Source organism: Telluria sp. ZT3P25 (genome assembly GCF_059685895.1).
Genome location: NZ_JCASIJ010000003.1, coordinates 1 through 57,671 on the forward strand (window position 1 = coordinate 1; position 57,671 = coordinate 57,671).

Annotated in this window: 47 protein-coding genes and 4 pseudogenes; 19 read left to right on the forward strand and 32 right to left on the reverse strand. The window is 53.1% G+C overall.

Features of this window, described 5'->3' with window-relative positions:
• Positions 1 to 677: 677 nt before the first annotated feature.
• The gene (locus AC56LY_RS23250; RefSeq protein ID WP_499583479.1) at positions 678 to 875 is read right to left on the reverse strand and encodes a class IIb bacteriocin, lactobin A/cerein 7B family; all 198 of its coding nucleotides are present in this window, start codon (positions 873 to 875) and stop codon (positions 678 to 680) included.
• Between the two features lie 33 nt (positions 876 to 908).
• Entirely contained in the window at positions 909 to 1,079 is a 171-nt protein-coding gene (locus tag AC56LY_RS23255; RefSeq protein WP_499583480.1) for a class IIb bacteriocin, lactobin A/cerein 7B family, read from the reverse strand.
• 318 nt (positions 1,080 to 1,397) lie between these two features.
• Between AC56LY_RS23255 and AC56LY_RS23260 the strand changes: the two genes are divergently transcribed.
• Both AC56LY_RS23260 and AC56LY_RS23265 read left to right on the forward strand, forming a co-directional pair.
• Positions 1,398 to 2,699, forward strand: a complete 1,302-nt coding sequence (locus AC56LY_RS23260) for an HlyD family secretion protein (protein WP_499583481.1) — start codon at positions 1,398 to 1,400, stop codon at positions 2,697 to 2,699.
• A gap of 21 nt (positions 2,700 to 2,720) precedes the next feature.
• Complete coding sequence (locus tag AC56LY_RS23265) at positions 2,721 to 4,868, forward strand: peptidase domain-containing ABC transporter (protein WP_499583483.1); 2,148 nt, start codon at positions 2,721 to 2,723, stop codon at positions 4,866 to 4,868.
• A 585-nt stretch (positions 4,869 to 5,453) separates the two neighbouring features.
• Here AC56LY_RS23265 and AC56LY_RS23270 read toward each other — a convergent pair.
• The 4 genes from AC56LY_RS23270 to AC56LY_RS23285 form a co-directional block, all read right to left on the reverse strand.
• The gene (locus tag AC56LY_RS23270; RefSeq protein ID WP_499583484.1) at positions 5,454 to 5,849 is read right to left on the reverse strand and encodes a recombinase family protein; all 396 of its coding nucleotides are present in this window, start codon (positions 5,847 to 5,849) and stop codon (positions 5,454 to 5,456) included.
• A 448-nt stretch (positions 5,850 to 6,297) separates the two neighbouring features.
• The gene (locus AC56LY_RS23275) at positions 6,298 to 6,543 is read right to left on the reverse strand and encodes a hypothetical protein (protein ID WP_499583485.1); all 246 of its coding nucleotides are present in this window, start codon (positions 6,541 to 6,543) and stop codon (positions 6,298 to 6,300) included.
• A 22-nt stretch (positions 6,544 to 6,565) separates the two neighbouring features.
• Entirely contained in the window at positions 6,566 to 6,715 is a 150-nt protein-coding gene (locus tag AC56LY_RS23280; protein ID WP_499583486.1) for a DDE-type integrase/transposase/recombinase, read from the reverse strand.
• Between the two features lie 699 nt (positions 6,716 to 7,414).
• Entirely contained in the window at positions 7,415 to 7,741 is a 327-nt protein-coding gene (locus AC56LY_RS23285) for an H-NS histone family protein (protein ID WP_499583487.1), read from the reverse strand.
• A gap of 524 nt (positions 7,742 to 8,265) precedes the next feature.
• On the opposite strand from AC56LY_RS23285, the gene AC56LY_RS23290 reads away from it, so the two are divergent.
• Positions 8,266 to 8,520, forward strand: a complete 255-nt coding sequence (locus AC56LY_RS23290) for a type II toxin-antitoxin system Phd/YefM family antitoxin (protein ID WP_499583488.1) — start codon at positions 8,266 to 8,268, stop codon at positions 8,518 to 8,520.
• Positions 8,517 to 8,945, forward strand: coding sequence for a type II toxin-antitoxin system VapC family toxin (locus AC56LY_RS23295; RefSeq protein ID WP_499583489.1), 429 nt, complete (start codon positions 8,517 to 8,519; stop codon positions 8,943 to 8,945). Before AC56LY_RS23290 ends, AC56LY_RS23295 begins: the two co-directional genes overlap by 4 nt.
• Positions 8,946 to 9,245: 300 nt before the next feature.
• On the opposite strand, the gene AC56LY_RS23300 is transcribed toward AC56LY_RS23295, so the two are convergent.
• Positions 9,246 to 11,132: a hybrid sensor histidine kinase/response regulator gene (locus AC56LY_RS23300; RefSeq protein WP_499583490.1), complete on the reverse strand. Its 1,887-nt coding sequence runs from the start codon at positions 11,130 to 11,132 to the stop codon at positions 9,246 to 9,248.
• Between the two features lie 423 nt (positions 11,133 to 11,555).
• On the opposite strand from AC56LY_RS23300, the gene AC56LY_RS23305 reads away from it, so the two are divergent.
• The gene (locus AC56LY_RS23305; protein WP_499583491.1) at positions 11,556 to 12,245 is read left to right on the forward strand and encodes a class I SAM-dependent methyltransferase; all 690 of its coding nucleotides are present in this window, start codon (positions 11,556 to 11,558) and stop codon (positions 12,243 to 12,245) included.
• Between the two features lie 1,083 nt (positions 12,246 to 13,328).
• Here the strand turns inward: AC56LY_RS23305 and AC56LY_RS23310 are convergent.
• The 8 genes from AC56LY_RS23310 to AC56LY_RS23345 form a co-directional block, all read right to left on the reverse strand.
• The gene (locus tag AC56LY_RS23310) at positions 13,329 to 14,057 is read right to left on the reverse strand and encodes a 2'-5' RNA ligase family protein (protein WP_499583492.1); all 729 of its coding nucleotides are present in this window, start codon (positions 14,055 to 14,057) and stop codon (positions 13,329 to 13,331) included.
• Between the two features lie 168 nt (positions 14,058 to 14,225).
• Entirely contained in the window at positions 14,226 to 14,723 is a 498-nt protein-coding gene (locus tag AC56LY_RS23315) for a hypothetical protein (RefSeq protein WP_499583493.1), read from the reverse strand.
• A 210-nt stretch (positions 14,724 to 14,933) separates the two neighbouring features.
• Complete coding sequence (locus tag AC56LY_RS23320; protein ID WP_499583494.1) at positions 14,934 to 15,842, reverse strand: GGDEF domain-containing protein; 909 nt, start codon at positions 15,840 to 15,842, stop codon at positions 14,934 to 14,936.
• Between the two features lie 138 nt (positions 15,843 to 15,980).
• The gene (locus AC56LY_RS23325) at positions 15,981 to 18,101 is read right to left on the reverse strand and encodes a GGDEF/EAL domain-containing response regulator (protein ID WP_499583495.1); all 2,121 of its coding nucleotides are present in this window, start codon (positions 18,099 to 18,101) and stop codon (positions 15,981 to 15,983) included.
• Between the two features lie 23 nt (positions 18,102 to 18,124).
• On the reverse strand, positions 18,125 to 18,661 hold the full coding sequence (locus AC56LY_RS23330; RefSeq protein ID WP_499583496.1) for an ATP-binding protein: 537 nt from the start codon (positions 18,659 to 18,661) through the stop codon (positions 18,125 to 18,127).
• Entirely contained in the window at positions 18,658 to 19,275 is a 618-nt protein-coding gene (locus tag AC56LY_RS23335; protein WP_499583497.1) for a hypothetical protein, read from the reverse strand. The genes AC56LY_RS23330 and AC56LY_RS23335 overlap by 4 nt, the downstream gene beginning before the upstream one ends.
• The gene (locus tag AC56LY_RS23340; RefSeq protein WP_499583498.1) at positions 19,272 to 20,147 is read right to left on the reverse strand and encodes a response regulator; all 876 of its coding nucleotides are present in this window, start codon (positions 20,145 to 20,147) and stop codon (positions 19,272 to 19,274) included. Before AC56LY_RS23340 ends, AC56LY_RS23335 begins: the two co-directional genes overlap by 4 nt.
• Complete coding sequence (locus AC56LY_RS23345; protein WP_499583500.1) at positions 20,147 to 20,914, reverse strand: Crp/Fnr family transcriptional regulator; 768 nt, start codon at positions 20,912 to 20,914, stop codon at positions 20,147 to 20,149. Before AC56LY_RS23345 ends, AC56LY_RS23340 begins: the two co-directional genes overlap by 1 nt.
• 342 nt (positions 20,915 to 21,256) lie before the next feature.
• Here AC56LY_RS23345 and AC56LY_RS23350 point away from each other — a divergent pair, with 342 nt between their 5' ends.
• The 3 genes from AC56LY_RS23350 (at position 21,257) to AC56LY_RS23360 (ending at position 23,279) form a co-directional block, all read left to right on the forward strand.
• On the forward strand, positions 21,257 to 21,556 hold the full coding sequence (locus tag AC56LY_RS23350) for a hypothetical protein (RefSeq protein ID WP_499583501.1): 300 nt from the start codon (positions 21,257 to 21,259) through the stop codon (positions 21,554 to 21,556).
• A gap of 832 nt (positions 21,557 to 22,388) precedes the next feature.
• Positions 22,389 to 22,766, forward strand: a complete 378-nt coding sequence (locus AC56LY_RS23355) for a response regulator (protein WP_499583503.1) — start codon at positions 22,389 to 22,391, stop codon at positions 22,764 to 22,766.
• A gap of 225 nt (positions 22,767 to 22,991) precedes the next feature.
• A complete protein-coding gene (locus tag AC56LY_RS23360; protein ID WP_499583504.1) occupies positions 22,992 to 23,279 on the forward strand; it encodes a hypothetical protein in 288 nt (95 codons plus the stop codon).
• Between the two features lie 294 nt (positions 23,280 to 23,573).
• Here the strand turns inward: AC56LY_RS23360 and AC56LY_RS23365 are convergent, their stop codons facing one another.
• The 4 genes and pseudogenes from AC56LY_RS23365 to AC56LY_RS23380 form a co-directional block, all read right to left on the reverse strand.
• A complete protein-coding gene (locus AC56LY_RS23365) occupies positions 23,574 to 24,161 on the reverse strand; it encodes a YdcF family protein (protein ID WP_499583506.1) in 588 nt (195 codons plus the stop codon).
• Between the two features lie 350 nt (positions 24,162 to 24,511).
• Entirely contained in the window at positions 24,512 to 25,015 is a 504-nt protein-coding gene (locus AC56LY_RS23370; RefSeq protein ID WP_499583557.1) for a carboxylesterase family protein, read from the reverse strand.
• A 166-nt stretch (positions 25,016 to 25,181) separates the two neighbouring features.
• Positions 25,182 to 25,481: pseudogene (locus AC56LY_RS23375) on the reverse strand (IS5/IS1182 family transposase); the annotation flags it as partial.
• A gap of 58 nt (positions 25,482 to 25,539) precedes the next feature.
• The gene (locus AC56LY_RS23380) at positions 25,540 to 26,256 is read right to left on the reverse strand and encodes an IS6 family transposase (protein ID WP_499583507.1); all 717 of its coding nucleotides are present in this window, start codon (positions 26,254 to 26,256) and stop codon (positions 25,540 to 25,542) included.
• Positions 26,257 to 27,036: 780 nt separating this feature from the next.
• Between AC56LY_RS23380 and AC56LY_RS23385 the strand changes: the two are divergent.
• Positions 27,037 to 27,947: pseudogene (locus AC56LY_RS23385) on the forward strand (IS5 family transposase).
• A gap of 21 nt (positions 27,948 to 27,968) precedes the next feature.
• On the opposite strand, the gene AC56LY_RS23390 reads toward AC56LY_RS23385, so the two are convergent.
• The 3 genes from AC56LY_RS23390 to AC56LY_RS23400 all read right to left on the reverse strand — a co-directional run bounded on the left by AC56LY_RS23390 (position 27,969) and on the right by AC56LY_RS23400 (position 32,554).
• Positions 27,969 to 29,039, reverse strand: coding sequence for an integrase (locus tag AC56LY_RS23390; RefSeq protein ID WP_499583509.1), 1,071 nt, complete (start codon positions 29,037 to 29,039; stop codon positions 27,969 to 27,971).
• Between the two features lie 2,574 nt (positions 29,040 to 31,613).
• The gene (locus tag AC56LY_RS23395; protein WP_499583510.1) at positions 31,614 to 32,096 is read right to left on the reverse strand and encodes a hypothetical protein; all 483 of its coding nucleotides are present in this window, start codon (positions 32,094 to 32,096) and stop codon (positions 31,614 to 31,616) included.
• Positions 32,097 to 32,236: 140 nt separating this feature from the next.
• On the reverse strand, positions 32,237 to 32,554 hold the full coding sequence (locus AC56LY_RS23400; protein ID WP_499583511.1) for a hypothetical protein: 318 nt from the start codon (positions 32,552 to 32,554) through the stop codon (positions 32,237 to 32,239).
• A gap of 113 nt (positions 32,555 to 32,667) precedes the next feature.
• On the opposite strand from AC56LY_RS23400, the gene AC56LY_RS23405 reads away from it, so the two are divergent.
• Positions 32,668 to 32,901 carry a helix-turn-helix domain-containing protein gene (locus AC56LY_RS23405; RefSeq protein WP_499583558.1) on the forward strand — a complete coding sequence of 78 codons (234 nt, stop codon included), beginning with the start codon at positions 32,668 to 32,670 and terminating at the stop codon, positions 32,899 to 32,901.
• A gap of 173 nt (positions 32,902 to 33,074) precedes the next feature.
• Here AC56LY_RS23405 and AC56LY_RS23410 read toward each other — a convergent pair.
• Positions 33,075 to 33,748 (reverse strand): annotated as a pseudogene (locus AC56LY_RS23410) (IS6 family transposase).
• 661 nt (positions 33,749 to 34,409) lie between these two features.
• On the opposite strand from AC56LY_RS23410, the gene AC56LY_RS23415 reads away from it, so the two are divergent.
• On the forward strand, positions 34,410 to 35,423 hold the full coding sequence (locus tag AC56LY_RS23415; RefSeq protein WP_499583512.1) for a tyrosine-type recombinase/integrase: 1,014 nt from the start codon (positions 34,410 to 34,412) through the stop codon (positions 35,421 to 35,423).
• Complete coding sequence (locus AC56LY_RS23420) at positions 35,420 to 36,283, forward strand: hypothetical protein (protein ID WP_499583513.1); 864 nt, start codon at positions 35,420 to 35,422, stop codon at positions 36,281 to 36,283. Before AC56LY_RS23415 ends, AC56LY_RS23420 begins: the two co-directional genes overlap by 4 nt.
• Before the next feature lie 71 nt (positions 36,284 to 36,354).
• Here AC56LY_RS23420 and AC56LY_RS23425 read toward each other — a convergent pair whose 3' ends face one another.
• Positions 36,355 to 37,707, reverse strand: a complete 1,353-nt coding sequence (locus AC56LY_RS23425) for a replication initiation protein (protein WP_499583515.1) — start codon at positions 37,705 to 37,707, stop codon at positions 36,355 to 36,357.
• Between the two features lie 1,414 nt (positions 37,708 to 39,121).
• Here AC56LY_RS23425 and AC56LY_RS23430 point away from each other — a divergent pair.
• Positions 39,122 to 40,216, forward strand: coding sequence for a ParA family protein (locus AC56LY_RS23430; protein WP_499583516.1), 1,095 nt, complete (start codon positions 39,122 to 39,124; stop codon positions 40,214 to 40,216).
• Positions 40,216 to 41,286 (forward strand): ParB/RepB/Spo0J family partition protein, encoded by a 1,071-nt coding sequence (locus AC56LY_RS23435; RefSeq protein ID WP_499583517.1) that lies wholly within the window; start codon positions 40,216 to 40,218, stop codon positions 41,284 to 41,286. Before AC56LY_RS23430 ends, AC56LY_RS23435 begins: the two co-directional genes overlap by 1 nt.
• A 472-nt stretch (positions 41,287 to 41,758) precedes the next feature.
• Here the strand turns inward: AC56LY_RS23435 and AC56LY_RS23440 are convergent.
• Positions 41,759 to 42,173: pseudogene (locus AC56LY_RS23440) on the reverse strand (DDE-type integrase/transposase/recombinase); the annotation flags it as partial.
• 1,880 nt (positions 42,174 to 44,053) lie between these two features.
• On the opposite strand from AC56LY_RS23440, the gene AC56LY_RS23445 reads away from it, so the two are divergent.
• Positions 44,054 to 44,746: an IS6 family transposase gene (locus AC56LY_RS23445; RefSeq protein WP_499583518.1), complete on the forward strand. Its 693-nt coding sequence runs from the start codon at positions 44,054 to 44,056 to the stop codon at positions 44,744 to 44,746.
• A 450-nt stretch (positions 44,747 to 45,196) separates the two neighbouring features.
• Here the strand turns inward: AC56LY_RS23445 and AC56LY_RS23450 are convergent, their stop codons facing one another.
• The 3 genes from AC56LY_RS23450 to AC56LY_RS23460 form a co-directional block, all read right to left on the reverse strand.
• Complete coding sequence (locus AC56LY_RS23450) at positions 45,197 to 45,694, reverse strand: tyrosine-type recombinase/integrase (protein WP_499583519.1); 498 nt, start codon at positions 45,692 to 45,694, stop codon at positions 45,197 to 45,199.
• A 105-nt stretch (positions 45,695 to 45,799) separates the two neighbouring features.
• A complete protein-coding gene (locus tag AC56LY_RS23455; RefSeq protein ID WP_499583520.1) occupies positions 45,800 to 46,129 on the reverse strand; it encodes an H-NS histone family protein in 330 nt (109 codons plus the stop codon).
• Positions 46,130 to 46,334: 205 nt separating this feature from the next.
• Positions 46,335 to 46,961, reverse strand: coding sequence for a tyrosine-type recombinase/integrase (locus AC56LY_RS23460; RefSeq protein WP_499583521.1), 627 nt, complete (start codon positions 46,959 to 46,961; stop codon positions 46,335 to 46,337).
• A 285-nt stretch (positions 46,962 to 47,246) separates the two neighbouring features.
• On the opposite strand from AC56LY_RS23460, the gene AC56LY_RS23465 reads away from it, so the two are divergent.
• Positions 47,247 to 47,465 carry a hypothetical protein gene (locus AC56LY_RS23465; protein WP_499574797.1) on the forward strand — a complete coding sequence of 73 codons (219 nt, stop codon included), beginning with the start codon at positions 47,247 to 47,249 and terminating at the stop codon, positions 47,463 to 47,465.
• A complete protein-coding gene (locus tag AC56LY_RS23470; RefSeq protein ID WP_499583523.1) occupies positions 47,458 to 48,150 on the forward strand; it encodes a nucleotidyl transferase AbiEii/AbiGii toxin family protein in 693 nt (230 codons plus the stop codon). Before AC56LY_RS23465 ends, AC56LY_RS23470 begins: the two co-directional genes overlap by 8 nt.
• A gap of 1,166 nt (positions 48,151 to 49,316) precedes the next feature.
• On the opposite strand, the gene AC56LY_RS23475 is transcribed toward AC56LY_RS23470, so the two are convergent.
• On the reverse strand, positions 49,317 to 49,598 hold the full coding sequence (locus AC56LY_RS23475; RefSeq protein ID WP_499583525.1) for a DUF8220 family protein: 282 nt from the start codon (positions 49,596 to 49,598) through the stop codon (positions 49,317 to 49,319).
• A 406-nt stretch (positions 49,599 to 50,004) separates the two neighbouring features.
• On the opposite strand from AC56LY_RS23475, the gene AC56LY_RS23480 reads away from it, so the two are divergent.
• Both AC56LY_RS23480 and AC56LY_RS23485 read left to right on the forward strand, forming a co-directional pair.
• A complete protein-coding gene (locus tag AC56LY_RS23480) occupies positions 50,005 to 51,579 on the forward strand; it encodes an EAL domain-containing protein (protein WP_499583527.1) in 1,575 nt (524 codons plus the stop codon).
• 683 nt (positions 51,580 to 52,262) lie between these two features.
• Positions 52,263 to 52,472, forward strand: coding sequence for a hypothetical protein (locus AC56LY_RS23485; protein WP_499583529.1), 210 nt, complete (start codon positions 52,263 to 52,265; stop codon positions 52,470 to 52,472).
• Between the two features lie 235 nt (positions 52,473 to 52,707).
• Here the strand turns inward: AC56LY_RS23485 and AC56LY_RS23490 are convergent, their stop codons facing one another.
• From AC56LY_RS23490 to AC56LY_RS23500, 3 genes are all read right to left on the reverse strand, one after another.
• Positions 52,708 to 54,573 carry a bifunctional diguanylate cyclase/phosphodiesterase gene (locus AC56LY_RS23490; RefSeq protein ID WP_499583530.1) on the reverse strand — a complete coding sequence of 622 codons (1,866 nt, stop codon included), beginning with the start codon at positions 54,571 to 54,573 and terminating at the stop codon, positions 52,708 to 52,710.
• 113 nt (positions 54,574 to 54,686) lie between these two features.
• Entirely contained in the window at positions 54,687 to 56,606 is a 1,920-nt protein-coding gene (locus tag AC56LY_RS23495; RefSeq protein ID WP_499583531.1) for a bifunctional diguanylate cyclase/phosphodiesterase, read from the reverse strand.
• A gap of 481 nt (positions 56,607 to 57,087) precedes the next feature.
• Positions 57,088 to 57,267: a hypothetical protein gene (locus AC56LY_RS23500; protein ID WP_499583532.1), complete on the reverse strand. Its 180-nt coding sequence runs from the start codon at positions 57,265 to 57,267 to the stop codon at positions 57,088 to 57,090.
• Positions 57,268 to 57,671: the final 404 nt, after the last annotated feature.

Consider the following 57,671-nt stretch of genomic DNA (forward strand, 5'->3'; position numbering starts at 1 on the left):
AGTTTGTCCCAATAATTGCGACCAGACTGGCACTCCTGTGCAGACCCTCGTTAATCGAGGAAAAGAGTGCTTTCTTGTCAATATGTCCGACACGACTAGTACTGCTGATAACCTATTATATCAATAGTAAAAATATAGGAGACCGTATAAGATCAGCGGCACAGGGCTCTGGCGACCTCCGCCCTATCACTGAGCTAATCGGCCAATGTACTGTCAACGCTTTTGCATTCACAAGAAGTGAACATTGGGATTACTCCTGACCACTGCGAGGTAAAGCATCTAACGCAGAGCACACGTACAATGTGAAAGCACTAACCATTCACATTAATGCCATCCAAAAATTATCGGTTTGTCAAATGACTTGCTAATCTAGATCTGTATCGTTGCAGAGATTGGATGCTAGATTGGTTATGGTAAGGTAGTTCGAAAAGATCGGCGATACTGCTATCAGTACTGTTCAGTTTTAGATATTTAATCAACTGAAATATGAGTGTCGCTTTTACCATTAAAATAAGTTTGCGCCATCGTTAACCCACCCCAAAAACCAAAAATAAAAACTATGAAACAAAGACAAGCAATCACAATTTTCAACAATTTCCAACCTTTTTGATCAAACATCTGACACCCTATTCCATTTTCAAAAAAGGCATTATCAATTAATGATAATGCCTCTATATTTAAGGCTGATTGAGATAGTAAATAGCAGCGCCTGCTGCAAAACCAATTCCGACGCCGACTACGCCACCTGCAGCCATCATTGCGCCTACACGAATTGCGAACACCATACTTGGAGCAAGACCGCCGCTTACTTCATCAATTTCTTCAAAGGAAAGAGCTTGAATACCGGCAATTTTATTTTCGATCATATTATTCATCACTAACGTTTATTTATATCAATGCCGTGGAAGTTAAGGCTGATTCAGTTTGTAGTAAGCACTAGCCACAGTCCAACCAGCTGCAACACCAGCAATAACCGCACCACCAACGGCTGATGCGATCGCTACTCCGAGTCCAGCTGCAGCCAACGGAATAATACCACCGCTCACTTCATCAATTTCTTGCAAGGTCAATTCGTTCATTTTTTCTTTCTAATAGGTTGAGTAAGACGGAACAATATTAACCGCCTCGAGTTCGATCTTATCAACTTAACTAAAAAAAAGTCAACAATTTTTTTGGAATATTTTGTAAATAAAGAAGTTAAACTGAGAGTATCTGAATTAGTTACTATTTGATAGTTTTCCTGTCTAAAAACGTGCTATCTCTCACAATCGGGATTATCATAAGTGATTTTCTTATAGAATTTCGTATAAAAAATACTGTAAAATCGACGAGCACTTAGGTGAAATAAACAAAAAGTAGATTAGAAACCGAAGTAGTAATTTAGACTAGAGATAAAAGTGAACGCAGAAAAAGAATCAAGAGTTGATGCTAAAGATAGTCAGACTAGAAATTTATTTCGAAAAGAAGCTATCGAAAATTTAAAGACTAATCAATATGGTTCGGTTGTTTTGGCACGACCTTGGAGCTACACAGCTTTGACTATTCTATTCTTAGTAATTGGACTAGCAATCGTTCTTACATTTATTTTACTTAGTACTACAAGAAAAGCTCATACTCAAGGCGTGCTGGTACCAACAAAAGGCATCATTCGAGTGCTAGCAAATCAACCAGGTATAGTTAAAAAAAGATTTATTCAGCAAGGACAAAAAGTCCGTGCTGGAGATGTACTTTTTGTGATTTCAGGAGAGCGCCACTCATTTAACGCATCGACTCAAGCAGGAATATCTGCTCTTCTGCTTAGTCAACGTCGTAGTTTTGATACAGAGTTAAAAGAAGCTACGATTCAGTCACATCAGCGTATTTCAGCAATACGTCAGAGGGTATCAAATATAAGAAATGAGCTGATTCATATAGAAAGTCAGATTGACCTACAAGAGCGCCGTGTGGAAATTGCAAAAAAAGCAGAAAAGCGATATAAAGACCTTGAATCAACTAAATTTATCTCAGGCGCCCAAGTTGATGAAAAGACAGCCGATTCTTTAGACCAAGCCCAACGTTTTTCAGATCTTCTCCGTATAAAAAATTCGACTATGCGCGAATTAGTAACTGCAGAAGCAGAAATTAGCGACCTTGAAACACAAGAAAAACGAACGCTTTTAACATTGCAACGCAATGCACAGGTTGTGCAGCAGGAATTCAACGAAAGTGAAGCGCGTCGAGAATTTGAGATTACAGCTCCCCAAGACGGGATAGTTGCAGTAATAACGGCTAGTGAAGGACAGGCTATTGATAACACTAAATTATTGGCATCCTTATTACCAGACGATTCGTTACTTGAAGCAGAGGTATTTGCAGCCTCTCGTGCAGCAGGATTCATTCGACCTGGCATGAAAGTTTTATTGCGCTATCAAGCATATCCCTATCAAAAATTTGGCCAACATGTTGCCTGGGTTGAGGATGTTGCTCAAACTTCATTGCGCCCTGAAGAATTGAATTCGTTAGTAAGTGGACATGTAACAACATCTAACGAACCTCTTTATCGCATCAAGCTTCGTCTCGAAAATCAAAGCATAACCGCTTATGGAAAAAGTGCATCACTAAAATCTGGGATGGTGGTAGATGCAAGCGTAATTCTAGAAAAGCGCAAATTATATGAATGGATACTAGAACCGTTATTTAGTATTTCTGGCCGTTTTTAAGTAAATATAAGTTTTTCTAAAATGAAAATAAATAAATTACTCCAAAATTCTTTTTGGAATACAAAGAGATTGCCAATAATTCTTCAGACTGAAGCTGCAGAGTGTGGTTTAGCATGTTTGGCTATGGTTTCAAGCTATTGGGGCTATCAAATAGATCTACCAAATATGCGAAGAAGATTTTCTGTCTCGCTTAAAGGCCTTAGTTTACGTGCATTGATCAGCATGGCGCAGGCATTATCATTACAGTGTCGACCAGTAAAACTAGGGATTGAAAATTTACCTGATTTAAAACTCCCTTGTATTTTACATTGGGATCTTAATCACTTTGTCGTACTAAAGTCAATTTCAGGAGTAACAGCAGTTATTCACGACCCAGGCGCCGGCGAACGCAGTATTAAAATGGAAAGGCTTTCCAAGCATTTCTCTGGGGTGGCTGTCGAGTTAACTCCAACATCAGAATTCATTAAAGATAAAAATATTCAAAAGTTTTCTCTTATTTCATTAGTTGGACGTATTGATGGATTAAAGAGAAGTTTATCTCAAATATTATTGCTTGGATTAGTATTGCAGATCTGCATGTTAGTTGCACCATTCTATATGCAGTGGATCGTTGATGAAGCTTTGCTTACTGCCGACCAAGATTTGGTAACTACTCTTGGAATCGGTTTCATTGTTTTATTGGTAATTAAAACAGTAGTGAACGCAACACGGTCATGGCTTACTACTGTTATGGCGACAAATCTAAATATCCAGTGGTTTGGAAACGCTTTTAGCCATCTTTTGAAATTACCTTTAGATTATTTTGAAAAACGTCACACTGGAGATATTGTTTCACGTTTTGGCTCAATTGAAACAATGCAGCGGCATTTAACCACTCAATTTATAGAAGGAATCATTGATGGCATCTTAATGGTGGGAACATTTGCCATGATGTTGGCATATAGTGTCAAACTGGCATTTATAGCAGCTATCGCAATAATTATATATGCTCTAGTGAGATGGATTGTATTTAAACCTTTGCGAGAGGCATCCGCAGAACAGATTATTCATGCAGCGAAACAACAGACAATCTTTCTGGAATCTGTGCGTGGAATTCAAAGTATTCGTCTATTTTCACGAAATGAAGAGAGACGCACAGGATGGATGAATTCGCTGACAGACCAGTTCAACGCTGATATACGTGTATCTAAATTGGTAGTATCCTACCAAACTTTTAACTCATTTTTATTTGGCGCAGAACGTATAATTATTATTTGGATCGCTGCATTACTTGTTATGAGTAATCAATTTTCTATCGGCATGCTTTACGCCTTTATCGCTTATAAAGATCAATTTAGTGAACGTACATCCGGTCTCATAGATAAAATATTTGAGTTGAAGATGATGCGCCTGCACGGCGAGCGGCTTGCAGATATCGTATTTACAAAGCCCGAATCTGAGGAAAATGATTTTGAAATTAATGTTGATGATTTAGATTCAACGATAGAAGTAAAAAATTTAAGTTTCCGCTACTCAGATTCTGAGCCTTACATTATTAAAGACTTTAGTATAAAAATACCAGAAGGGCAATGTTTAGCTGTCGCCGGTCCATCTGGGTGCGGAAAAACTACTCTAATGAAATTACTTTTAGGATTGCTTAAACCTACCGCTGGAGAAATTTTAATTGGGGGTATCCCTATGGAAAAGCTTGGGGCAAAAAACTTTCGTAAGATGATTGGAACGGTGATGCAGGAAGACTCATTATTCGCAGGATCTATATCAGACAATATTGGATTTTTTGATTCTGAGCCAAATAATGATAGGATATATGAGTGTGCAAAAGCAGCAGCTATATTTCCCGAAATACAAGCGATGCCAATGGGATTTAATACTTTAATTGGTGATATTGGTACTGGAATTTCTGGGGGACAAAAACAGCGCCTCCTCTTGGCACGGGCGCTATATCGTGAACCGCGTTTGTTATATTTGGACGAGGCCACAAGTCACTTAGATATTTGGAATGAGCAGGCAGTAAATTCGTCAATTCGCGCTCTTGAACTAACGCGAGTAATTATCGCTCATCGTCCTGAAACGATAGCAATGGCAGAGCGAGTAATTATTCTACAAAACGGAACAATATTTCAAGATATTATCCAAAATCCGAGTGATCAAACAAAGCTTGCTGCATAAGTGTGTTAGTGACCGCCGCTGCACCTAGCGGACGCGGCCTATTTCCTGCTCGCCATCGACTTGGCCCGGACTGAAGATGAACTGCGGCACCGCGCCTTCGTGATGCCGCTTACATAGATGGGTGCTGGCCAGACTTCAAAGGCATAAGTACTACAGGCCTGTGTCAGCAACTGCGGCGGCCGCGAAGGCAAAGCTGAGTCGGTGAGGAAGTTGGCACGCGAATGCGAGCAAACTACGCGCTCGAGCTTATAGGACTTGGCGGCGCGTGACATTATCGATTTTAGTGCTCATGCAGGGTTCAGGCGGATCAAGACTTACCTTCGCCCCTAGCCATCGTTATAGGCGCCAGCCAACAGATAAGCATAGCGCGTCGCCGCTGGCATGGCTGACGCGGCCATCACAAGTCAATGCGCGCGCCGTGTTTCGGGAAGGCCATTCCACCATTCCATGCCGTGAGGGGCCTCCTCCTTAATCGGGTAGATGCTGCCACAGCTTCCTGGTTGTTCTCGTACAGCTTCAGTTGTCCCCTCTCCCAGATCAGCAGGACGGGGCTGGATTTTGCAAGTACGATTCATGCCCTTCCCCTCACTGGATGGGGGCGGTTGGCTTCACGACGCGCATGACGCTGGCGCGGGAAATACCGAAGGTGCGCGCTAGCGCGCTGATCGATTCGCCGGCTTGGTGTTGCCTGGCCATCGCTGCGCGCTGTTCTTCGGTTGTGTTAGTAGGGCGGCCCAAGGTCTTGCCCTCCGCCTTCGCGCATGCTAGGCCGGACTGGGTGCGCTCTACTAGCAGGTCGCGCTTCATCTCGGCGACGGCCCCCAGCATGTTCAGCATGAGCTTGCCGGCGGCACTGGTCAGATCGAGCTTGCCCAGCTGCAGGACAATGACCTCAATGCGGCGCGCCGCTAGCGCTTTGATCGTGGTGACGATGTCTTGGGCATCGCGGCCGAGGCGGTCGAGTTTCGTCACCATCAGCATCTCGCCGTCACGAATCTAGCTGAGCATCTTGGCAAACTGCGGGCGCTGGGTCGCCGAAACCTTGCCTGACACGCCCTCATCCGCTTACCAGTAGCTGGTCGTGTAGCCGGCCGCTTCGATCTTGCGGCACTGGTTCTTAGTTGTTTGCTCTTTGGTGCTAACCCGGCCGTATAAAAAATTGCCATCTTTACATCTCCACAGTATCCGTTAACGTTAAATCTGTTCAATAACGTATACGCTACATGTGAACATGTTCAATAGAAAAAATACTAGTTTATTAACATCATCGCGGCTAATGATCGCCCGCTGTTGATAAACGGTCGTTATTGAACATTTACACGGCGTGGATGGTGAGAGCATCTCCCTCGATGATTGTCCAGCCAGGTGGCCAGCCAGTAGCAAAGTGCTCAGCTTGGGTTGACGCCGTCGCATAGAATTGCTCAGCGAACTACGTAACGCCATCAGTGGCAGGCTGGGCTTTGCAAACTATGTCTATAAGCTCAACGCCCCCCACTTCAATGCTGGCAGACCGGAACGATTTGAAAACGACCATGGCCCTGGTCACGCGCTTGATCGCCCGACGGTTCTGTTCAACATTATTGCTGAGGTACTTGACTTGGCGAACAGTGGTTAGCACTTCGCGGTCAGCGCCGATCTCGTCAATCACCGCTTTATTAGCGGCGCTCTTATCCATCGCTACCTTACTACGGGTAGCGTTAGCCACCATCGCTGCCGAAGTAGCGCTTCGCTGCAGCCGTGTTGTGCTCGGCTGTCAGAGGGAAGTCGATGGTCTTGACCTGCTTATCGACAGTGCGGTAGAGATTTTTCTCGACGCCTTTGACCTTGATGTACGTCACATTCATCATCACGTAGGTTGGAAAGCGCTGCTTTGAAGTTGAGAATGTAAGTTAATCAAGGGTTGAAGCTACAGCTTATCGGATCGTCTGGTTCCGCCATCATGCAACCGAACCCTTTAGCTCATCCCCGGTGACGAAAGATGTATGTCCCATCAAGTGCCGCTATGCCCACCGTTCTTCAACGAACCATGTGGACACGGGAGATGCCCCTGAAACCGTTGCCTGAAAGTGCGGCCCCCCGCACTGCAATGCGACAAGCGACGGCCAAGGGGAGGGCACCCTGAGATGCCGGCTGCAATCCGAGGTTACTTCGCCGCGCTCGGTCATCCTTCAGTGCTACGCAGATACCCGGTTGAGGCATTCCACTAGCGCGACGCGAGAGCTGGTCACGCCGTGAGTTTTCAACTGCCTTTAGGCTTTAGTTGCATAACCCAGTACGCAAAGGTATCGGGCGAACCGACTACTTGCTGCCGTATATCTGGAAAACCTGACCGAAACTGCAAGAGTTACGATCACCTTTGCTTCGACGATAAGGCGTATCCGCATCGAATCTTTTGCAGGAACTGCCGCTCATGCGTTTGCTTAATTATCAAGCACATACCGAAGAACCGCATGAACACTGGTTCTAACGACGTTATCAGCACAGTTATCCACGAAAAATGTGGATATCGTTGGCTTCTACTGAGCAGCATGCGTGCGCGAAAAGGGTTAGATCCTGAAATCGTCTAGCGACTTCCCACCGGCCAACCCCTCAGCAATCCACTTTGGCTGTCGACCGCGGCCGGTCCACCTCTGCGCACTGTCAGCTGGGTTCTGGTACTGCGCTTGAACCTTTTTGCCGCTCCCTTTCGCTTTTGCTCCACCAGTTGCAAGCAGCTCCTCTACCGAGACACCTAAAGTCTGAGCAATAGTAAGAATCTGCTCACGTGCTTTAGTGACTTCCTGTTGTTGGCGAGCTTTGATATTTTTCTCAATCTCTGCTTGCAGTCCCTTGAGCTCGCTGAGGTTATAGTCCGACAGATTTACCTTGGTCATAGATTGATCTTTCTTCGTTAAGTGGTTTGGAAGTAATTTTACAAACGATTCTACTATGCGCTTGCTAATCAGACGTGTTTCCGGCCATTCTTGAGATTGTAGGCCGTATCTTGAAAGAGAAGCTGGACACAAAGGTGTGTATGTTTGCGTGCACCATCATCCGCAGTTAAAGCCGAGCCAAAGCCGATTCTTGGTACGAGGTCGTCGGGTACCTCATCGATGTGACCCACGACTAGTTCCAGAGTACCGGACTTAGAGGGTAGGTATTCCGACAAGGCGATGGATCGCACGCTAATTTTGTTGATGTCGACAGGCGGCCGGGCTCCTGCATGCCAGTAGGCTGGCCGTGCTACCCGCATGAGGATATAAAGCGGTAGCTCGACAGCTTTCAGCACGATTGAGATAGGTAAGGAAAACACTGCGCGGGGGTTCTGTGACTACACTGCGGATTTGTCCATTCCGCTTGCACTCACTTGCGCAATGTAGTAACATATCTACATAAAGCAAGCAAAAGAGGGGTTGCCATGACCATTACCACCATATCCAGCCGCGAGTTCAACCAAGGAGCGAGCGAGGCAAAACGGGCCGCAACTAATGGACCGGTGTTCATCACAGATCGGGGCCGGCCTGCCCATGTACTGATGAGCTTTGAGGACTATCAGCGACTTACAAAGCAGCGGCGCAACATTGCTGATGCGCTGGCTATGCCGGGTATCGCTGACATCGATTTTGAGCCGCCGCGTGTGACCATCGAAACACGGGCGCCTGATTTCTCATGATGTTTGTTCTCGATACAAACGTGGTTTCCGAACTCCGCAAAGTGCGGCTTGGCAAGGCCAATACGAACGTAACGGCATGGGCGGAGAGCGTTGACGCCGCTGACCTCTTTGTGTCTGCTATCACCATTATGGAACTGGAGTTAGGCGTTCTGTCGATTGAGAGAAAGGATGCCTCCCAAGGGGCCATGTTGCGTTCTTGGCTCGAACAGCAGGTATTGCCCGAATTCGCTAGACGCACGCTGCCTGTTGATACCGCCGTAGCGCAACGCTGCGCCCGGTTGCATGTACCCGACAAGCGTAGCGAGCGCGATGCGCTCATCGCTGCAACCGCCCTTGTGCATGGCATGACGGTGGTTACCCGCAACACCGCTGATTTTGTGCCAACGGGGGTATCCCTCATCGATCCGTGGCAGGTATCGCAATGACGGAAAAACGTGCGGCGGTTAAACCGAAACTTTAGGGATTACGGAAATCGTGGACGCCAATAAAGTCAGACACAAAACAATAATGTTTGACACAAGAGACCGAGGCGGACGAGTTACCAGAAACTTCCGCTTTCGGCCAAAAGCGGACGGTGACAAGAACTCCTCGGCGCCCGCAAGCTGCGTGCAACTATGCGCTTTGGTCAAGGATCGAACCGATAGGGTCTGATGTTCGAGCAGATATCAACTGGAAGGTGAGCGTACAGGTGACACGGCTCTCGACCGCACTTCAACAACTGAAATCTATCCTAGTCGCTTGATGAGATCAGGCAAGCGATATGGTTTTGCGATGACCTCAAAGTTGGTCAACGCCTCACCAAATTTTTCACGAAGAGATCCGCTCATGTAACCTGACGCGAGGATTACCTTCAGGTGCGGCATCAGTTCTTTCGCCGCAGTCGCGAGGGCCACACCATCCATGCCTGGCATGACTACATCGCTGAACAAGACCTTGATGTCCTGATTTTGCTTGAGCAAATTCAAAGCTTCAGTCCCGGAGTTTGCAGCGAGGGGGTCATAGCCGAGATTGGAGAAGAGGGTCACCGCCATATCCAGGACATCTGGCTGGTCATCTACGACAAGTACCTTTTCCATTGGCTGCGCATCCGGATGTGCGGTCACATCAGCAGTTGTTTGCGCCGCAAAGTACATTGAGATCCTCGTTCCTTCCCCAACCGCAGACTGGATATCGAGAAAGCCACCCGTCTGTTGCATGAGTCCGTACACCTGGCTCAGTCCTAGCCCGGTACCTTTACCGACAGGTTTGGTAGTGAAGAAGGGTTCCATCGCTCGCGCCTGTACCTCTGGAGACATGCCGCAACCATCGTCGGCAACAGTCACGACAACGTACTCTCCTGGCGGAATATCCTTGATCCCAGCCTCGCTGATGACCGCTCCTTGGGTCTCGAGCGTAATGAGGCCATGCTCGCCAAGCGAGTCACGCGCGTTAATCACCAGGTTCAATAGAGCAGATTCAAATTGAGAGATGTCGGTCAGCACTCTCCCAACAGAGGCCTTCTTGATCCTGAATTTTGCGGTGCTTGGAATTGCACGGCGCAGCACAGCTTCAAAAGTACCGATGACGCGATTGACGTCGTGACTCTGGACCTCGAGCGGCTGCTGGCGGGCAAAGGCAAGTAGCTGGCTCGTCAGGGATGAGCCTCGTTGCGCAGCACGTTCCATACTGTCGATAATCTTTCGCTGCTGCGTAGGAATAGGCGTTGTCTTCAGCAGGTCGATGCCGTTGATGATGACGCTTAAAAGGTTGTTGAAGTCGTGGGCGATACCGCCAGTGAGTTTGCCTATCGCCTCAAGCTTTTGGGCCTGGTGGAGAGCCTCGCGGGTTTTGTCCAGAGCGAGCGAGGCCTCGCGCCGCTCGGTCACATCGCGTGTGATCTTGGCAAAACCAATCAGCGTGCCACCCGAATTAAATACTGGATCGATTACGACATGCGCCCAGAAGCTTGCGCCATCGCCTCGTATACGCCAACCTTCACGCTCAAATCTCCCTTCGTCGCGTGCAATGCGAAGCGCTTGCTCCGGCAAGCCGCTGAGACGCTCTTCTTCAATGTAGAAGCGAGAGAAATGAGTACCAACTACATCTTCCAGAGACAAACGTTTGATGCGCTTAGCGCCTTCGTTCCAGTTTGTGATGAGGCCGGCTGGAGACAGCATGTAAATTGCGTAATCAGTGACGCTCTGCACAAGCAGACGGAACTGCTCTTCGCTGGCGTGCAGCTCCTCTCGAGCACGATACTGCTCACTCACATCCCTCGTAATTTTTGTGAACCCAAGCAGCTCGCCTTCAGTACCAAATATCGGGTCGAGCACAATGTTGGCACGAAACAATGTTCCGTCCTTGCGTACTCGCCAGCCCTCATCTTCAAATCTGCCGGTAGTCAGCGCGGTGTGCAGCGCCCGCTGGGGTGTCCCGGCAACCTGATCTTCTGAAGTGTAAAAGCGCGAAAAATGTTGACCGATAATCTCGTCAGCAGAATAGCCCTTAAATCGTTCGGCACCTGCATTCCAGCTAGCCACTACTCCTTCAGGTGTGAGCATGTAGATGGCGTAGTCCGTTACCTGGGTGACGAACAATCCAAGGCGGTCGGTTTCAAAGTTTTCGTGATTCATTGGCCACCCTAATAGATCCGCTAGTGTAACCCCGTTTGCATACTCAGCAGGTTCAATTGCGGGTCAGCGAGGGCTAAGTCACTATCTTTTTGCAGGCAGTTATAAGGTCGGCTTTGGGTCGCCAGCTGCCGGTCAAGACAGTGTGTGACTTTTCCAGTTCGACAACCTGCTAAGCTGACGCGGACGGCCGATTTCGACCCATACCGGACGTTTGCTTCCCCGACTTAGCAGATGTCCCAATGCAAAGACAGGCGTGCTGGAAGTTGACATCACATAGAATATCACGTAACTTTCAATGCTACATGAGTTCCGTTCGGCCAAACGCGGCTACTGCTATTCCCACGGTTTGTCGTTGCTGTCGGTTTTTACTCGACATGCGTAAGTGAAAAACTACGCTCGATAACACCCTTCCTTTTGGAATTTATGAAAGAAGATCAAATTTCGCCTTATGCGAACGTTGGCATGATCGCATCTTATACGGACGATGCGCCTCGCAAGGTGCCAGGGCTTCTCGATCTCCATCGCATGATGATGCTGCTCTTGGCTGAACAAGCCTCCGGTGAGGCTCACATCCTTGTAGTCGGTGCGGGCGGAGGACTGGAAACCAGAGCGTTAGCTGAGGCACAACCAGGGTGGCGACTGACTGGCGTCGATCCTTCACCAGCTATGCTGGACCTGGCGCGACAAACGATTGCGCCATTTTCGGACCGAATCAGTTTAGTGGAGGGTACAGTGGATCAGGCACCGGCTGGGCCATTCGACGGTGCAACCTGCCTTCTCACTCTCCACCATATCTCACCGAGCGAGCGACTGCGTACGCTGCAGGAAATACACAATCGGCTAAAACCTGGTGCTAACATCGTCATCGCAGGACACTCCGCACCAAGCCCGGATCCTGTACGTTGGATGACGCGTTCTGTTGCTTTCGGCGATCGTCATGCCATCGATCTCAAGGCTGCTTCTAACACAGCAAAAATGATGGCTGAACGCCTGCACTTGCTAAATCCTGCTGAAGAAGAAGCGATGTTGAAAGAAGCCGGTTTCCAGGACGTTGCAATGTTTTATGCAGCTTTTTCCTTCCGCGGATGGGTTGGGACTGCCAGCTCGCGATAGGGCGAAGCATTGCCGAAAATGGCCTGAGCACCATCTCATTCGAAACCAACGGAGCAATAGCAACCTGCGGTTCTAGGACCGCTTTTGGCCGAACCCGGCCGTTCAGGCCAGCACAGCAGGTTGCTACTTGAAAACCGGCAGTGGCCGCGACAGGCCAGAATCGACACTAGCACCGTCGAACGTGTACGCGACTATCCAACTGAAGCAAGACGGTGTAGGAGTAGACCGGCTAAACCGGCCAGAAGAGCGTAGCCTGCAGCGCGACGCTGTCCCAGTAAGATGAGCGCGACCGCAACAAACATTCCAGTGATGAGAGGAAACATCAGCGTTGTCCAAATCAAAACTCTATTGCTCTTAAACGGAATCCGCAAAGGCCGAGGCTGGCCTCTCTTATACGTCTGTCCAACAATCAGCGTCACGGAACAGATTCAACCAAGCGGTAGCCTGCGGGTGACAGTGTGTGGTCGAACATGTCCGGCTACGTCTGAACTGCGGGACCCCAGTCCGCCGCACGCATGGTGCCACCGGAGAGCACGCGTCCAATGACGCTTCCTGGGACGTTAAGTGCTTTCATGCGCTCGACTGCGCTGCGCGTGCCAGTTCGATTTTGCAGGAGTAAACCTTGGCGGATCGCGTTTGAAATATGAGATGAGTCTATCGGATGGGCCTCAGCCCCTTGGTTTGAACGTCGTTCAGTAATTAGAGTATCCATCGTGGCCTCAATGTGTGTACTTAAAAGCGCATCGTCCTAGGGCAGACACGCATACTCGCCAAAAAAAAGCCCGGCAACAATGTGTCAGCGGGCAGAAAGTAGAAAATTTGAAGAGACACTTGACGATAGACGAGAAATATTACAGTTCTGTGACTGACTGTGTATTGAAGCGCGCCATGAAACGGTGATAAGTGCCAGGACACCACTACTGAACTCTGCAGTTCAGCTAAACCTGGCACGTCCAGATCTAACGCTAACGTCCGCTCCTAGCCGAACCCAGCCGTTCACATCAGCTTAGCAGGTTGCCTAGCTTGAAAAAGCACTGACTGTCACGACAGGCCGCTATCGACCTATTGCGGACCTTCGACGACTCATGGACCCACGTTTGAGATGGGCGTTCGTAAAGGTACCTTTGCAATACGATCCAACGAACTCCTCGACATGTACCAGTCGTTGACCACCAGCTCAACTTCGTTCACACGCATGCAACCGAGCGGCTCATCCCGAAGGCTTCCAAGTTGGGCAGCAAAGTGCTGAGGACGATGCAATGGTGCGACAAAGCGAAATAGCGTCGAATGCGCCGTGATCAAGCGATATCGTTGATCGAGCGAGGCGTCCAAGCCCGCATCACGTAACTGTGTACGAAGACGTTCGCGAAACGTTTCCAGTGCAGGACCGCACGGGAACCCTTGGGCAAGCACAGCACTACGTGACATTGTAATACCATGGAACTTGATGTCGAAAGCCTCGATACCGTCCAGCGCGGCGCGCACCGAATCGATATAGTCGTTCAGCTGTGCCAATTCCGACACAGGATTCTCGATAGCAGTGAACAGGGGCAAAATCGTCACATGCATATCGGTGACCGGATAACGATATTGTTGTGGTTCACAGAGGGCGAGACGATCCAAGATAAAATTAAAGCGCGCCTGGAGCGACGGACCAGGACGCGCTATCAAGGTCAGGCCTCGGCGCAGGTCATGGCCGGCCGCAAGACGAGTGTCGCAGTCTATGTCTCCCCGGGCGACCGCGCCAAAGGCACTATCCCACAAGGTGGCATAGTGGACCTGCAATTGGGTGTTGGCAGCGGCGTCGGTCATGTCGTTATTGTGGTTGTAGCCATGAGGATAGGAAGGGCTGCTTTTGGCCGAACTCGGCCGTTCGCCTCAGCTTAGCAGGTTGGCAGGATGGAAAAGTCCCTATTGTGTACACAGGTAGGTGTCGACCAACGGCGAACGTGGATTGCATCCAAAGAATTCCACAGCCAGCTAATTCTCTTCGGATTCAGGCAAGTGGACTGCCTGGCCGCCGTCAATGCGTAATGCGTATCCTGATGCCCAGAAAGAAATCGGTGCGGCATCGATGGCCCAAATGTGAAGAATCGGGAAATCAATCGAATACCTATCCTCTGTTGGCTCGTATTCGAGCGTAACTTGCCTCGATTCCGAAGACGGTTGGGGGAGCGCTACACACCCCTCGCCCACATACATGCCATGACTTTTCTGCAATCGAATACCGAATGTTTTACAGGTATTAGAGGGGCGATTAGTGATCGCCAGCTTGGCTATCCCACTTGGATAATAAACGGTAACTTCGGTCTTCAGTCCGCTTGTCTCCGTCGTTACTTTCACTCGCTCGCTGAAAAACTGGTTGATTTCAAGGCATATGCCATGAGAACAAAAGTTAGGATGAAATGGTGGAGGAGTAGCCCCGGCTTTAGGAACGGCGAGGAAAAACATCACAAGTAAGAATTCTTGAAATCTCATTGTTCACATTTCCCGTCTTCTCATGTTACATGTCCGAATCTGGCCAAACTCGGCCGTTCGCGTCAGCGTAGCACGTTGCCGGGCAAAAAAATCACCGACTGTCTCGACAGGCAGCTTTCGACCCGAAGCAGCCATCGACTACAGGTTCGTCAATGCTGAGCAGTGGGGGCACGTTGCCTTGTGGGCAACTACAGGTTTTTGATCGGTGCTCTAAACGATATGCCGGCCACGTCCGCTGCGCTTTGCAGCATATAAAGTTGTGTTGGCACGCTGCAAAAGGCTTTTAGACGTATCCTCAACCCTGAGTTCGGCGACACCGGCAGAAAAACTGTACTCCACTCCGACAAGCTCAACCGGACGATCCGCGCGCGCGATCCCTTGTCTCACCTTGGACAGCACGTATGCTGCGTCCGCAAGACCGGTATCTGGAAAAATAATCAAAAATTCATCTCCCCCGATGCGGCTGATCGTGTCGGCGGGTCGCATATAAAAGCGCATTTTTTCGGCGGAGTGTTTCAGGATGTGATCACCCATTTGGTGACCATAGGTATCATTTACGTCCTTGAAATAATCTAGGTCAATCATGGCTACGCAGAGCGGGGTGTACTCGCGACGAGCCGCCTGGATTTCTTGAGGTAGCCAATCGAGCACAAAACGCCGGTTAGCAAGACCCGTTAGGGGGTCTGTATTGGCGTGCACAAGTGCGGTGTCGCGCGCTTTCCGTAATGCACGCTCAGTCGTCTTTAACTCAGTAATATCGGTGGCGACAACCATTACATGCCCATCAGCGTGCGTCGATTCGACGACCCACAGCCAGCGGCCGTCAAACATGTCTGACTCAAACGTTCGCACCAAAGTAACGCGGCGTACTTGTTGGACACGACTGACCCAGGTATCGATATCGTCGTCGGCGATGATCAATCCCTTCTTTTGAGCGTGGCAATGTCGCATAAGTCCTTCCCACGTCAGTAGGTCGATAACCGGGATTGCAAACATGCTATGGAAAGCTGGATTCGCATAAACTAATACGTCTTGTCGATTGAATAATCCTACGCCCTGTACGCTCTCTTCAAAACATGCTAACAAGGTGTGCTCTGTAATATCAGGCATATCACTCATTTCACTCATGACACTGTGAGTTCGACCGACTGCGGCCCTTGTTTTGCATTTCTAATGGCCCCGCCCAAAGGGCGATCGACAACCGTTTCTAGGGGCTCTGTCGTATTGATCAGCAAGCCGATGGCAGGATAATCTGGGTCAATGCGACAGAACCAGCGTGGGAGCTAGACGCAGCGCGATCAGCTTCGTCATCAGGGCCGAAGGCAGAGGGCGGCTAATCAGGTACCCCTGGATCTGGTCGCAACCATGCTCCACTAAATACCCCCGTTGCGATGCCGTTTCGACACCTTCGGCTACCACCAGCATGTTCAGACTATGCGCCATTGTAATAATCGCATTAACAATGGCCGCATCGTCAGCATTGGTCGTCACATCGCGGATGAATGCAATATCGATCTTGAGCTTGTCGATCGGGAAGCGGCGCAAATAGGCGAGGCTGGAGTATCCGGTGCCGAAGTCATCGACCGACACTTCGATGCCGCGTTCGCGCAGATTGCGCAGGCATTCCATGGTGCGTTCAGTATTGAGCATTAGGGACGTCTCGGTCAGTTCCAGTTCCAGCAGAGCCGGCGGAATGCCATGCGTGGTCAGCGCGCTCGTTACGTCGCCTTCCAGGTCGCCCTCCGCAAACTGGCGTCCCGCGATGTTGACCGACACTTGCATCGGTCCTGTCTCTCCCAGCAGCCATTCGCTGATCTGGCGGCAGGCGGCGTCAATCACCCAGCGACCAACTCGCACAATCATGCCCGTTTCTTCCAGAACCGGCACAAACAGGGATGGCGGTACGATGCCGTGCCCGGGCCGATCCCAGCGCAGCAGTGCTTCAACACCAACGATGGTGTCGTTACTGAGCACCACCTTAGGCTGGTAATACAGTTCAAATTCTCCGTTTTCAACAGCCTTGCGTAAGGCGTGCTCAAGATCTTGACGCTGCAAGGCGTCGACGATCATCTGCGCAGTAAAAAAGCGGTACGTATCGCGCCCGGCATGCTTAGCCTCATACATCGCAGTATCGGCGTACTTGATCAGGGCTTCCGGATCCGCGCCATCTTCGGGGTGGATTGTGATGCCGACACTGGCCGTCAGAATGACGTCGAAACCTCGCAGATTGAACGGCAACTGCAGCGCGTCGGCGATCCGTTCGGCAACCAGCGATGCCCGCTGGTGGTCGTGGCCGAGGAGCAGAATCAGGCCAAATTCGTCACCTCCGAGGCGCGCAACAGTGTCTCCCTCGTATGCACAGTTGAGCAGGCGCGCACTGAACTGCACGAGCAGATCATCGCCCATTAAATGGCCCAGCGTATCGTTCACGTTTTTGAAGTGATCCAGATCGATGAACATCACAGCAACATTTGCTCCGCTGCTTGTGTCGATGGCCTGGTGCAAGGCCTCGTAGAAACTAGCCCGATTCGGCAAGTCGGTCAGGGCATCGTGACTGGCTTGGTACTGCAGACTTTGCTGCGCCATTTTGCGCTCCGTGATATCGCGCACAACGCTCACAATGATCCAATCGTTCCCGGATAGCATCGCCTGGCGGTGGATTTCTACCTGCACCAAGCTGCCGTCCTTACAATGCAACGCCACTTCGCTCAGCTTGGGGTGCACCTGACCATCCGTAATCGTGTTGAACATTTGTTCCAGCTCGTCGCGCGTCGCGGCGCCCAGCGCTACTGGTCCTAGGGTCAGCATCTCTTCACGCGAGTATCCCAGCATTGTGCACGTCGTGTCGTTGACTTCGACAAAGCGCATTGTGTCGCGGCTGACGAGCATGATGGCGTCGGCAGTCGCATTCATGGCCATACGAAAACGCTGCAGATCGGCAGTGCGGGCGACTACTTGCTTCTCAAGCACAAAGCACTGTTCCTCCAGATTGCCTAACTCTTTCAGACGCAGCAAATTGCGTACCCGCAGGCCAAGTTCGGTCGGATTAACCGGCTTGGTCAAAAATTCCTCGGCGCCGGCCTCAAGCCCGGCTAGGCGGCTGCAGATTTCCTCCTGCCCGGTGACCATGATGATCGGGATGTTTTCGGTGGCCGGATTGGCCTTGAGGATCATGGCGACTTGGTAGCCGTCGATGCCCGGCATGTTCTGGTCGAGCAGAATCAGGTCGGGTGCTTCGCAAGCAACCGAGGATAGGGCTTCTTCGCCGCTAGCTGCGCTCGTGGTCTGATAACCTTCTGGCTGCAGCAGCACCGCCAACAGGCGGCGGTTTTTTGCCTCATCGTCGACGATCAGGACAGTCGGTGCTGGGGTGTTCATATAGTATGCTGTCCTGAGAAATATTATGTTCGCGGGGCGCCATCACGGCGCAATGTGGCGTGGGAGATTGATCGCAAAAGCGCACCCAACGCTGGGGAAGTTCTCGACGGTGAGCTCACCGCCGTCCTGCTCGATGCTTTGGCGCGCGATGGACAATCCAGACCAAGACCGGTGCGATCGTCGCCGCGCTGAGAGAACGGCGAAAACATCTTTTCGGCGTCACTGCGCTTCAGGCCGCCACAGTGGTCGCGCACTGTGATGTGAATTCGCTCGCCCGCCGCGCGTGCAGTCAAAGTCACTTGCGTCCGCGCGCGGGTAAATTTAAGGGCGTTATGCAGCAGGTTCGTTAGCGCTGCCAGCAACAGGTCGCGGTTGCCACATAGGCCCAGCAGATCGTCGACAGGTGGCACCAGCAAGGTCGAGCCAAGTAGGTCAGCATTGAGTTGCGCCAATTCCTGGGCTTGGGTGACGAAATCGGACAGCGAAATCTTGTCTCCTGGAGTGCTCGCTATACCCATAGTGCGTACGTCGTCAAGCGAGATGCTGATCAGCTTGGTCATGGCCAGTGACTGCACTTGAGCACTGCGCCGGTGGCGCCGCTAATGGACAAGCGCCCGGCCTCCAGCGCCGTCACTGCCATAATCGCGACGCTGAGTGAGTTCCGCAGCTCATGCATCAGAAAGCCCAGCCGTGCGTTCGCATCCACGGAAGTTTGTTCAGCAATCGACATATCGCGCTGGAAGCTGAATTTAGTCACCGCATTCGCGATAGTATTATCAAGACGGCGATTCAGCGTACGGAACTCAGGTACCGAAAACGGCGCGTCGTGCTCGACGGCCAGGTTGGTGATCGCTTGGCACAGATCGCCATAATCGTGCACGACTTGGTCGACGGTATAGCCTAGGGTTAAAAGTGCAGAACCGTGCGCAGCAGTGCTGACGCCCATTTCAGAATGGGCTTCGCTGTCGCCGCCGCCGGCGCCGGAGAATGCCAAGCGAGTTTTGAAATCATTCTTGCTTTCGGCTCTCAACGTCCTAATCAGTTGACTCAAAAGCATTGGAATGCCATTACGCAATTGCACTTCAGTCGCATGACGGTAAGGCCGTTGAGCGACCTTGTCGATGCAACGCTGAACTAAGTCTTCAGCGTTATTGGTCAGGAAATCGTACATCATGGTGGGCCTTCTGAATCAGATGCATGCAGCCCTGGTCCACCCGGGGGCGACTCAGCTGGACCTTGGCGATTAGTTACATCCAGGCCGATACCCCGGTAACCGGCGAACCTGCTGGCGCGATCAAAAATCGGTTCGCCACAGACCACCATTGTCTGGACCGTGCCGTTTCTCAGCCGGCGGCTATAGAGGAAGTCGAGGAAAGGTTCGCGGTTGGCGATTTTCTCGCCGAGCTGCCCGCGCTGTGTAACATTCCAGCCGGCCGCCTGTAGTTCCGCCACGGTGGTGCCCTGACCGATCCCCAGCATTTCTTCGACAGGCCCGGCATAGTGGATAAGGTTGCCGCTGGCGTCCTGCTCCCAATACCAGTCTGATGACAGCTCGGCAAAACGCTGGAACCGCGCCTCGCTCCGGCGCAGTTCGGCCGTTCGTTCCAGCACCTTGTGCTCGAGCAGCTCGTTACATTCCTTGAGCTGGCGGTGCAATAGTCCGATCTCGAGCAGGTTACGAATGCGCGTCTGCAGTTCGAGGGAATCGACTGGGTAGCCCACCACGTCTGTGGCGCCGGCCTCAAGCGCGCGCAGCTTGACGTCCGGTACTGCGCTGATCGCGAGCACCGGCAGGAAAGCAATGGTGGCTATCTGTCTAAGCGCATTGATCGCGGCAATGCCTGCGGTAGTGGCACCGTGAAGTTCCAGCAGGATAAGATCGACGTTGCCGTTCCGATATGCGAGACAGGCGTCTTGAGGTTCTGCAAGCCGGCGAATATCGGTGTACCCGGCCGCCCGCAGTATCGGTTCAAGCGACAACGTGGTGTTGGTCTGACTATCGACGATGAGGATGCCGACATTGAGGTGTTCAGTCGCGGAATCCATTAAGGCATCCCGGACTTACGCATTGCAGAATGGTCAGCCGGCGCTGGCTGGCGTTGGCGGACATCCGACAGCAGGCGATCAAACTCCTTCTTCACGACACCGTAGCACTCACACACGTGCTCCTCCAGCCCGACCCGGTCGAGCACCGTGATGTGGCCGCGCCGGTAGCGGATGTAGCCGTACTCCTGTAGTATGCTTGCCGCTTCGCTCACGGCTTCACGGCGTACGCCAAGCATGTTGGCGATCAGTTCCTGGGTCATGGTCAGCTCGTTTGTGGTCAGGCGGTCAAGTGTCAGCAGTAGCCAGCGGCACAGGTGCTGTTCGACCGTGTGGTGGCGATTGCATACGGCGGTCTGCGAAATCTGGGTTAGCAAAGCCTGCGTATACCGTAGCAGCAAGTGCATCACGCGACCGTTGCGATTAAATTCTTGCATCAGCACGTGCACGGGTAATCGGTACCCGACGCCACCAGTTTGTACGATGGCGCGGTTCGGAGTAGTGCCGCCGCCCATAAAAAGAGCCACGCCGAGCACGCCTTCATTGCCGACGCCGGCGATCTCGGACGAGCCGCCGTTTTCCAGCTCGTAGTGGAGCGAAATGATGGCCGTAGTCGGGAAATACACATACTCGAGTACGCGGCCGGATTCGCACAGCACGTCGCCGAGCCGCATAGCGATCACTTGTAAACAGTCGGCAATGCGGCCAAACTCGGCGTCGAGCAGCGCAGCAAGCAAATGATTCTGGTTTGGGTCGTTATTGCTTGGCATTCCGTACTTTCGCGAGACGCCGCGGTTTGTGACTGGTCAGGCTAGCACGCATCGCGGGTACCCGGAGGAAATTTTCCCATTAGAAACTATTTATGTGCTTAAGAGCGCTAACACACGGACTTCGTGTTCTAGAAACGTGATAGTTCGATCCGGTTTATATTTTGTCCATCAAGCGTCGCTATGGCTTCTACACAAGTTGAAAGTGCGTGATATGGATGTTGTATGAGTGCTTATAGCGCTCGTCTTTTTACCTACGCGCATTGGTAAGGTTTGGTGAATCTGCGCAATATTTACAACTATATGTAATTGTACTAACTAGTATTTATTTAGGAGGTGTCATCAATGTTCAGGAACATGCGCGGAGAGCTAGTATCACATATGATCAGCGCGCTAGGCATTGAAGGAGTTGTGCTCGGCGATACAGACATTATCATGCTTAACGCCTTCATAAAAGGCGAAGTTTCCGGCCAAGACCTGTTGGCACATGCGTGCCAGTTCTGCACCTTATCGTCGTATCAAGAATGGTTGAAAAAGAGTTTTGAAAGTCATGTCGATAAGCTCAAATCGCGACCATCCGTTGAGCAAATCGTAACTGAAGTCAAAAACTGTATCAGGTATAAACATGAAGAAAATATCGCTTGAGACAATGTGAAGTTATCGACGCTTCTAAAAAAACTTCATCGCCATGTTTCGCTTCAAGGCGCATCAGAGCTATATTTTTAATGAAGATTGATTCGTGCTGTCAAAGGTCTGACACTTAAATTTCTGTTCCTTACTATTACCGCTGCGTTTGATGAAATATCAGACTTTAAAATAGGGAGCCGTTTAGTAGGCGCGTTCTGACTGCTTCTTTTATTGCTCGTTGGCGATCTTGATGTAGGTCTCATGCATACGTCACCTTCTCCCTATCGGGCGCTTATATTTTCGGGCAATTTTTTTAGAGTCTCTAGGTCATTCGACAATAATGGTCTGCTTTTTGTCTGCGGGCATTCCGTGCACAGAAGCTCTGTTATCCGGGCATCAATAAATACATGCCACTTTTATCGGCCTGCCTTGGCAGCATGTCAGCTGCGCGCCGCTCTAACGAAGCCCACCAAGTCGTGACGCGAGCTAACGCGGCAGCGGCCGCTAGCTGCTTGTCCTTAATGCCGGAGACAGGAGGAATACCCGCCATCCCAACTCGTGGCCGGCCACTAGGAGACGTAGCACCCACCTGCCGCCTAGCACGCTGACCTGCGTATTGAGTTCGTAGTTATCATTTTCGATGGCTGTCATCGCGCGTGCTCTCTTTTGTTTCGGTTACGTGAAGGGCCGTGCCTGGCCGATCTCGGCCGTTCAGTACGGCAACTATCGACCCAAAGCGGCCGGTAGTGGGATGTATTAAGACCCTTTCGCCACGCTTCTAAGCCATACTCACATACCAGTCTTCCGGATCCTGCCGTAGGGCCGAGCTGTTTAAAAGGCGGGGTACACCTTGATCCAACATCACATCTTGCTTGTCGACGATGAACCCCACGTGCTGCGCGTATTGCGTCTATCATTGGAGCGTGAGGGATACAGCGTCGCTACTGCCAGCGACGGTAGTACTGCACTGTCAGCAATGTCGATTAGGCTCCCAGACGTGCTCATCACAGATATCAAAATGTGTGGCATGGACGGCCGTACATTATGTCCGCTAGCACGCAAGATGTACCCGGATCATGTGTTTTTGATTTTGGTGATGACGTCAATGACGGCGGTAGACGAACGTCATTGGGTCCAAGAACTCCAAAATGCAGAATTTCTTGAAAAGCCGCTGTCGCCTCGACAGTTGGTAGCAAAGCTATCTCGCTACTTCGCTCCGGTCAAATAAACCAAGAAAATCTGTTAACGTCCATTCATCAATGTCCGCTCTTGGACAGACTTGCCCCTAGATGACGGGCGGATGCGACCCAATGCCGCCGTTCGCATCAATTTAGGCCATCTTTTATCGCGTTCTCATATAGCGTAGTTCTCAGGCGCGCTTGTTCTGCCTCCAACTTTGCCAGCTCGGCAAGAACAGATAAAATTCTGCTTTTGATACCTTACTTGCCGTTTTATGCCTATCCCTGTTCGCCGCCTAACAGCCTACTATCGAAGCCCAGCTTTTGCAGAGGATCATGCTTACCTTGACCGTTACGATCCGTTGGCCGCCGAACAGCAGCGTCATGCCATCATCGATAGGTTAAATGATGATTTAGCAACGGAAGGTATCACTCCGACAAGATCTGAGCTAGCTGAACAAGCACAGTTCATTGCGGGAGAAATGCCCCTCGCACAAACGCTAGAGCAGGTTGAGCTATACGTCGCCAGCATAGAACTGCGTTGGCCGTTAAAACCGTTGTGACGCGTGTACATGGGCCAGAACGCAGCTACTTCATGTTCGGTAGACGCAGTAATTTCCTAAACATCACATCTATTTCGGAAAGTCACAGCGCCCGCTCCCTTTTGTTTCGGTCGACGTGAAGGGCTGCTCCTGGCCGAACCCGGCCGTTCAGGGCAGCATAGCAGGGTGCCAGGCCGGAAATCCAGCGGTGGCCGCGGCAGGCCGGAACCGACCCAAACCGGACCTCCTTTCGCGCGAAGCGATTGGGGATGTAGCGCCTTGAGCACATCCGTTTTCAAACGCAAGGCGCTACAATTAGTGCCCAATCACAAGATAGTGGTGATAGAAGTAGAGCTCGCGAAGAAGAAACGGCATACGAGTCGAAAAGCTTCGATAGCGCGTGGTTGGAGTTGCGGATGTGACAGCTTCGATACCAAGATCGTCAGCCATTTTCTTGGCTCTTCGGAGATGGAGCGGGTCACTAACAATAATTGCACTGCGAAAACCGCTCTGGCGCATGATGCTGAAGGCCTCTGCAAGATTCTGATGCGTCGTATGTGACTGGGTTTCCGTATAAATGTCGGACAAGGGTACGCCTGCCTGGGCAGCGTACTTGGAAGCAACGGTACTTTCGGCATACTGGGCTCCCGGACCAGCTCCTCCAGTAAAGATGAGTTTGCGGACGAGGCCGCGCCGATAAAGGTCGAGGGCATGCCGGATACGTGCTTCAAACACCGGTGAGGGCTTTGACCCATATGCGGCAGCGCCAAGAACGATTGCGCAATCTGACCGGGCCGAGAGATCGCGGTCTCTGAATGAAGAGATTGCATATGCGCACCAGCATATCCAAAGACTAACCAGCGCAAGCAAAAAAATTTTCGGTTTGATGAAGCGGCTTTGCATGCAATTAACGTGAAGTGAACGTCGATCTTGACGCTACGAAGCATAACCCATGACGCGTAGACCTAGCATTCTCAACCTTGACGAAGCAATAGTTATATCGGATCAGGGCTGACACCTTCGGTCGTTTTCAGCCCAAACCAGGGTGATTGGGATTTCAGCGTGGTTAAATTGGTTCCCCCCAGCGCTTACTGATTGCCGAACCGAATAAGTCACTGACTGTCACGACAGGCTCCTATCGACCCGTAGCGGACAGTCAATTTGTTGCGCCGCTCGCAGATTGGCCGACTGAAATAAAAGGATTTGCGACGTGGCGGGTCCTAAGCGGCGGCGTATCCTTTGCCCACTCCAAGTTAAAGTGGTATAGCCGCTGATGTAGGATGGTCGCTTCCCTTAAAAATTAAGTTACATACTTCAAAGCGGTCGCCATGCTTTGCAGCTAACCCACCAGGCTCAATTGCCAGCATACTGTCCCGACTCCCCACGGTGGGCCAAAATGGCAGCTCTTTGCTATTAGGATTGCCGTTGCGGAGGAAGTTGGCCCAGTAGCGTTGTACCGGAGGCCACTCATCCTGCACTTTCATAGACGGCCGTGCGTAATATACGTAATCCATCTCGGTAGTATGTTCCGGCGGTTTGCCTGTCCCGGGAGCGCCAAAGCCGAATTCGTAACGCCATACTTGAGCGCCTGCGTCGCGCATACGATGTGCGAGCCAGCGCGCCGGACAGCGAAACCACACGTCTGTTATGACTTGCGTTGGCACGGCGCCCAGTAATGGATCGGCGGCGGAAGGCTTGCCATCCCGAAGACCGTACAACGTCCGCGCAGCAGTCACATTCGCGCCGATCGCGGCCATCACGAACTGTTCACTGGTCTCTGGCTTGCGTTCAGCGCCCAGCTCCTGTGTGTTACTTCCGATGATGACCGCAATAGGCCGCCCCGCGTTACTAATATGGGGCGCCCGTGGCGGGCTTTGTTGCATGAATCAGCAAAGTTCGTAATTCCCCAAACCCCCGGTGGAATTACGGCATGGTTGCCACCACGGTCGTCGGCGTGCCCAACCGGGTGAACCGATTGAGGATAGCGGTACGCACTTGCAGTTCGGCGACTTGGCGGCCGAAGTCACGCGACATGACGCGTTCACCAAGCAGCTTGAAGCAACGCATCTTGGCCTCGACGAGGCTGCACCGGTGATAGCCGCTCCACTTGTTCCAGATTTTTCTGCCAAGCCGGCGCGTAGCTGCCAGGATAGCGTTACGGGCTTTGGCGCCAGGACGCTGGTCCTTCTATGGCTTGGCGTTCTTGCGAGTGAGGATAATCGCCGGTTCTGTCGCGTTGTTGATCAAACAGCGGAATTTCCCCCGACCCGGTCTGCACCGCTCAAGCTGAACGGACCATTCCTGCCAGCGTAGAAAATTGGTCGGCGAACGACATGGCCTCGGCGCCGTCAAATATGAACTGGCCCTTGCGGATCATGTGGATCAGCTCGATGCCAGCGAGCACAGAGCCGGCTGCGCGGAATGATTTGAAGTTGAGCATCGGCTTGGTCACCCGCTTGATGGCGCGATGGTCCTGCTCGACAATGTTGTTAAGGTATTCAACCTGGCGGACAAGGATCGGCGCGGCGCGGCCGACGTTGATGGTATCCATGGCCGCCTTGTTGGCGCCGCTCTTGTCTATCGCGACTATGTCTGGATCGCCGTTCGCTCCCATGGCCTTGTCGAAGAAGCGCTTCGCCGCAGCCATGTCCCGCTTCGCCGTGAGCAGGACGTCGACGGTCATTCCATGCATGTCGAAGGCGCGGTAGAGGTATTTCCAGAAGCCGTTGACCTTAATGTACGTCTCGTCCATGCGGCAGCTGCCGCCGACCGGGCGCTTGTTTTTCCGGGCTATTTTCTTGATGAGCGGCAAGAAGCGGATCGCCCATCGGTTTATCGTCGAATGGTTGACCGACACGCCACGCTCTTCCATCATCTCCTCGAGGTGCCGATAGCTCAGCGGATAGGCGGCATACCAGCGGATGCAGACCAAGATCACATCGATCGGAAAGCGGATACCTTTGAAGTGAGCATGTCGATTCGTCCTGGATTCGGGCACCACAGTTTACCCGACCGGTCCGGCGACGTTTGCTAATGCGACAGAACCCGTTGCGGGTCCTGACGGAATATACATCTGCATAACAGGGACGTGCTGAAGTCTGCGACTTAGAGGCCGAGACCCGTGTCACTGGTTGACTGACAAATGAATTGGCTTTTGGTGGCATTGGTCAGTTTCCTCGCATCAAATTATAAATCTGCTGGGGCCATGAGTTTGGCCAATGTCTGTCGACAATTTGGAACAGATGAATTGTCAGCACCACTGCGCCGTTGGTATCTCGGCATTGCCGCTATCAGAATTCAGCCTAAACTAAGCTGGGCGCATCAATCCTTTACGCTGTCCCCACCAGCCGCAGTACCAGATTTCTGCAAAATCTAACCCAGCGGCCACATTCTTTGAGCTCCAAGAACGCAGCTCGAAGAAAGTGCGAGATGCTGCGGGGGGACGGTTACCGTAAGAGTGCGCCCATACCTAATGTGTTAAGGACGGTGTCGACTAAGTGCGAAGAATTATGTTAGTTGTGTGCAAAGAATAATGTTTGCTCGATGTTACTCTACTGTCGGTAATGTGCGATGTCGGTGGCAAGAAACTGGCCTTAGTGTGTGAGTAATGTGCAAGCTTTGTACGCTGCGAGTGTTGAAAATCGCTTATTCGCTTATTCGCTTATTCGCTTGCTCGCATGATGTGATGCTTTGTTGCACAAATCGGCCCGTGCAGCGTTCGAGCTTAGACGCGGGTTAAACTGACGGCATGAGTGCCCCAGTAAAACCGAAGTACTGAATAACCAACTGGAGAGACTACAACACTGCGCTGAAGGCGCGTGGCTCCTGCTCGTCTGGATAGACAAAGCCATGTGCTGGCACGGCAATGGAAGCGGCAACCGGGGCCGCCGTCCGGAGTACAGCGAGACCGCTATCTAGTTCCGCCTGATCATCAAGGCCTTGTTCAGTCTGGCTTTGCGCCAGGCGATGGGCATGGCGCAAAGCCAGCTCCAGTTCGCTGGTCTGGTCTGGACTGGCAGGTGCCAGATTTCAGCACCGTTAGCCGAGCCAGAAGCATCTTTCGGTGACGATTGCAGCCCAGCCGACGACAACGGGGTTGCACCTGCTGGTCGATAGTACGGGCATCAAGATGCTGGCGAAGGTGAGTGGAAGACTAAAAAAGCATGGGGCGAACTACCGTCGCCAGTGGCGCAGAGTCCACCCTAACATTGACGCGGCCACCCTGGAAATACGGGCTACCGAAGTAACCGACAACACTACCGGTGATGCGCCAATGCTATCTTGCATGCTCGACCAGATTCCCGCCGATGAGATCGTCGCCAGCGACAGCGGCGATGGTGCCGACGACACCAAAGGCTGTCACGAAGCGATTGCGCGACTTGGGGCGCAGGCGATTATCCCCACTCGCAAGAACGCCAAGCCATGGAAGGACCAGCGCCCCGGCGCAAAAGCCAGTAACGCTATCCTTGCAGCTACGCGCCGGCTTGGCCGGAAAATCTGGAAGAAGTGGAGCGGCTATCACCGACGTAGCCTTGTCGAAACCAAGATGCGTTGCTTCAAGCTGCTCGGTGAACGCGTCATGGCGCGTGTTTTGACCGGCAAGTCGCCGAACTGCAGGTCCGTGCCGCCATTCTCAACCGGTTCACCAGGTTGGGCACACCCACGACCGTGACGCTGACGATGCCATAATTCCGACTGGCGTTTGGGGATTTACAAACTCGGCTGATTTATGCAACAAAGCGCTACTGGGGAAATAACCGGGGCAGAGTGGACGGGATGGCGAAGGTCCATAACTGGAAAATCTGATTCGATGCTGAGCGGCCGCAGACAATGACCATTCTTCGCTTGATTGGCCGTCCCGTAGTTTCGCCGGGTCTTAGCGCTGAGGTGCCCCAAACCGCGACTCGCCGCGTCCGCGTCGCCCATGGCTTTTACATCCGCTGACCATTGGTGCCGGAAGGAATACGCTGTTATGGATTCAGGATGCTTAGGCCATAGGTTGCGTGAAAGACGTTGAATTTCCTTGCTGTAATTGCCTGCGTTTTCGATCGCGACCATTAACTCGTTTCTACCGTTCTGATTTACTTCATGAAGCAGGGTGCGCACAAGCGGATCGGTATCTTCTATCGCGTAGCTAACAAAGCGGTTAGGCTGCCCTTGCTTCTGTTTCACTTTCACACCTTCGACATGGAGACGAAGCACTGTTCGGTTTAAGCCCTCATGATGAACGACGCAGACTTTGATACCTTTGACGAGCTCACTCGGGCGGACGCCCAGGACCGAACTGACTATCAAAGCCAGGAAGTATTTGCCGTCGGCGCCCCGCCGGCAGAGCTGAATCCGCCAGTCTGGCGGTAGTCCTTTAAGCGATTGGCGTTTACTGTTGCGCTTACTCCTGGGTCGCGTCATCCCTTGTCTCTGAAGAACCGCCATGGCCAGTAGCTGCCGGTGCAAGGTGGACATGACTTCAGTCAGTCGGTCCAACTCTGCCTCAGAGGCTTCTAGTAGCTGAGTAGAGTGTAGATCTACCTCTCGCCGGAGGTAGAACTTCAACGCTGCCATCCTCTTAAAAAAAGTCGCCGGTCGATAAGTGTCTTGAACCGCCTCCACGAGTCCTCCTAAGTAAGAGTCAGTTCGCTGAATAAGTACCTGTGCGAGCCGCAGATATTCATCTTCGGTGCGTTCTGAGCGGCCAGTTGAAGGCATACTTGATTTAATAACTGGCAGAAGTTCCCTGCAAACAGTTGTGATGTCAATTAGACGTGTCACGACTTCCTCCATCGCCCTATTTCCTTATCAGTGTCGTTGTAAAATGCTATGGGAATCTCTCGAATGCGTCCCACGCGTAAATCGGCTAGTAGGTTGTCTCGACTAGATGGTGTATGCCCGCGTCTGCATGTGCCGCCCTCTAAAAAGTAATGCTCAAAAAACCCGTTTTGTTCGGTGTGTATGAAGTGTGTCGGCGTATCGCTGGGCCAGCAAAAGCATCAATCTTTCCAAGTGATTAGATTTTTCTCGGTTGGTTCTGACTGCGTAGTGCTTTGATTACTCGGCTTTAAGGTCGGTGTCTAGACGTAGGCGTAAGAGCTCGTGTCTTGAGACGGTCGTTTCGGTTGAAATCATTTTCCAAAAGCTTCCCACACCGCATGAGCGTCGTCCTTCGCAATACTAGCCCTTTCTACCTTCCCAATGATGGCCTCGACGAATGCTTAATCTTTGGCTCGGATTAAGTATTTATTCGCGGGTATAGAGGGTAGCGTATGCGGGGTTTGCGTTAGCCTAAAGTTGGACTTTTCGTCGGTGTTAATATTACCGTGGGAACGGTTAGATGGCGTACCCATATTATATTGATACTGTTCAGATATAGTTTCTTCCGGTGGTGTTCCTGCCCATGCTGCGTCCAAAATGGCCTAAAATTCGTCAGAGGGAGACCACTCGAAAAGGAAATCAGATAAGGTTGCTGCCACAACTCTGGTGAGCAACAAAGATTGTTCAGTGCGCGGTCAAGGAGCTGCGGGCCAACGGATTGAACCGCAAGGTGGTGCTCGCACCAAATCCGAACCTGTAGAAACATTTGGGTCAGATTAGACCATGCTAGCTCATCTGCCTTCGAACGGTCGATTACATGCAGCGACTGAACCTGAGGCCATCCTAAGTTTGAGCCGGTGATACGCGGCACAACAGGTAAGCACCACTCACGTTGGGAGCTGGACGGTTATCAGCTTAAGAAAGGCAGTTCTGTCTTCACTAATGCATTGTTGTAGCCCAGGGCAAAGCCAGAAGCGCTGAACGTCAACGGTGCGTTACCGACTCATCTTATTTCACCTCGCAAGTCTGGCTCTGCTAATCTGCTTATTGATGGAATCCAGACTCCTATTTCTTCACCACGGAGCCGATGGTGAAATTCTGCGAGTTCCCAAAGCAACTCGGGGGAAAGGTTAGGTTGATCTTAGTTCTACGCCAAATAGTGACCCGGTTCATTCCTAGCCAGGTTTCTAAGTCGGAGTACGTAATAGTGCGCGTATTCATTGGCTCATTCACGTTTTACAAGTAATGAGTCGATCTTGGCTGAAGAAATATCTTTCGTCAATCTCAGCATATTAGCGACCACCTGCTCAGCACAATGTAGTTTTTAGCGAGTATATTGTTTTGATAGAAAGGTGCAATTCGAAAATTTGGACGACAGTGGAATGATCCGTAAGAAAAGCAGCGCAGCGCCCCAACGTTCCAATCGGCCTGCCCTAACGTCGCTAGTTGGGTGGGTGTGAGAGACAACAGTAAAGCCGCTGCTAGTTGTCTTTTAACAAGAGACTGACGAACAAAGATAGGAAACTCGTGAAACTTATTGAACATTCAAAAACTTGTCGATACGGTTTTTTAAAATTAAATAGTCGTTTAGTATCAATGGCTTACGTTAAGCTTAGGCTAGGAATGGTCTCTAATTACGCAGGGCAGCGTTTCCCATAAAAGTGTTGTTTTTCTTTAACATTTTAACGCCAGTATGTGGGTAGTGTGCCGCGCGAATTGCTTGCGTCATGCTCACCGTAGTCGAAATGGGATGCCCTTACTTCTGAGGACTTTACTTAGCTGGCGCCGAGGGAATAGCCTGCAGGATGCGATAAGCTCTAAACGAGGTGGTGCTGCGGTGTCAGGACAGCGCTACAAGACTAGCGCGTATGCGTCTAGCGTCGAGAGGCCAGGCCGGAAGACGAGCAGTACACACAGACCGCAACGTATGGTGGCACAGCCGCTAGCATCTTCTCAGCTACGCCTCATCCTGTTGAGGACGATCCAAGTCACATCTTGGCCAACCACGCAGACCATATGTAGCCGAAAGCCGAACCCGGCCTCTGCCTGAACATATTTCCGCGGAACTTGGGGATTGCCGGCGGCATACGCATCTCTCCAGTTAGCGGGCCTCAGGCAAGGGCCTCCTTCGCCTTCTGTTACCGTATTAGCATCGTCGACGTCGACAGTGACAAGATATTCGATACCACGCGAATGCCGATCCCCTCCCCCGAATGTGCTAGCCCTCTGCGGTTCGCGGCTGGGGCTGGTGTCGACCTCGACATGAGGCGGGATGCCACTAAGCTCTCTGCGATAAAGTTGCGAAAGTACAGACGCTGCGGGCGCGTCTGTGCAGGATTTGAAACGATTTTATGGCTTGGGGGCGTCGATCTGGTCGGCCGAGTCGCGCAAGTCCGGAGCTGACGTAAGTGCTGCCAGACGAGCGACGTGCCCCCCACAAGCGGACCGTTTAGCCGGCATTACACGCGCCCGGGCATCTCTTCACGAAGAAGGCAGGGAAAGACAGTATCTCTTTTTAGTAGAGACGCTCCACGCGCAACGCCGAAATTATCCCGCTTTATTACTGTTCTGCCATGCCAGCCAGCCGTGACAATGCGCGCGTGCATCGTGTAAGGCGTGATGCCATGGCCCGTTACGCTCGTGATATCGAACTACAGCATGATTAAATACTGATGAATCGACGTGTTCTCGCAGGTCATATCGACCAGTCAGGTTAGGAGGACGGGCGTCACCCAACGCATCAAGAAGTAATTCCCAATCTGTAAAGCTGTCGCAAGCAATAGTGATGCTGTGCGGTAGTGTTGCAAACCACTTTGCGAGTTGCGCTTTCATTTGCTTTCGGTCAAGGGTGGTGCCGGCGTTTTCTAGTTGTGGAATCACAGCAGCGTGGACGAACGAGTTGCACCATTGCCGCTCGTAATCCGACCGCTCTAGGTACAATTCATGTTGCCCGTCTTCGCTCACCATGCCAATGCTAATGAGGTCGCAGTTTAATGAGTCCGTATATTCCGTATCGAGAAAGATGAGCAAAAAACTCTCCAAAGGTGTGTAATGTGGCCGAGCCGAGTACGACTTGCCGGACTGCAAATTAACCTATTTTTGATGTCAGGTCGCCCACAATGACCTTCACGATAAATTTTCGAGAAGAAGCATTTTGCGAGGACAGCCTCTTACTCGAGGACCCACCCAAGAAAGGCCAAACCTATGCCAATCAGTACGAAGCCGAAAAATGCAATCACCCCCACGGCTACGATGAGCTTACGGTACGCATAGCTCAGCAAAAAAACACTAAAGCCAAACACCACATAGATCAACTTTGTGGTTGTAGTGTGTAAGACAAAAAACGGAACTGCTGAGAGTATGTAGCTCAGCAGCCAGAGACAAGTGCCAGTTGCAAGAGACGGCACCAGCACGTCGAGAAACGTGCCACTTTCTGCGTGCATTTCTTCATCCGACAGAATTCTGTTGCCAACTTTATACCAACCCATTTATGTTCCTCCAGTTATATCTGTAGATTATATTCAACATATGACGGAAAACAACCATTTTTGTAGAATATATTCCGTGGATTGATGGTCTCAGCATGTTCATCCTTATGTCGATGGGACGAGACTATGAACAGGTGCGTCAAGACTTGGCGCGCAACATGAGGACACTTCGAATCAAGCTCAGCTTGTCGCAGGAAGCGCTCGCTCTTAGCGCTGATGTTGATCGTACCTATGTCAGTCAGATTGAGAGAGCAGTAAGTAACCCGTCTTTGCTCGTGCTCTGCAAATTGGGGGCAGTTTTGAAAACGGACGTGCCAAGTTTGCTAGAGAGTACAGACAACGGATGAGAAGAGCTCGGGTAGTGGTCTGATGGTTCCGGACACCTTGATAGGTTTGAAGGAGTTCACATGACTAGGCAACGCCGCAATTTTGACCCCAGCTTGAAGCGGTTCTGTCGCGTTAGCGAGCTGGAATGAAGTTTTTGCTGGAGCGAAAAGCGGAATGCTTAGGCTGGACGAGCCTATCGCGCCAGCGCGTAAAATTGCTCGGCAACGATGTGCCGACAGCACCAGTGAGTGCGAACTGTCCCTTACGAATCATGTGGATGAGCTCAACGCTGGCGAGAACTCACCGGGCGGCTTGGAAGGATTTGAAGTTCAGCATTGGCCGGGTCACTCGCTTGATGGCGCGGTGGTCCGGTTCAACGATGTTGTTAAGATATTTGACTTTGCGAACCACAATGGGCTTTTCCCGGTTCGCGTTAATCGAATCAATGGCTGCCTTGTTGGCGCCGTTCTTGTCCATCGCGACCTTTTCAGGATCGCTGCTACCTCCCATGGCCTTGTTGAAGAAGCGCTTCGCCGCAGCTATATCGCGCTTGGCCGTGAGCAGGAAATCGCCGGTTTTGCCATGTCTGTCGACACCACAATAATGGTATTTCTAGGTGCCCTTGACCTTGATGTACGTTTCGTCCATGCGCTAGATGCCGCCAACTTGACGCTTGTGCTTGCGGACTATTTTCTCGATCAGCGGCAGGAAGCGGATCGTCCATCGCACGATCATCGAATGGTCAGCCGACACCCCACGCTCCTGCATCATCTCCTCAAGGTGCCGGTAGCTTAACCGATAAGCGGCGTACCAACGGATGCAGACCATCGGAAAGCGCATACCTTTGAAGTTGAGCATGTCGTTCATCCTGGATTCGGGTATCGCCGCTTACCCGACCGGCCCGCCGACGTTCGCTAATGCGAACAGAACCTAGACCAACAGTGTGCATTGGCTCGTTGGATAAGGAATCGCTACTAAACAGTGCAAAAGGAATCTAGACGAAAGTCAGTGCGTTTTTATTCCTGCTCTGTTTCCTGCGCCTGGACTGGCCGCCGGCTAGCCCAACGCCGGCGTTCTGCCAGCGGAATCCACTATCGAAAACGCCTAGCTCTCGGAGATCGCCATGCTGGCGCCTCGCGCATGATGTTCGCGCCTCTCCATCCCCTCCATCGACGAGTCACCTCGGGCGTTAGCATTAGCCACAATTGAAACTAACGAACGGATCAAAAAGAACAAAGCGTCCCTCCAGACACACCTCGGGCTACTCAAACTGCAGCCTCCGCCTGGCCACCAGCCGTCGGGTGCTAAAAGAGTTAAAGGAACAAAAAGAACAAAGAGAGTCCAAAGAATCCCCCCGGCCCCGGCCCGGAGCCAGCGGCGTTCGCATCCCCTTGGGGTTAATCAGGTTACCTGTCTGTTAGTTTCATTTATGGTATCCTAGTCATATTTACGATGAAAAACCATGCCGGTTCGCGCCCTCGGCGCCAGCCGCCAAGCGACAGCGGTGATCGTAAATAACGAGGTGCCTATGCCCGACCTGAAAACGTGGGACGATGATCCCCTTGCCGCCTTCACGGCCTTCGTAGCAACGCCAACTTTCGCCAGCACCAGCCGGCGACTTGGCGAAGCCGAGCCCGAGGCAATCTCCACGACTTCGGCGGCGGTCTACACCTTCATGTTCCGCAAGTTCGCGGCCTGGCTAGCCGGCCAGAACCGCCCCTTTTCGCAGGTTGAGGAACGCGACCTGGTGCGCTTCATCAGCCAGCTGCGTAGGCGCGGTGAGCAAAACAGTGGGATCACCGAACGGTATCTGCGCCTGCTCGAGCGCTGCTACAGCTACCTGCAGATCGCACCGAACCCGGCGACGTCGGCAATCAAACTCGCTACCGACAACCACTACCTCGCGCAGAACGTTGGCACCGAAGCTCTCGACAATGAGCAGGTAGCCGCTTTCGTAGCCGCCCTGCCCCCGCTCGATCCGCCCGGCGCTAACCGGGCCGGGCGACTGCCCAAAGCGTGGAAGCGCCGGCGCGATCACGCCGTACAGGCGACGCTGCTGTTCGGAGGCTTGAAGGTGGCCGAAGCGATCGGTCTGCATCTGGGCGAGGTAGAGGACTCGTTTAGCCCGCTGCCGATCCGGCTGAAAATCAATCCAGAAGACAAACACGCCACAAGCTACGAGCATGACACCATCGTTCACGGCTACGGCGCCGACGCGCTGCGCTACTGGCTCATCGAACGGCTGGCCGAGGATATTAAGGGGCAGCGCCTGTTAAAAGGCGACCTAGTCTTCCCTGGCGATGCCGAGGGCAAGCCAATTTCAAAGGTAACGCTCTGGCGCCAAGTCAAAGCGACGTTCGCTCGGGCAGGCATTGATGTCAACCGAAGTGGCGGCCGTACCTTGCGGAACACATTCGCCTCGCAACAATTGAAGGAGCACGGCCGCACGAAAAACGATGTCAAAGGCTATCTCGGTCTTGCGTTGGAACGGTCAGCCGAGATTTACGAAACAGCCAAGCCGAGAAAGAAAGGTACCCGATGAAGCTCTCGGAAATCACAAACATCCTGGCCGCGGCCGGATTGCCTGCGCTCTCGCGCGACCAGCTGCTCGAGCTGGCCAGCTCCGGCGCCGGCAAACGGTTCGAAGCGGCCCTCCTCGCCTTCGCCGCCGGCGATCCCCAGCAGCGTGACGAGCTCGGGTCAACTGTCCGCGTGCTAGACGCAACGACGCGGGCGACTCTGAAGCTCATCGGTAACCAGTTGCCCGTCGACGAGCTGGTGACAGTGGCGTGCAAAGAGCAGCGCCAGTTCTTCGACGCCATCGACGCGATCGCCTTACGCACGCCACGCGCCGCGGCTGCGCGGAGCTATCTGGCCGGACTAGGCGCAGCAGCTGTGGTCGCCGACAACACGCCGGCACCAACGGTGGATCCACCGTACTATAGCTTTAAGATTTTTTCCTCCGCGGCGGCGCTATGCATCGCTGAGGCTACGACCAGGGCGGAGCGCAAGCACACCATCAACATCGAGGGCGCCGTGGCGCTCGCCGGCGGCGGCGCTCGCAAGACATTCGACTGGCCAAACAAGATCGTGGTGCAACTGACCGTGCAGGAAGCCTACCAGGTGCTGGCTCTGCTGGAGAATAAGATTCGGTCGCTCCGCTTCGACGGTCATGGCCGCGAGCACGACAAATCGCTCCAGATCGAGTTTCAGGACTCCCATTATTTTTTCCGATTGATCCAGCGCGGGCGGGCTGCGGTAGCGGTCCAGGTACGTGCGGTCGACTCGTTCCAGATCGTCTCATTGCTCTACAAACAACTCTTGCGAAACGAAAGTCACTTGCAAATTGCCGACATCCGCGCGATGGTCGACCGCATGGTCATGATGATCACTGTCAGGTAGCCAGATAGCGGCCAGAACCAGCGGCCTAAGTGCACGCCCCGCCGACCTATATGGATTGAGCTACGCACCTGCTAGGAACGATCCTGGCCTGCAAAGTTCGACAGCTCCTCGACGCCCGGCTCGCCCCACAGGGCCTGTGCATACCACAGACCGAGTGAGGTCCTCGTCACGCCCGAATCAAGCACCTTGCCGATGGCTACGGGCCTCAGCGTAGACTGGGCTTGGAACTGGGCATATACCTCTGCGCGCTGCTGTTCGTCCATCTCTCTGAATACGTCGAGTGCGGTCTTGGCGCGCTCTGCACGGAAACGCTCCAGCAGCGTCGGCGCCGCCGGCGCCGGATCCTGTTTCTGCTTGCCCGCGACCTTCGGCGCCGGCGCTTTGACGTCGTTGTTGAGCGCCCATCGGAAGTATGCCGGCTTCGATCCGATCGGCGCGCCCGTCTTAACGAGTAACCGTGCCTCGACCACATTCAAGGCTTCGCTAACCTTGTCCGCCGGATGCTGGGCCAAGATATCGGACGCTTCATGCTGGTTCAAACCGAGCTTCATTAGCCGTTCGAGCAGCGTGACGTCAATGACCGGAGACGAATCGGCTTCCACCTGCGGTTCCTTCGACAGTTCCACCCTGAACTGGAGATACTCGACGCGCAGGCCTTTCTTGTGTTCGATCAGTTCAACGTCAATGTCAGTGACCGCGTTGAGTTCGGCAATGGCGCGCTTGAGCACATCGCGCTTGAAATACTTGTATTCCGGCAGGCTGCTCGTATCATCCGGCACCGGATTACCGGTCAGGACGCCATACCAGTGCACATATGTCTCGACATAGGTAACCTTCGACGGATTGGTCGCGTAGCGTCGGCACACTTCGTACAGTGCAAGTGATGGTCCGCCGCGCAACATGCCCTGGTAGTAAATGCTCAGACGGGTGTAGGTGTGCGGCTGCATCACGCTCTCATGCACCTCGGGCGGAAATGCAAAACCGATCCAGACCTGCCCGGTCTTGCTGCGCAGTCCTTTCGGATTGACAAACGTGACCGAGGCGATCAGGCGCTCGCTGGTCCACTGGCGGTCCGTCTCCAGGCGCAGCTTAATGTCCTGCATGCGCTCGATCTGCTCACGCAGGAACTGCATGTCCTTGCTGTCGTAATGAGCGTCTCTGGCCAGTTCAGACAAGGGAACCCAAAAGTATTTCTTGGATGATGGCGTATCGACCGGGGCCCGCTGTCCGAGCGAGCCGATCTTTTGCGCATGATGAACCAATACGTTAAATACCTTGCGGTTCAACAATGTAAGGGAGCCTTCGACGACCCGCAGTCCAATGGCCTCGTTCGACTTATTAAATTCGAGTGAAGGTCGAGTGATGACGGTGACAAGGGCGCCATTCGCGGCACCGGTCGGTTTTTCTCTGGGTTTGCGCGGCAACGGTGATTGCTCCTCAGGTCGTGCTGGGTAGTATCGATTGAAGTGCGTGAATTATGGCACTGTAAGCTTAGGTGAGAAAATATTTTTCACAAATTTATAGGTGAATTCAACAAATTCACCTTCTATGCGCCAGTACTTTCTCACCATAGACACCCAGCGGGTGTTCAAACTCCCTGTTAAATCTCACCTAACCTATCTATCGAGGGAAGCCATCCCTGTAGAAGCTCACCTATACGCCTCCAGAGCGATCCAGCTCCCTGTACGGCCTCACCGTCAACACCGGTTTCCCGTATGAGGGCCGGCCTAGTAGGCAGAAGATACGCACTTCTGGCGACGAACCTGCCTTGATAGCGCTGCAGGTGCCCACGTGACCCCCTGCATAGTCTCACCTTTGGCCAAATACACCCAGTTCTCCCTGTAGCGCCTCACCTTTACAGGAGCGAAGTACTTTAACTCCCTGTGTTGTCTCACCTTGGAAGGTCTTACCGCGCGTACAGTATCGTATACCATCGTTTTAGTCCCTGTATTACCTCACCTTCAAGTACCGAACGTGCTTGAAGGAAATAACCTCCTGAGATGAGGTCAACTCCAAACACGAAATACTCGCCAAATGGAAAATATAAAGGGAATCGGCTGATTGAATCTATGCAGAACAATGGCATTAATTTCGATCCGGTATCAAAAGCAGAGCACGTCCTATATATCGCACGATGATGCCCCGTAAAAGCTCACCTACGGGGGCAAATTGGCGCCTCATAATCCGGCGCTGGGTCATCACTCCCCGCAGACACTCACCCAATTTAGGTCATGTCCCTGTACAGACTCACCCAAGGAGTCCCTACACCCTGTATCCACTCACCTAAAGTACCTGTGGATTCTCACGGATTTCGAACCTACTCCCTGTAGCGGCTCACGAAAACCCCTGTACAGTCTCACCATACCCCCCGCAAGATCTCACCGTTAACCCGTGGAACCCGCATGGCTGCTGAGTTTGCGCGCAGGTAAACAGGTGTTAACGGGTTAACTTTGTTATTCAAATAAACCTCTCAATAGCACGGGACAACAAATTGTGAGGAAAAAGACCGGAAACGACAGCGACGGCGACGGCGACGGGCCCAGTATCAAGGCGAGTCGGCACTATGCTAGAGCAGAACTCGAAGTATCGAAGAATGCTGTTAGCAAGAAATTGCACTCCCTGTAGGATCTCACCTTCCGATCGCGACACATTGGTTGTACGGATTGGCACCACTATCACCAAGTACGTTTATGCGTAGAAATCTAAGTGTGAGACGTTGTAAGCTAATTGTGCATCAATGAGATGTGTGCAAGGCTGAAAGCCATTTATGGAAAAATATCCTTGCATCGACACTTTGCTTCTGCGAGAATAATTGCAGATTACATCACGGAGCTTATAGTGGCGCAACGACCCGTTGTTGAAAAGACGTTCAAAGTGCAGGCAGTAGCAACCATGCTCGGCATCAGTGCCGACACTGTACGCCGCGATTCTGACGAAGCCGATATCAAAGTACAGCGACAGGGTGGCGAAGGGCCCAAGACGCGCCTGTTCACGATCGAGAACGTGTTCGAACTGGCAGCGCACCGGCGTCGCAAAAACGGCCTAACTAAACGCAGTCCCCTGATCATTACCGTTTACGCTGCCAAGGGTGGTGTGGGTAAGACGACGTCGGCAGCCAACATTGGTGCCGCTTTTGCCTTGCGTGGCCTGCGCGTGCTATTAGTCGACCTGGACTTCCAGGCCAACCTAACGATGGCGTTCGGCTACGATCCGGAGGTGACGCAGGAGGAGGCTAATGAACTAGGGATGGATCCGGGAGCAGTCGTGAAGTACCATTTTGGCAATCTATTGCCGCAATGGAGCAAGGACGGCAGCGTCGAACCGCTAGCCACGGTTATCAAGAAGCCGTATGGTGAGCATGGGCCTCACCTGATTCCATCGGAACTCGGGTTCGACGACCTTGAGGCGATTTTCACGCTTGAACGGCTGATGGAGAGAAAACCGGAACTAGCGATTGCAACCTGGCTACAAAAAGGACTCTCCGGAGAAAATGCGAACGTGGATCTATCCCAATATGACGTCATCTTGTTTGACGCGCCGCCGGCAAAGAATCAGGCGACGCGCGGTGCGATGCTTGGCAGTGATTTCGTGGTCACCCCCGTGTCGATGGAGCGCTTTAGCACAAAATCGGTGTCGTACTTGGCCAAGGTTCTCGGCGAGCTCCAGCGTGATCATGGGCGGTTTCCGCGCATGATCACGTTGGCCAATTTCTACGATATGCGGCGCGCCCGTGTTGCGGCCCAAGTGGTAGCGCTGACGACCAAGTATCCAGATGCCTGGCTTGAAAAACAGATCGCTACCAGCGAGGAGTTCCGCAAGGCGCTGTCGGATGACGTGATCATGCCTGTGATTCTTTCCAGGCCAAGCAGCGGACCAGCGGAGGAGCTTCGCGCCGTGGCCAATGCATTACTTGAGAAGATGGAGGCGGCGTAATGGCGAACTCATCCAGTAGCCGTTCCCAGGCAGACTTGACGGCGGAACTGCAAGCGCGGCTGCGCCAGAGCGGCAACGCGACGGCCCCTGCGGCCACGCCGATTGCGCCTGCAGCGCCGGCTCGGCCAGGCAATATGCACATGAATGATGCTCCCCGCGGTCCGTCGCGCTCCCTGCAAGACTTGGTGGGCGCACAGCCAGCCGCGGGTGAGGCTGACGCCGCGTCAAAGATAATGCAAGATGTGAACGTGCCGGTCGATCTCAACGAGATCGACGATTCTCCCTATCAGCCCCGCACCCGTTACGACGAGACGGAGCTGCTGCTACTGGGCGAGCAGCTGCGCATGCAGGGGCAGGATGAACCGGTGCGCGTGCGTCGACTGGCAAATGGCCGCTACCAGCTCATCTCTGGACACAGACGCGTGCGCGCGGCGCGACTGATCGGCTGGGCCACCATCGTCGCCAGGATCCTCACGCTCGAGGACCGTGAGGCGGAAATTGCCACACTTACGAGCAACGAGTCGCACGTCGGATTGAGCGACTTCGAACGCGGCTGCGCTTACCAGCTCGCGCTCGACAAGGGTTTTGCGACGACCCAGAAGGACGTGGCGCGCCTGTTTGCCTGCTCCCAAGGCCGCGTCTCTCAATGTTTGTCGGTGGCGCGCCTCCCGCCGCCACTTGTTGCGATGCTAGCAGACTATCCGTCGCTGCTGACCTACCGCCACGCAAAAATCGTGCGTGAAGTCCTCGACCATGACCCGGAAAGCTTGCCAGCCGTAATGGCTGCCGTCGAAACGATGATTGACGAGCCGGAGCTGGAGCCGGAACAGCTGCGTGTACGCTGTACCACAAAGAAGGTCGGGATGCGCACGCGCGCTAAGGTCGCGATACAAAAGACAGTACCTGACCGAAGTGGCGAATCGGTCTTCACGGTGCGCTCGAACAATCGCAACCTGGTCGTAAACTTCAACGACCGGCTATCGCCCGAGCAAAAGGCAGAGGCCGAAAAGCAGATTCTGGCAGCGCTGAAGGGCGTCGTCGAGAGTCTCGAGGTGCCTGACAATGCATGAGCTGACGGGCGCTGCTGTGCAGTGCTAAGGGCGCGATAAAAAATGTTCTTGGGAAGCTGGGTGTTATGCGGACATTTCGGCTTTCTTGCACCACCTAGGTTGGCGCCCCTGCCTCCTGCCCGGTAGGCGCGCACAACAATGCATTGGATCCTTTGCAACCACGCGCAACTAAATCGGTAAGTGGGCCATTGTCCTGGCACAATTTCAGCGCTTGGCTTGGCCAGCTAAAGTCCGGAACCACGGTAGGCATTTCTTTCGTTTGAGCAGATGAGACTGGATATCGATCCCATCAGTCGGGATGACTGGTGTCCTAGCCATTGAGAAGTTTTCGCGCGAACGCCAGTCATTTCTAGTCTGCCGACGTTCCAGCAGCGGCAAACGTTAGCAAGCGGTGGCCCTGTCTCGCATCCTCGGTGGTTCTGTCGCGTTGTTGAGCAAATGACAGAATTTTCCTTGAACCGCGATGTGCCGCTCAAACCGAGCGGACTATTCCTGCCAACGCAAAAAGTTGGTCGGCGAACGCCATGGCATCAACGCCGTCGATCACGTACTGGCCCTTGCGGATCATGTGCATCAGCTCAATGCCGACGAGTACAGTCCCAGCGGACCGGCACGATTTGAAGTTGAGTATCGTCCTAGTCACCCGCTTGATGGCGCGATTATCCTGCTCGACTAAGTTCTTAAGTTACTCTACCTGGATCACAAGGATCGGCACGCCGCGGCCGGCGTTGACTGTATCCATGGCCGCGTTGTTGGCGCCGCTTTTGTCCATCGCGACTTTGTTTGGTCGCCGTTCACTCCCATCGCCTTGTCGAAGAAGCGCTTCGCCGCGGCCATGTCGCGCTTGGCCGTCGGCAGGACGTCAAGGTCTTGCCCTGCTTGTCGATGAAGTTGTGCCGGTGTTTCTATTGATATGCGTTCAATGAAGCACCATCGCTCCCCTTTTGGGATGCGCAGAAGATCGGCTGTGTAGGTTCGACAGTGGCGTATGGTCAGACCATTTTATTAGCAGGTAATAATTCGCTCTTGTAGACACTGGTATTGCCGTTTCGCTACGTGTGCTGACGCGCGCTTTATTAGCAGCTAATAACTGTGGCATCTTGCGTTCGCGCCTAGAAACTAAAATCTGGCGACGTTATCAAGATGTGGTGGGCATAGGTTCATGCCTGCGTTGGACATTGCTAAGTGGGCTGCAGTCATACATACGGCAAGAGTATTTATTATCCAGGCATCTAGGTGATCTTAGAGAAAGCCGCCTGCATTGCGTGGCAACTTTTCCCGGTAGACACCGTGGCATCGTGCTAGCATACATTTTGGCACTTGCGAAACCAAGAATCCGAGCAGGCCATTGACACGGGCTTATTAGCAGCTAATAGTGTAGCCGTGCCATTCTCATGCGGCAAGTAGTGTTGGCACGCATTCTTGTTCTGCTGAAGTTCAGTAGCAATGTTACTCACGACGCTTAAAAGCAGCAGTCGTTACATTAGTCGCCTGCCTGCAAAAACTAAGAATCTGTTCGCGACTTGACTGACGGATGGCATCTGAAACAGAGTCCACCAATCGCGCCACGACAATGACCGGTAGCCTGACCAACCCGAGGAGGTGATGTTGCATGCAACCACGAATCCATAACAACTCCCGCATCTGGTCGGGCACTCATGCGACTAGGCCATGGGCAGCCTGCCGGCCTTAATACCCATTCGTAGCAGCTGTAATTGCTATTCACCGTCCAGATTGATGGATCTAACCCGTGCTTTATAAATGTAGGAAGCTAACATTTTAGCTATCGGGGTCTTGGTGAAACATGTGTACGTTCACGCCTTGGCGCCGGTTGGCTCTTGGCACCGATAACCAAGCAGGCAATTGACCGATTCTATTTAACCGAAAGCACTGGTCTGTCCAGCGCGGTTGACCTGATCAAAAGAGAGCTGCTATTGCATGCGATTTTAGACGGGTTTAGAAGGCATCGCGGCCGAACTACCGCTTGTGCTATGGGCAGATATTAGCGACTCATAAGACAGAGCGTTTGCTACCTGGGTGCCATGATGCTTGCGCGCTCGCTCATTCCTCAAGCACAATTTTCTACAGAAGCTGTGCACGGATATGATCAGCAGCTAACAGAGCCTATGTTTTACTATTGCCGAAGCCCCTATCCATTCCCGTTCAGGTGCAGTATTAACGCCCATTTCTGGCGCATGGAGGGTTACCGGCGCAGGTGCAACTAGTGCCGACGTGCCGGACTACATTATTAGCAGCTAATAAATAGCTCTTCCAAGACTGGTAGTGAAGTTTTCCACTCGCCCACATGACTTCGTCCTTACGAGCCACTAATAACCTCGTCGTCTACGGGAGATCAGTCACACGCAGACGAGGGCGCGTCAATGACGCGATTAAGATTGGTGCATTCCCGTATAGAACAGAGCCACGCTATCGGTTCAGTTGCTGATAGTAGCAGCAATATTATAAGCGTAGACGCGAAGAGCGGTAGGTCGCGCCTGTGTCGTAGTGGAGGTCCTCATGTTCTGCGCGCACAAATACTCGTACTCCGAACACACAATCTCAGACAGGATCCCAGTGTGGCATTATTAGCAGCTAATAATGCATAGTCAATTACCTCATGATGCTGTTTGGCGCGGCGATTGGTATGATGGTTACCGTTGGAACCCTGGGCCTGCTCTACGTGCTGGCCGGGTTCTGTCGTATTAGCAAACCGCCGGGGGTGGCGGGATGAGATAGAGTGCGGCGCCCGACCACTCGATGAGTCGACATGCTCAACTTCAAAGGAGCGCGCTTTCCGATCGATGTGATCTTGGTCTGCATGCGCTGGCATGCGGCCTACCCGCTGAGCTACCTGCACCTCGAGGAGATAATGGAAGAGCGCGGCGTGTTGGTCGACCATTCATCGATCAACCGGTGGGCCATTCGTTTCCTGCCGCTCATCGAGAAGATGGCCCGGAAAAACAAGCGCCCGGTCGGGGGCAGCTGGCGCATGGATGAGACCTACATCAAGGTCAAGGGCGTCTGGAAATACCTCTACCGCGCTGTCGACAAGCAGGGTAAGACCGTCGACATCCTGCTGACGGCAAAGCGCGACATGGCCGCGGCTAAGCGCTTCTTCGAAAAGGCTATGGGAGCGAACGGCGATCCGAACAAGGTCGCGACGGACAAGAGCGGCGCCAACAAGGCGGCCATGGATGCGATCAACGCTGGCCGCGATGTGCCGATCCTTGTACGCCAGTTTAAATACCTCAACAACATTGTCGAACAGGACCATCGCGCCGTCAAGCGGGTGACTAGGCCGATGCTCAACTTCAAATCGTTCCTGTCTGCCGGCTCTGTACTCGCAGGCATCGAACTGATGCACATGATCCGCAAGGGCCAGTTCGCAATCGACGGCGCCGAGGCCATGTCGTTCGCCGACCAATTTTTTGCGCTGGCAGGATTAGTCCGTCCAGTTTGAGCGGTGCAGTGTCGTCCTAGGAAAATTCTGTCGTTTGATCAACAACGCGACAGAACCTAAGTAGTTCCCGCTAGTATGAGTTTGAGATTTTCTTGGCTCGTGTCTTGATCGCCATCGGTACCTTGCCAGATGCCTCTGCCCAGGCCTATCCGTAGCCCCAGTGCAGGTCGTCGGCGACGAGTTGGTCATCCTCCATGTGCAGGACAGGTCTGAACGTGCCTGGTGCGACGTTATAGCTGCCCTTTGCTTCCGAGCGGCTGATGATCGAATCGGCCCACGTGACGTCAGCGATCAGCTAAGAGACATCATTTTGATCAATATGCCCGCAAATTTTGGCCTCCAGCGGTTGTATCAAACATTTTTGCGTAAGAAATTTCGATACAAAAACCGTCGCGAATTTGTTCCACGGCCAGCAAAGGCGCATCTCTCCGTTAGTTTACTTAATAAGAGCTAACTAGACTTTTTTTGATTGCGCGTAGCTATTTCCTCTTGAGCGTAGTAAAGTTCTGCGGCCTCGACAATACGTTTTTCCCGGGCTTTGACATAGATGGCAGTAGTGGACGCGCTGGCGTGGCCCAAGATTTCCTGCGCAACCACTATCGGCATGTCCTTCTCGACGGCCAGCGTCCCGAACGTGTGCCGGAACGCGTGTGGCGATGTCGTGGCGAGCTGCGCCAGGTGTTCGGGTGTTAGGCTCGCTGCGTGATCTGGCGCCAGCGCAGTGCCGTGCTTGCTCACGCGCCGCAACGCGCCCGCGATAAGGTCATAGAACGAGTTCGGGTTGTACCCCTTCGTGCCGAGGTTGACGTGCTTTGACAGGGCTCGTTCAGTTCCCGGCACCATGATCGGAGCCAGCAGAGGTAGATCGATTCCCGCCGCATCGAAGTCAGCATCCCGATCACGCCAGTGGGCGCGTAATCCTTCATCAATACTGCTGGCTAAAATCATCTCACTGCTGTGCTTCCAAAGGGCCGCTTTTGGCCGAAAGCTGCGTATTCAACAACTGCTGTCGGTTGAGCTAGCACGGAGAAATATACCTGTGTACCGTTGAAATTAGATTCTGAAGTCTGCCAGTTGCTTGCCGCCAGCGATGCCTTCTGCGATCCATTTCGGCTGGCGCCCACGGCCCGACCAAGTTTGACCTTTTTCATCTGGATTGTGGTACTGCGGCTCTACCTTCTGCCCTTTCCCCTTCGACGACTTTTTCGAATTTACTGCGAGCAATTCCTCGACTGTTACGCCTACGTCCTGTGCAATCGAGAGAATTTGCTGACGTGCTTTTGCTAAGTCGCCCTGTTGGCGGTTCTTGATTTCTTGGCCGATGCCATGCTGGAGTTCCTTCAGTTCGCTAAGGCTGTAGCCTGACAGGTCGATCTTAGTCATTTTGTTTCCTTTTCAGTAAGTTATAACGTTCTGGTGCCGATTCTACTATGTGCTCATCAATTCACATGTCTTACGAAGTACCGTCAGCGGTCTTCTAAAGGGCCTGAACAAAGCATGCAGGATGATTTGAGTTATCTGCCCTACTACCTGAAGCAAAAGATCAGGTTGACAGAATACCCCACGACATCAGCCGGCGGCAGTAGGTCTAAGCCTCAGTTTGCTCGGAAATTTCAAGTGCGTCATCAACTTCGATGCCAAGGTATCGAACTGTGCTTTCGAGCTTGGTATGCCCTAGCAGAAGCTGAACCGCACGAAGGTTCTTGGTCCTTCGATAGATGAGTGTCGCTTTCGTTCGGCGCATGGTGTGGGTACCGTATGCTGCGACATCAAGCCCTATTGAAGTGACCCACCGTCTGACAATGCGAGCGTACTGGCGCGTGGACAAATGCGGTGACCGCGTGATTCTGCTTGGAAAGAGGAACGCGTTGTTAGAAAGCTTGGCTTGGTCAATCCATGCCAACAGTAACTGCCTTGTCATGTCAGTGACTTCAAACTGTACTGGACGGTGCGTTTTACGCTGCATGACTATCGCACGATGCATGATGCTGCGCCCCTGTGCGATGTCGCTGACTTTCAAGCTCAGCAGGTCACAGCCGCGCAATTTGCTATCGATTGCCAAGTTGAATAGGGCAAGATCCCTGACTTTTTCAGTCAACTGTAGGCGAATTCGGATGGCCCATATCTCTTTCAACTTCAAAGGACTTTTCTGGCCAACCAGTTTCCCCTTATTCCAGGCAGCTTGAGAAGCCGACGTCTGCATGCACGGTTTCATGAGGTCCTCCTTAGGAATCGGACCTTATTTTGGCGTACTCTTGCTGTAGTTACGGACGGAGTCGGATGGCGTCACCCAACCCATTGCGGACCTTCAAGTACGGTGTAATGGAAAATCGTTCAACAACCGCCCCCCTCCTGGCGTGACACTGGAAGCCAGTAGCTTTGATTGATAGCAAAGTGAACCGATTTTCTTGGGTTGACTGGTCTCGGGTAATTTGGACCCTCATCAGGAGTGCACGGGCAAGGCGTTGACTTTCTGCCGGGAAGACCGATAATCGTTCTCATGAAAATCCCACCGCTCACCCTGAAGATCGGGGACTACCCACAACTGGCTCTGCTTGCCTGGAGCCGGCGGCCGGACGATGTCATCACGGCAGAAGAGGCCTTCGGGCTCTACGAGAGCAACTGGCGTTTTGTCGACCACAAACAGCTGGATGACCAGGAGCGCGAGCTGATCGATGGCCTGACGGAGACCTGTGGCCATGGGCTGATGAATGTTTAAGCGCGACCACCATAATCGCATTCAGCTCCTGCTGGCCGCCCTCGACGCCGACTTCCTCTCCCAGAACAAATGCTTCTTCGGCGGAGGTACCGCGATCGTGCTTGCTTTGAACGAATACCGGGAATCAGTCGACATCGACTTTCTCTGCGCTTCTCAAGAAGGCTATCGCGAGCTGCGCAATACAATCCATGACACGTCCTTAGGCGCTATCTTCTCCCGGCCGGTGCAGTTAGCGCGCGAGGTGCGCGCGGACCGGTACGGCATACGCACATTTCTGCGCATCGACGACGTGCCAGTGAAGTTCGAGATCGTCAGCGAGGGACGTATCCAGATTGAAGGTGAGATGAACACGGCGACAGGTGTGCCGACCCTCTCTCGCGCCGATATGTACGCTGAAAAGCTACTGGCCAACACCGATCGGTACCGCGACAAGGCAGTGGCTAGCCGAGACATCATCGATCTGGCCATGATGATCGGTCATTGGGGTGCAGTACCGCAGGCAGCCTGGGATAAGGTACGCCAGGCTTACGGTTCGTCATCAGATCGTGCCTTCCACGGCGCCATCGAGATGGTGAGCGATCGCGCTTACTTGGCGCAGTGCTTAGCCAAGATGCACATGGCGCTCGAGCTCGTGGAGCAGATCCCGGCAGTCCTGCGGGGAGAGGCGTCATTCGCGTCGTCATAGCCGCCATCGGCAAGCGCGACGGAGGTAATCGCCGCGGCCACGCGTGGCGTGCGTGCCGTGTATGGCAGTGCTCTTGTGACATCGGTAGCGCCTGAGAACCCGGACGAAAATTGCGACGCACCCGCTTCCGTTCCCCTAGGCAATTAGCCGGCTAGCCGCGGCTCGCGCGTCTTACCTGTCTTAACGCCACCAACAGAGGCAGGCCCGTGGCTGGCTGCTTCCAACCCTTAGCGGACTGTGGAGCGGAGCATTCCCGCTAATGTGAAGGTGGCTGAGTGCTGACGATCAAGTATCGTTTGTTTCAACTATGTATCGGTTTTTCGACTTCGTTAGCAAGAGGAGAATTAGACGACGCAGCTCTACGTTTGCGTGCTTCCACAACTAACTTCTTGGTATGGTCACGGCGTCGTCGGACTGCGTCTTCAAGCTCTGCCGAAGTCATATACTGCGGAGTTCTGTTATCGAAAATCATCATCGTATTGAATCGAATGGCTTGGTTTATTTTCTTGACTGAGGCGTCTTGTAGTCAAAATCCTCCTGACTTTCAGCTCGTACTGTTCGGACCGTGCCAAAGATATCTACAACTGAGAAGGGCTTGGTAATGAACGCATCAACATATGGAGATAGGTGCTCAAGGCGTCCAAGTCCGCTTATTACGATAGTCTTGATGTTTGGCTGTATTGCTTTTACTTCCCAAGCGAATCGCCTGCCATCTGGATCGTCCCTAGTTGGACAGAAAATTATTGTTCCAAACCATACACCTAACAGCATACTCAAAGCGGTGTCATGGGAACTAGTAATGATAGTACGGTATTCGAAAAACTCGAAAACGTCGCTAATTGTTTGACGGATTAGATCATCGATTTCGACGATAAGAATAGAATGTGCCATCGTAGATCATTGTAAGAATAAGACTACATTTTAGCTTATATTTACATATCTATGATTGCCGTCAAGACAAATAACCTTGCAATTCGTCTAAAATAGTTTCAGAATAACAACTTGGCTAACGGATTGAGCCTTGGGATGCATTCGTTTTTGCTGCTTTGACATTCACTATAGTTTAGAAGATTGCAATTAAGAAAATTTCTCAAACGTTATCGACCTGGATTGACTGTCTGCTCATCGCGACGCGAAGGATCGTAGACCTTCCTGTGTCCATTCCCCTAGAAGAGAATGCCCTCAATGCCCATCACTTCGCGCTTGGGTACACGGCGTTTCGAAATCGCGGTGAAAGCGGCATCCAATGTTCGCGACGAATGATTTTTGTAAACTTCATCGATAAAAGCTATGTATAAGCCATCTTGGAAGATGAGGGAGAATTCCTCATCAGTCGAAGCGAAGATGTCACATACCGCATTAGCGGCACCATCAAAAATCTGAATATTCTTGACGCATGGTTCCTTCCTCCGTCTGCTCTTGGCCAACCCGGTGGTTCGAACCAGCATAGCAGGTTGTTCGATTGAGGAGCCAGCGGTGGCCGCGACAGTCTGGAATCGACCCACAGCGGACTACCAACCACTCAGTTCAGGCGGGCCAGTGCGTCAGTCCCGTTTTAGACCTTTGTCACAGAATTTAGACTATGCAGACCATCAAAAAATTCATTGCTGATTTTTAATATGTGCACCTGCAACACCAAGTCGCACTGCCTTCTTCTTCGATCCAACCGCAATTTTGATGGCTTGGCTCGGTTCCATGCCTTTCATTGGGATCATTGAGACAACACCCGCGTGGCATATCAGGCCGAGCGCCACTTACACCTTACGCTTGAGCGTTTGATTTGCATGTGGAGATCATTTTCTGTGGCGTAGAACGTAGCTGGTCTGGCGACGAGATGGCGTGATATGGTTAGCAATGCGTAAAAATGTCCTTTATGTAGCCGTCACGCTGCTAGCTTGCGCTGCTGTAACGTTCTTGCCGTGGCTTGCGTTTCAGGAAGCACAGAGGCAAGCACTCGACGCAGAAAGCAAGCTTGCGCTGGCATATGCGCGGGACGTACGCTACCGTGCAGATGAACTTGGGAAGCAAGCGGAGTCAGTAATCGATCGCGTCGTCCAACTTGGTTACACTCCTTGCTCAAATAAAGCACGCGCGCTGTTGTATGAGATCGACCTTACTTCCACCTATCTACAAGCCATCGGCTATGTCCGAAACGGCATGCTGGTCTGTTCATCACTAGGCGATCTCCCAACGCCTCTTGGCAGCACTTCCTTCCGAACTTCAACCGGCGCCATACTTTATCTAGACGTTCCATTGGGACAGCAAACCAACAGTGCTCTGATTGCGATCGAACGACGGGGCATTGCAGTAATTGCTCATCGAGATCTGCCTTTAAATATCTGGATGGAAAAGTCTGGAGTTTCGGTCGCAGTCATCCATCTCGAGCGGCCAAAAAGCGCTAGGCCGGTTATCGCTCGTGGTCATATCGACAGGAGTTGGGTCGGGCGTCTAGGTCCCAGCGGCGAAACGACATTTGTCGACCGAGGCTACCTCGTCGCCATCGTGCGTTCGACGCGCATCCCGTCTGTTGCCATTGCAGCTCTTCCCCTTTCCGATGTTCATGCGCAAACCAACCAGATTGCGGCGCGTCTGATCCCCGCTGGCTTCGTCACAGGGCTGGCTATTGCCGGTATGCTTTTACTACTGGCGCGACGCCAATTATCGGTTGCTTCTGCTTTACGATATGGGTTGCGCCACAATGAGTTCTTTCTTCTTTACCAGCCCCTGATCGATCTTGCGACAGGCAGGTGCGTTGGTGTGGAGGCCCTGCTACGTATGCGGCGTGGCACGGGCGAGATGATCGGACCGGACTTATTTATCCCAATTGCCGAGGAGACTGGTTTGATCACGCGGTTGACTGAACGAGTCATAGAACTGGTCGAGCAAGATACAGGCAATTTCCTTGCGCTGCACCCTGACTTTCATGTTGCGATCAACATTTCATCCGCTGATCTGCAAAGCGACAAGTTGTTGTATGCGATCGATAAGTTTTTAGAGCGAACCGGCGCTATGCCATCGAATCTCATTATCGAAATTACCGAACGGGGATTTATCGATCTTGCGCTCGCAAAGCGCGCCCTTGCGGCCCTGCGCGCGCGTGGGATCCTAGTCGCCGTGGACGACTTCGGCACCGGTTATTCGAGCTTGTCGTATCTCGAGTCACTCGACCTCGACCTGCTCAAGATCGACCGGTCATTCGTCCAGACCATCGGAACTGGCGCCCCGACCAGTCAAGTGGTAGGACACATCATTGCAATGGCTAAAACCATCGGTTTGCGCATGATTGCCGAAGGCATTGAGACCCAAGAGCAGGCGGCATTCGTCGCCGAACAGGGGGTCGAATACGCGCAAGGGTGGCTTTTCGGTAGACCAGCGACATTCGACAAGATCCAAGGATTGTTCACCGCAGAACATAGCCTTCCGTTGTAAAAAAGATAGCAAATTTGTTATCTTACAACCCGAAGTTGCCCGCGTACTACAACGCACATCCAGCATGTCTACTGGACTGAACTATCCTGCAGTTCGGCCAATCCACGTCGACGCCTTTTGGGCTTCCGTATAGTAAATCCTTGCTCTTTGCTTCATCCGTAACACTCCTTCTGCTTACCCAGAGTTTAGTGTGTTGCGTCGATCGGCTGAATCCAAGGCTTGCCTTAAGCTTACGCGAACATTGTCGCAAAGGAAACAGCGTCAACTTTATAGCGCTGGCCACGCCGCTCCCGGCGGTCGAGCCGCCTAGTGCTGACGACGACGCGTGGCAGGCTTGGGCTACTAATCCGCTGGGACATTACGATACGTGCTGCGTGCGCTACGCGCAGACAGTTCAAGCTTGGCCCAGGTAGCGCCGTGCCGCGGCTCACCCTCGACCAGCACCCGTTGGAACACCGAGGGAGGGACTTTCTGCTCTCGCAGCACGTGCAGGCTGGCAGCCAGCCCAAACGAAATGACCACGTTGAAAGCCAGATTTACATATGCAGCCATGAGGCGATCGGTTCGTTTTTCCATGTGCGAATGATTGCTCGACAGTGGCGGTGACGATTGACTGGTGTCAAATGAAGCCCGCGCTCTCTAGGGAGTCGCAATGCGAATCTTTGCCTGCTGGTTGCGCCCTGATGACGTCCGCGTGCGTAACATCGACGCCGCAATCGAAGCCGCCAACAAAAGTATCCCTCGATAGCGCGCTGGCCGCGCCGTGCCCGGCGATCGAACGGCCCGGCGCCGACCACTACGACGCGTGGCAGGCCTGGGCAATCGAGCTGCTGCACCAGTACGCTGTGTGTGCGGCGTGCCATGCAACGACGGTGGAGGCCTGGCCGAAGTGAAGCAGCATTGTCTTGATTGCCTCAAGCGCACCACGCAGGACTGCTTTCAACCCGTTGCGAATCTAGGATGTGCTTACCTTAGGAGTACTTCCGTAGAAAACAAACAGCCGAGCACTGTCATGGGTCAGCCTCACCCATTCACAATCATCAAGCTCCCGTCGACACCGAGCGGGTAGAACCCCTACTACCCACCTGTTGCCTACACAGCTTCCTGAAGGAGCGATATCGCCGTCTTCTAACTTTCAATTCGGTTGCGTCCAGCGCGCTTGGCTCGATAGAGCGCGTCGTCAGCGGCGCGCAAAAGCGACGCCGAATCGTCTTCCAGTGGATTCGCAATGATCATTCCGACACTAGTGGTGACGATGCGGCGATTCCCTTCGATATTAAAAGGGATCCCCATGCAAGCGACAATTTTGGCGGCCACGCTGCCGGCCTCGGCTGGCTGGTCCAAGTCTTCAAGAACGATGACGAACTCGTCTCCGCCCAGCCGAGCGACAATGTCTGACTCCCGAACGCAATGGCGCAGCCTTCGGGCAAACTCAACCAAGGCGCTATCCCCTCCTGAATGGCCGAGCGTGTCATTGACCTCTTTGAACCGATCAATGTCCAGGTAAAGGCACGCAAGATATCCCCCCGTTCTGCGGCACCGCGCAAGCGCGGTTTCCAACCGATCAAGCAGCTCCGCGCGGTTCGGCAACCCGGTAAGCGTGTCCACTCGTGCGAGAGCCGTCAAACGATTCTGTATCGCTTTGAATTCAGTGATGTCAGTGATCATGGAGTAAAAGCCCATGACACGCCCGGCGGCAGTCACATCCGGAGTGTATTGATGCTTGAAATGTCTAAGCATTCCCCTGACTTCATAAGCGCGCTCCACGTCCACGCGATTGCCCAACAGCGCCTCGCAGATATAGCCTTTTAATAGGGCGTATATTTCGGGGCCATGGGCTTCCAACAGCGTTTTTCCCATCTTGGCGCCCCATGGCGCGCCATGCTCTCCAGCATTGTGGAAAGTGTAGCGCTCGTCGACGTTGATGTAGGCCACCTGAGCCGGCACGTTGTCGGCAATGATTTGAAGACGCCTTTCGCCGCAAGCGAGGCGCTCCTTGGCAGCCCCCAATTCCTCAATCAAGCTGCGCTGCCAAGCTTCAACCCGCGCAAGACGACGATATTGATCGAGGGCGAATCTTCCACTGAACAGCGCCACCAACAAGACGACCGCCAATCCAACAACGCCCGCGGCCAAATCTGAGCGAAAACCAGCAATCCACGAGTCTCGCGTCACTCCAACGACAACCAACAATGGCAGCGAGCCAACGCAGGTGTATGAGAACAGTCTCTTCTCGTTGTTGAACGGGCTGATGGCTTCAAAATCCCCGGACAAACGCCATACGGGAATCGCTATGTCTGAATTTGACAGGTCAGCGCCAAATGACTCCTCGAAGCGCGGAACGCGGGCGATGATCACATTGTCTCGTGTCGTCATCGCGATGGACATCGCTGGACCAATTCGCGCCTTTTCAAAAACGCTGGCAATTGGCCTAGCGTCGATCGGTGCCGCGATCACTCCCAAGAACTGCCCGGAAGGCGACTCGACGCGACGGCTTAAAAAAAACAAACGCCTTCCTGAGACGCGGCCATCGGCCGATCCGCCGATATGCAATTGGTCAGTCCGCGCCTTGGCCGGATCGCGAAAATAAGAGCGGTCCGCATACGACACGCCGCCGACCGCCAAGCCATTGCTAGCCACAACGCCTTTTCCTGAGGCGTCGATGAACAAGAGCCAAAACCGAGAGTCCGACGACAGAGGGGAAGCGGCAAACAGCGCTTGAATGGATTTGGGCGTCATTGGCCCGCTTGCCGACGCACCAATGGCGAGCGCGGACATTCGAAGCGGCTGATCCACGGCGTCTATGAGCTCATTGACATGAGCCGCCATCGCGCGAGCGCTATGCCCCGTCAACGCGACGGCCGCCGCTCGATCTGAAGCGTATCCAGACGCCATTTTCCAAGCCAGGAGCGACAACAGCAAAGCGCACAGGATCAAATAGCCGGCGAGCAGCTTGCGTCGAAAACGCACATATTCAGCGCGCTGGTCGCTCATGGACGCGGCTCCTGTCCCGATAAGCTTTCGCAGGCGCCCTAAAACCGGCTAGCTTTGTTTGTCGCCTGTATAGCTATATTACAACCTTGCAAGTTAATCAGGCGATACATCTTTTAGACGATTCCGTCGTTTAGCGAGCTCGTTTCGCCAACGGCGCTGGTTGCGAAACCACCCCTTCCTGCGCGCTTCGCTCGGTATAAGGCCGCGTCAGCGTCACGCAAAATCGCGTCGGCGTCGTGGTCTTTGCCATCTGAGATCGCGACGCCCACACTTGTAGAAACTCTGCGATCAGCGCCTTCCACTATAAACGGCGCGCGCATCGCCTCGCCTATTTTTCCCGCGACGGCGAGCGCGGCCTGTGGCTGGACGAGCCCTTCCAAGACAATGACGAACTCGTCTCCCGCCAGACGAGCGACAAGGTCTGTCTCTCGAACGCATGAGCTAAGGCGCTTGCCAAACTGACGGAGAACCTCGTCGCCTCCGGCATGCCCGAGCGAGTCGTTGATGGATTTAAAATGATCAATATCGAGATAGAGACAAGCCGTTGGGAAACCGCCGCGTCGGGAACGAGCCAATGCCTCGCCAAGACGCTCATAAAGATGGTTCCGATTCGGCAAGCTAGTAAGACTATCGACTCGCGCAAGCGCGCTTAACCTAGCCTCGACCTCTTTGGATTCCGTGATCTCGATGACCATGGTATAAAACCCTACGATCGCCCCGCTGCCATCCACATCCGGCGTGTATTCGTATTTTAGATGGCGCTCCAACGCGCCGGCCTTTGTGGCTCTCTCGAATATCACATGGTTGCCGCCAAGAACTTTTTTGACTTGGTCGCTAATTGTTAGATAAATTTCGTCGCCAGGCACCTCGCGCATGGTCCGCCCGAGCATGCGATCGACGTCGACCCCCGGGATATTTTTGTAGTAAGAGTTGTAAAACACGTAGCGCTCCGTGGCATCGATATATGAAACGCAGGCGGGAAGACTGTCAGCGATCATTCGCGCCCGCTTAGCCGCGCGCGCCATGTTGTCCTGAGTTTCGCGCAGTTCGGCGTTCAGCTCGCGCTGATTGGCGTCGCTACGTTCCACCCGCTTGAACGAGCGCAGCGCAAAGCTGCCACTGGACGCCAGAATGACCACAATGACAGCGAATGCCCCGAGCGCCACTGGCCCATCCTTTCCCAAGGCCGGTGACCAAGAGCCCGTCGTCATCCCCACGGCGACCGCGAGCGGAAGGACGCTAACGGTCTGATAGGAGAAAACGCGCATCTGTCCATCGACCATGCTGCGGCCTTCATAGCTTCCAGATGAAGAAGCTTTCCATTTGCGATAAAGATCCGAACCAGTTAGGTCTTGCCCGAAACAGCCGGCAAAAAGAGGCGCTCGCGCGACAATCTTGCCATCGCCATGAAGCAGCGTTATCGTCAGCGTCGGCTGAAACAGTGCGCTGCCAAAAACCTCGGCCAATGCGCGGGAGTCAACAGACGCGACTACGATCCCAAGCATCGCGCCGGTCGGCGAACATACGGCGCGGCTAAGAAAAAACAAATGGCGCTTCGACGTCCGGCCAATCTCAGGTCCGCCAACAACTAAGCCGGAATCACAACGCATGGCGCTCGCCATGAAGTAAGGACGGTCTGCATAGGACACTCCCGCAACTTGCAAGTTGTTCGACGCTGCCACGCCGAATCCACGATTGTCCACGAAGATAACCCAGAAGTTCGCGTCGGACACGCTGGCCGACAAGGCCAAGACCTGGCGCACTCGGGGAAGTTTGGTCAACGCTTCTGCATCAAGAGCGCCTAACGCTTCGGCAGAACGAATCAATGAAAGATCGACCGATCGCATTTCGCTGGCGACATGCGCGCTCATTGCTTGGGCAAAGCTCTTGGTCTGCGAGAAAGCTGCCGCGCGTTCAGCGTCGTAGCCGGAGTTTATCTTCCAAAACAATAAAGCAGCGAGCAACGCAACTAAAAGAACAAAGCCGGCGATTAGGCGAGCTCGAAACGAGGCATAGGTGGTTTTCTTGGTCATCGCTGTCAGTCTATCCGCGTTTGCGATCCACTACATGAATCGAATTTTACCCCCCTGACAAAACAGCCGAGCGCGTCTTTTTTAACGAGAGCAGACCTTTCACGGCGTGACTTGCGCGAACCTGCTGCGCTTATTTGGCTTGATTTTCAGTCCTCTGGGCTTCAATTGCAGGCGCCGCGGCGATACACTGCTCCTCCCCCGACATGCGCGCAAGCCTCTGTAAATTGCGGTCAAATGGCCACGTAAGTCAATCAGCCACAGCGCCTGGATTGGCGCCCATTTGCATTTGCTCCAACGGCGAGGTAGGTTTGGAGAGCTGGTCAGATCAATATGGGCTCTTTCGACGCCCTCACCTTTGGCGCCTCCATGCTCCCCAACATCCAGCCAATCTTTTCGATTTCTACTTCCCAAACGACCCATCCATCACGAGCGTCGCGCCTCGAGGCGCATCACTCGACAACCTCAGAAAAACTTGGTCCATTCAAGAATTCATGAAGAGGGCGAGGCCGTGATGATGTGCCTCGTGCAAAGCGTACATCGAGAATTGCTCAAATCCTTGTGGGCGCAGTTGGACGATGGCGGCTGGCTTGAAAAAATCGAAGCGCGTCACTGCCAAGAGTTTTACGAACGGCGAGCGGGATCGCCGTTGACGGATCTGCATGGCGCCATCGCGAGCGGCGATGCGAGCTGAGCGTGCTCGATCATTGATGGCGATGCCCGAAGCGCGGACATTGGCGGCGCGCTGCTTCTCGCGGCCGTGGAGGGCTCCGCGGCACTGATCGACGCCGTGGTCTTACACAGCGCGCCCACTTACTCGGCGGACAAACGCGGAAGGACGCCAGCGCACATCGCCGCGGCGGCAGGCAATCAATCCGGACTTGAAGCGCTTTTGGGCATGGGGCGGACACGAACGCTGTCGACCACCACAGCGCCACACCCCTCATGCTCGCGGTCGGAGCCACGTCCGCCTCGTGCGCCGAACTTTTGCTTCCTGTTTCCAATCTTAACGCGCGGGACCGGGCTGGCGACGACGCCAAGAACTACGCGCCGGCGTTCCATGACGAC

Coding starts and splice junctions, on each gene's coding strand:
- AC56LY_RS23420 (WP_499583513.1), top strand. CDS start 35,420: ATGAAGCTCTCGGAAATCACAAACATCCTGGCCGCGGCCGGATTGCCT.
- AC56LY_RS23495 (WP_499583531.1), bottom strand. CDS start 56,606: ATGACCAAGAAAACCACCTATGCCTCGTTTCGAGCTCGCCTAATCGCC.
- AC56LY_RS23485 (WP_499583529.1), top strand. CDS start 52,263: ATGACGTCCGCGTGCGTAACATCGACGCCGCAATCGAAGCCGCCAACA.
- AC56LY_RS23300 (WP_499583490.1), bottom strand. CDS start 11,132: ATGAATCACGAAAACTTTGAAACCGACCGCCTTGGATTGTTCGTCACC.
- AC56LY_RS23325 (WP_499583495.1), bottom strand. CDS start 18,101: ATGAACACCCCAGCACCGACTGTCCTGATCGTCGACGATGAGGCAAAA.
- AC56LY_RS23435 (WP_499583517.1), top strand. CDS start 40,216: ATGGCGAACTCATCCAGTAGCCGTTCCCAGGCAGACTTGACGGCGGAA.
- AC56LY_RS23500 (WP_499583532.1), bottom strand. CDS start 57,267: ATGCAGATCCGTCAACGGCGATCCCGCTCGCCGTTCGTAAAACTCTTG.
- AC56LY_RS23465 (WP_499574797.1), top strand. CDS start 47,247: ATGAAAATCCCACCGCTCACCCTGAAGATCGGGGACTACCCACAACTG.
- AC56LY_RS23415 (WP_499583512.1), top strand. CDS start 34,410: ATGCCCGACCTGAAAACGTGGGACGATGATCCCCTTGCCGCCTTCACG.
- AC56LY_RS23285 (WP_499583487.1), bottom strand. CDS start 7,741: ATGACCAAGGTAAATCTGTCGGACTATAACCTCAGCGAGCTCAAGGGA.
- AC56LY_RS23475 (WP_499583525.1), bottom strand. CDS start 49,598: ATGCTGGTTCGAACCACCGGGTTGGCCAAGAGCAGACGGAGGAAGGAA.
- AC56LY_RS23345 (WP_499583500.1), bottom strand. CDS start 20,914: ATGCCAAGCAATAACGACCCAAACCAGAATCATTTGCTTGCTGCGCTG.
- AC56LY_RS23295 (WP_499583489.1), top strand. CDS start 8,517: ATGATGTTTGTTCTCGATACAAACGTGGTTTCCGAACTCCGCAAAGTG.
- AC56LY_RS23400 (WP_499583511.1), bottom strand. CDS start 32,554: ATGGGTTGGTATAAAGTTGGCAACAGAATTCTGTCGGATGAAGAAATG.
- AC56LY_RS23365 (WP_499583506.1), bottom strand. CDS start 24,161: ATGCAAAGCCGCTTCATCAAACCGAAAATTTTTTTGCTTGCGCTGGTT.
- AC56LY_RS23250 (WP_499583479.1), bottom strand. CDS start 875: ATGAATAATATGATCGAAAATAAAATTGCCGGTATTCAAGCTCTTTCC.
- AC56LY_RS23305 (WP_499583491.1), top strand. CDS start 11,556: ATGAAAGAAGATCAAATTTCGCCTTATGCGAACGTTGGCATGATCGCA.
- AC56LY_RS23350 (WP_499583501.1), top strand. CDS start 21,257: ATGTTCAGGAACATGCGCGGAGAGCTAGTATCACATATGATCAGCGCG.
- AC56LY_RS23320 (WP_499583494.1), bottom strand. CDS start 15,842: ATGAGTGATATGCCTGATATTACAGAGCACACCTTGTTAGCATGTTTT.
- AC56LY_RS23470 (WP_499583523.1), top strand. CDS start 47,458: ATGTTTAAGCGCGACCACCATAATCGCATTCAGCTCCTGCTGGCCGCC.
- AC56LY_RS23450 (WP_499583519.1), bottom strand. CDS start 45,694: ATGATTTTAGCCAGCAGTATTGATGAAGGATTACGCGCCCACTGGCGT.
- AC56LY_RS23275 (WP_499583485.1), bottom strand. CDS start 6,543: ATGGATAAGAGCGCCGCTAATAAAGCGGTGATTGACGAGATCGGCGCT.
- AC56LY_RS23480 (WP_499583527.1), top strand. CDS start 50,005: ATGCGTAAAAATGTCCTTTATGTAGCCGTCACGCTGCTAGCTTGCGCT.
- AC56LY_RS23310 (WP_499583492.1), bottom strand. CDS start 14,057: ATGACCGACGCCGCTGCCAACACCCAATTGCAGGTCCACTATGCCACC.
- AC56LY_RS23390 (WP_499583509.1), bottom strand. CDS start 29,039: ATGGAGGAAGTCGTGACACGTCTAATTGACATCACAACTGTTTGCAGG.
- AC56LY_RS23405 (WP_499583558.1), top strand. CDS start 32,668: ATGGGACGAGACTATGAACAGGTGCGTCAAGACTTGGCGCGCAACATG.
- AC56LY_RS23490 (WP_499583530.1), bottom strand. CDS start 54,573: ATGAGCGACCAGCGCGCTGAATATGTGCGTTTTCGACGCAAGCTGCTC.
- AC56LY_RS23360 (WP_499583504.1), top strand. CDS start 22,992: ATGCCTATCCCTGTTCGCCGCCTAACAGCCTACTATCGAAGCCCAGCT.
- AC56LY_RS23460 (WP_499583521.1), bottom strand. CDS start 46,961: ATGAAACCGTGCATGCAGACGTCGGCTTCTCAAGCTGCCTGGAATAAG.
- AC56LY_RS23255 (WP_499583480.1), bottom strand. CDS start 1,079: ATGAACGAATTGACCTTGCAAGAAATTGATGAAGTGAGCGGTGGTATT.
- AC56LY_RS23280 (WP_499583486.1), bottom strand. CDS start 6,715: ATGATGAATGTGACGTACATCAAGGTCAAAGGCGTCGAGAAAAATCTC.
- AC56LY_RS23445 (WP_499583518.1), top strand. CDS start 44,054: ATGCTCAACTTCAAAGGAGCGCGCTTTCCGATCGATGTGATCTTGGTC.
- AC56LY_RS23290 (WP_499583488.1), top strand. CDS start 8,266: ATGACCATTACCACCATATCCAGCCGCGAGTTCAACCAAGGAGCGAGC.
- AC56LY_RS23370 (WP_499583557.1), bottom strand. CDS start 25,015: ATGGCCGCGATCGGCGCGAATGTGACTGCTGCGCGGACGTTGTACGGT.
- AC56LY_RS23340 (WP_499583498.1), bottom strand. CDS start 20,147: ATGGATTCCGCGACTGAACACCTCAATGTCGGCATCCTCATCGTCGAT.
- AC56LY_RS23330 (WP_499583496.1), bottom strand. CDS start 18,661: ATGACCAAGCTGATCAGCATCTCGCTTGACGACGTACGCACTATGGGT.
- AC56LY_RS23335 (WP_499583497.1), bottom strand. CDS start 19,275: ATGATGTACGATTTCCTGACCAATAACGCTGAAGACTTAGTTCAGCGT.
- AC56LY_RS23265 (WP_499583483.1), top strand. CDS start 2,721: ATGAAAATAAATAAATTACTCCAAAATTCTTTTTGGAATACAAAGAGA.
- AC56LY_RS23270 (WP_499583484.1), bottom strand. CDS start 5,849: ATGCTGATGGTGACGAAACTCGACCGCCTCGGCCGCGATGCCCAAGAC.
- AC56LY_RS23315 (WP_499583493.1), bottom strand. CDS start 14,723: ATGAGATTTCAAGAATTCTTACTTGTGATGTTTTTCCTCGCCGTTCCT.
- AC56LY_RS23455 (WP_499583520.1), bottom strand. CDS start 46,129: ATGACTAAGATCGACCTGTCAGGCTACAGCCTTAGCGAACTGAAGGAA.